The 57,671-nt window shown below is 46.6% G+C and carries 51 protein-coding genes and 1 riboswitch (2 of these 52 cut by a window edge); of the genes, 34 read left to right on the top strand and 17 right to left on the bottom strand.

Annotated elements, in window-relative coordinates:
* The 4 genes from argS to T491_RS0103860 form a co-directional block, all read right to left on the bottom strand.
* Positions 1-1,052 carry the 5' portion of an arginine--tRNA ligase gene (argS, locus tag T491_RS0103875; protein ID WP_028902719.1) on the bottom strand. The gene continues 733 nt to the left of window position 1, outside the view, so only the first 1,052 of its 1,785 coding nucleotides appear in the window; the start codon lies at positions 1,050-1,052; its stop codon lies off the left edge, out of view.
* Positions 1,053-1,123: 71 nt separating this feature from the next.
* Complete coding sequence (locus T491_RS0103870) at positions 1,124-2,551, bottom strand: sodium:alanine symporter family protein (RefSeq protein WP_028902718.1); 1,428 nt, start codon at positions 2,549-2,551, stop codon at positions 1,124-1,126.
* Between the two features lie 5 nt (positions 2,552-2,556).
* Entirely contained in the window at positions 2,557-3,501 is a 945-nt protein-coding gene (locus T491_RS0103865; protein WP_036915237.1) for a DUF3089 domain-containing protein, read from the bottom strand.
* Positions 3,501-5,015 carry an SLC13 family permease gene (locus T491_RS0103860; protein ID WP_028902716.1) on the bottom strand — a complete coding sequence of 505 codons (1,515 nt, stop codon included), beginning with the start codon at positions 5,013-5,015 and terminating at the stop codon, positions 3,501-3,503. Before T491_RS0103860 ends, T491_RS0103865 begins: the two co-directional genes overlap by 1 nt.
* Positions 5,016-5,146: 131 nt before the next feature.
* Here T491_RS0103860 and T491_RS0103855 point away from each other — a divergent pair, with 131 nt between their 5' ends.
* On the top strand, positions 5,147-6,043 hold the full coding sequence (locus T491_RS0103855; protein WP_028902715.1) for a DMT family transporter: 897 nt from the start codon (positions 5,147-5,149) through the stop codon (positions 6,041-6,043).
* Here the strand turns inward: T491_RS0103855 and bcp are convergent.
* Positions 6,032-6,484 carry a thioredoxin-dependent thiol peroxidase gene (bcp, locus tag T491_RS0103850; RefSeq protein ID WP_028902714.1) on the bottom strand — a complete coding sequence of 151 codons (453 nt, stop codon included), beginning with the start codon at positions 6,482-6,484 and terminating at the stop codon, positions 6,032-6,034. The two genes, T491_RS0103855 and bcp, sit on opposite strands and share 12 nt — an antisense overlap.
* Before the next feature lie 205 nt (positions 6,485-6,689).
* Between bcp and T491_RS17840 the strand changes: the two genes are divergently transcribed.
* Positions 6,690-7,325, top strand: coding sequence for a hypothetical protein (locus tag T491_RS17840; RefSeq protein ID WP_197018789.1), 636 nt, complete (start codon positions 6,690-6,692; stop codon positions 7,323-7,325).
* A gap of 105 nt (positions 7,326-7,430) precedes the next feature.
* Here the strand turns inward: T491_RS17840 and T491_RS0103835 are convergent, their stop codons facing one another.
* From T491_RS0103835 to T491_RS0103820, 4 genes are all read right to left on the bottom strand, one after another.
* Positions 7,431-8,066 (bottom strand): AAA family ATPase, encoded by a 636-nt coding sequence (locus T491_RS0103835; RefSeq protein WP_028902712.1) that lies wholly within the window; start codon positions 8,064-8,066, stop codon positions 7,431-7,433.
* A 79-nt stretch (positions 8,067-8,145) separates the two neighbouring features.
* The gene (locus T491_RS0103830; protein WP_028902711.1) at positions 8,146-8,904 is read right to left on the bottom strand and encodes a succinate dehydrogenase/fumarate reductase iron-sulfur subunit; all 759 of its coding nucleotides are present in this window, start codon (positions 8,902-8,904) and stop codon (positions 8,146-8,148) included.
* Positions 8,905-8,920: 16 nt separating this feature from the next.
* Entirely contained in the window at positions 8,921-10,900 is a 1,980-nt protein-coding gene (locus T491_RS0103825) for a fumarate reductase/succinate dehydrogenase flavoprotein subunit (protein ID WP_028902710.1), read from the bottom strand.
* A gap of 43 nt (positions 10,901-10,943) precedes the next feature.
* Positions 10,944-11,633 carry a fumarate reductase gene (locus T491_RS0103820; RefSeq protein ID WP_028902709.1) on the bottom strand — a complete coding sequence of 230 codons (690 nt, stop codon included), beginning with the start codon at positions 11,631-11,633 and terminating at the stop codon, positions 10,944-10,946.
* Between the two features lie 207 nt (positions 11,634-11,840).
* Between T491_RS0103820 and T491_RS0103815 the strand changes: the two genes are divergently transcribed.
* Together T491_RS0103815 and T491_RS0103810 are read left to right on the top strand one after the other, a co-directional pair.
* Positions 11,841-12,320 carry an RNA polymerase sigma factor gene (locus T491_RS0103815; protein WP_028902708.1) on the top strand — a complete coding sequence of 160 codons (480 nt, stop codon included), beginning with the start codon at positions 11,841-11,843 and terminating at the stop codon, positions 12,318-12,320.
* Between the two features lie 42 nt (positions 12,321-12,362).
* Positions 12,363-12,923 carry a hypothetical protein gene (locus tag T491_RS0103810; RefSeq protein WP_155950013.1) on the top strand — a complete coding sequence of 187 codons (561 nt, stop codon included), beginning with the start codon at positions 12,363-12,365 and terminating at the stop codon, positions 12,921-12,923.
* Here T491_RS0103810 and T491_RS0103805 read toward each other — a convergent pair.
* The gene (locus T491_RS0103805) at positions 12,904-14,298 is read right to left on the bottom strand and encodes a nucleoside hydrolase-like domain-containing protein (RefSeq protein ID WP_028902706.1); all 1,395 of its coding nucleotides are present in this window, start codon (positions 14,296-14,298) and stop codon (positions 12,904-12,906) included. The two genes, T491_RS0103810 and T491_RS0103805, sit on opposite strands and share 20 nt — an antisense overlap.
* Before the next feature lie 6 nt (positions 14,299-14,304).
* On the bottom strand, positions 14,305-14,940 hold the full coding sequence (locus T491_RS0103800; protein ID WP_028902705.1) for a lactate utilization protein: 636 nt from the start codon (positions 14,938-14,940) through the stop codon (positions 14,305-14,307).
* A gap of 81 nt (positions 14,941-15,021) precedes the next feature.
* On the opposite strand from T491_RS0103800, the gene T491_RS0103795 reads away from it, so the two are divergent.
* The 8 genes from T491_RS0103795 to deoC all read left to right on the top strand — a co-directional run bounded on the left by T491_RS0103795 (position 15,022) and on the right by deoC (position 22,745).
* The gene (locus T491_RS0103795; protein ID WP_028902704.1) at positions 15,022-15,423 is read left to right on the top strand and encodes a rhodanese-like domain-containing protein; all 402 of its coding nucleotides are present in this window, start codon (positions 15,022-15,024) and stop codon (positions 15,421-15,423) included.
* A complete protein-coding gene (mnmG, locus tag T491_RS0103790) occupies positions 15,420-17,339 on the top strand; it encodes a tRNA uridine-5-carboxymethylaminomethyl(34) synthesis enzyme MnmG (protein ID WP_028902703.1) in 1,920 nt (639 codons plus the stop codon). The genes T491_RS0103795 and mnmG overlap by 4 nt, the downstream gene beginning before the upstream one ends.
* A gap of 50 nt (positions 17,340-17,389) precedes the next feature.
* A complete protein-coding gene (locus T491_RS0103785; RefSeq protein ID WP_028902702.1) occupies positions 17,390-17,917 on the top strand; it encodes an adenine phosphoribosyltransferase in 528 nt (175 codons plus the stop codon).
* 105 nt (positions 17,918-18,022) lie between these two features.
* Entirely contained in the window at positions 18,023-19,858 is a 1,836-nt protein-coding gene (gene uvrC, locus T491_RS0103780; RefSeq protein WP_028902701.1) for an excinuclease ABC subunit UvrC, read from the top strand.
* 340 nt (positions 19,859-20,198) lie between these two features.
* Complete coding sequence (dtd, locus tag T491_RS0103775; protein ID WP_028902700.1) at positions 20,199-20,651, top strand: D-aminoacyl-tRNA deacylase; 453 nt, start codon at positions 20,199-20,201, stop codon at positions 20,649-20,651.
* A 512-nt stretch (positions 20,652-21,163) separates the two neighbouring features.
* Positions 21,164-21,457 carry a hypothetical protein gene (locus T491_RS0103760; RefSeq protein ID WP_028902697.1) on the top strand — a complete coding sequence of 98 codons (294 nt, stop codon included), beginning with the start codon at positions 21,164-21,166 and terminating at the stop codon, positions 21,455-21,457.
* Positions 21,454-21,780, top strand: coding sequence for a nucleotide pyrophosphohydrolase (locus tag T491_RS0103755; RefSeq protein WP_028902696.1), 327 nt, complete (start codon positions 21,454-21,456; stop codon positions 21,778-21,780). Before T491_RS0103760 ends, T491_RS0103755 begins: the two co-directional genes overlap by 4 nt.
* 29 nt (positions 21,781-21,809) lie before the next feature.
* Positions 21,810-22,745, top strand: a complete 936-nt coding sequence (deoC, locus tag T491_RS0103750; protein ID WP_028902695.1) for a deoxyribose-phosphate aldolase — start codon at positions 21,810-21,812, stop codon at positions 22,743-22,745.
* Positions 22,746-22,880: 135 nt separating this feature from the next.
* Here the strand turns inward: deoC and T491_RS0103745 are convergent, their stop codons facing one another.
* Entirely contained in the window at positions 22,881-23,855 is a 975-nt protein-coding gene (locus tag T491_RS0103745) for a polyprenyl synthetase family protein (RefSeq protein ID WP_028902694.1), read from the bottom strand.
* A gap of 88 nt (positions 23,856-23,943) precedes the next feature.
* Here T491_RS0103745 and polA point away from each other — a divergent pair, with 88 nt between their 5' ends.
* A complete protein-coding gene (polA, locus tag T491_RS0103740; protein ID WP_028902693.1) occupies positions 23,944-26,709 on the top strand; it encodes a DNA polymerase I in 2,766 nt (921 codons plus the stop codon).
* Here the strand turns inward: polA and T491_RS0103735 are convergent, their stop codons facing one another.
* Entirely contained in the window at positions 26,710-28,371 is a 1,662-nt protein-coding gene (locus T491_RS0103735; RefSeq protein WP_028902692.1) for a nucleoside kinase, read from the bottom strand.
* 124 nt (positions 28,372-28,495) lie between these two features.
* On the opposite strand from T491_RS0103735, the gene T491_RS0103730 reads away from it, so the two are divergent.
* The 7 genes from T491_RS0103730 to T491_RS0103695 all read left to right on the top strand — a co-directional run bounded on the left by T491_RS0103730 (position 28,496) and on the right by T491_RS0103695 (position 37,190).
* Positions 28,496-30,232 carry a Na/Pi cotransporter family protein gene (locus T491_RS0103730; RefSeq protein WP_028902691.1) on the top strand — a complete coding sequence of 579 codons (1,737 nt, stop codon included), beginning with the start codon at positions 28,496-28,498 and terminating at the stop codon, positions 30,230-30,232.
* Between the two features lie 162 nt (positions 30,233-30,394).
* Positions 30,395-30,490: riboswitch (TPP riboswitch) on the top strand.
* Between the two features lie 49 nt (positions 30,491-30,539).
* Entirely contained in the window at positions 30,540-32,891 is a 2,352-nt protein-coding gene (locus T491_RS0103720; protein ID WP_028902689.1) for a TonB-dependent receptor, read from the top strand.
* On the top strand, positions 32,891-33,475 hold the full coding sequence (gene pnuC / locus T491_RS0103715; RefSeq protein ID WP_028902688.1) for a nicotinamide riboside transporter PnuC: 585 nt from the start codon (positions 32,891-32,893) through the stop codon (positions 33,473-33,475). Before T491_RS0103720 ends, pnuC begins: the two co-directional genes overlap by 1 nt.
* 76 nt (positions 33,476-33,551) lie before the next feature.
* Positions 33,552-35,360: a long-chain fatty acid--CoA ligase gene (locus T491_RS0103710; protein WP_028902687.1), complete on the top strand. Its 1,809-nt coding sequence runs from the start codon at positions 33,552-33,554 to the stop codon at positions 35,358-35,360.
* 3 nt (positions 35,361-35,363) lie between these two features.
* On the top strand, positions 35,364-36,488 hold the full coding sequence (gene prfB / locus T491_RS0103705; RefSeq protein WP_028902686.1) for a peptide chain release factor 2: 1,125 nt from the start codon (positions 35,364-35,366) through the stop codon (positions 36,486-36,488).
* A 27-nt stretch (positions 36,489-36,515) separates the two neighbouring features.
* Positions 36,516-36,674, top strand: coding sequence for a hypothetical protein (locus T491_RS17835; RefSeq protein WP_036915233.1), 159 nt, complete (start codon positions 36,516-36,518; stop codon positions 36,672-36,674).
* A complete protein-coding gene (locus T491_RS0103695; protein ID WP_028902684.1) occupies positions 36,675-37,190 on the top strand; it encodes a CYTH domain-containing protein in 516 nt (171 codons plus the stop codon).
* Here T491_RS0103695 and T491_RS0103690 read toward each other — a convergent pair.
* Entirely contained in the window at positions 37,135-37,530 is a 396-nt protein-coding gene (locus T491_RS0103690; RefSeq protein ID WP_028902683.1) for a hypothetical protein, read from the bottom strand. The genes T491_RS0103695 and T491_RS0103690 overlap by 56 nt on opposite strands.
* A 73-nt stretch (positions 37,531-37,603) precedes the next feature.
* Between T491_RS0103690 and T491_RS0103685 the strand changes: the two genes are divergently transcribed.
* The 9 genes from T491_RS0103685 (at position 37,604) to lgt (ending at position 47,192) form a co-directional block, all read left to right on the top strand.
* Positions 37,604-38,971 (top strand): sodium-dependent transporter, encoded by a 1,368-nt coding sequence (locus T491_RS0103685; protein ID WP_028902682.1) that lies wholly within the window; start codon positions 37,604-37,606, stop codon positions 38,969-38,971.
* Positions 38,971-40,323 (top strand): sodium-dependent transporter, encoded by a 1,353-nt coding sequence (locus T491_RS0103680; protein WP_028902681.1) that lies wholly within the window; start codon positions 38,971-38,973, stop codon positions 40,321-40,323. The genes T491_RS0103685 and T491_RS0103680 overlap by 1 nt, the downstream gene beginning before the upstream one ends.
* A complete protein-coding gene (locus T491_RS0103675; RefSeq protein ID WP_028902680.1) occupies positions 40,320-41,216 on the top strand; it encodes a helix-hairpin-helix domain-containing protein in 897 nt (298 codons plus the stop codon). Before T491_RS0103680 ends, T491_RS0103675 begins: the two co-directional genes overlap by 4 nt.
* A gap of 82 nt (positions 41,217-41,298) precedes the next feature.
* Complete coding sequence (locus T491_RS0103670) at positions 41,299-41,484, top strand: twin-arginine translocase TatA/TatE family subunit (protein ID WP_028902679.1); 186 nt, start codon at positions 41,299-41,301, stop codon at positions 41,482-41,484.
* Positions 41,485-41,494: 10 nt separating this feature from the next.
* On the top strand, positions 41,495-42,223 hold the full coding sequence (gene tatC, locus T491_RS0103665) for a twin-arginine translocase subunit TatC (RefSeq protein WP_155950012.1): 729 nt from the start codon (positions 41,495-41,497) through the stop codon (positions 42,221-42,223).
* Between the two features lie 25 nt (positions 42,224-42,248).
* Entirely contained in the window at positions 42,249-43,733 is a 1,485-nt protein-coding gene (locus T491_RS0103660) for a 4Fe-4S binding protein (protein WP_028902677.1), read from the top strand.
* A 29-nt stretch (positions 43,734-43,762) separates the two neighbouring features.
* On the top strand, positions 43,763-45,169 hold the full coding sequence (locus tag T491_RS0103655) for an aldo/keto reductase (protein ID WP_028902676.1): 1,407 nt from the start codon (positions 43,763-43,765) through the stop codon (positions 45,167-45,169).
* A 74-nt stretch (positions 45,170-45,243) separates the two neighbouring features.
* Complete coding sequence (ychF, locus tag T491_RS0103650; protein WP_013064510.1) at positions 45,244-46,344, top strand: redox-regulated ATPase YchF; 1,101 nt, start codon at positions 45,244-45,246, stop codon at positions 46,342-46,344.
* Complete coding sequence (lgt, locus tag T491_RS0103645) at positions 46,341-47,192, top strand: prolipoprotein diacylglyceryl transferase (RefSeq protein WP_028902675.1); 852 nt, start codon at positions 46,341-46,343, stop codon at positions 47,190-47,192. The genes ychF and lgt overlap by 4 nt, the downstream gene beginning before the upstream one ends.
* A 97-nt stretch (positions 47,193-47,289) precedes the next feature.
* Here the strand turns inward: lgt and mutS are convergent, their stop codons facing one another.
* Entirely contained in the window at positions 47,290-49,914 is a 2,625-nt protein-coding gene (mutS, locus tag T491_RS0103640; protein WP_028902674.1) for a DNA mismatch repair protein MutS, read from the bottom strand.
* Between the two features lie 112 nt (positions 49,915-50,026).
* On the opposite strand from mutS, the gene T491_RS15605 reads away from it, so the two are divergent.
* Complete coding sequence (locus T491_RS15605; RefSeq protein WP_051522951.1) at positions 50,027-50,974, top strand: LD-carboxypeptidase; 948 nt, start codon at positions 50,027-50,029, stop codon at positions 50,972-50,974.
* Here T491_RS15605 and T491_RS0103630 read toward each other — a convergent pair.
* The gene (locus tag T491_RS0103630; protein WP_028902673.1) at positions 50,971-51,156 is read right to left on the bottom strand and encodes a hypothetical protein; all 186 of its coding nucleotides are present in this window, start codon (positions 51,154-51,156) and stop codon (positions 50,971-50,973) included. The genes T491_RS15605 and T491_RS0103630 overlap by 4 nt on opposite strands.
* A gap of 451 nt (positions 51,157-51,607) precedes the next feature.
* Here T491_RS0103630 and T491_RS0103620 point away from each other — a divergent pair, with 451 nt between their 5' ends.
* The 3 genes from T491_RS0103620 (at position 51,608) to glmM (ending at position 55,720) form a co-directional block, all read left to right on the top strand.
* Positions 51,608-52,657, top strand: a complete 1,050-nt coding sequence (locus T491_RS0103620; protein ID WP_028902671.1) for a hypothetical protein — start codon at positions 51,608-51,610, stop codon at positions 52,655-52,657.
* A 711-nt stretch (positions 52,658-53,368) separates the two neighbouring features.
* Positions 53,369-54,307, top strand: a complete 939-nt coding sequence (locus tag T491_RS16915) for an AraC family transcriptional regulator (protein ID WP_028902670.1) — start codon at positions 53,369-53,371, stop codon at positions 54,305-54,307.
* A gap of 3 nt (positions 54,308-54,310) precedes the next feature.
* Positions 54,311-55,720, top strand: coding sequence for a phosphoglucosamine mutase (gene glmM, locus T491_RS15595; RefSeq protein ID WP_051522950.1), 1,410 nt, complete (start codon positions 54,311-54,313; stop codon positions 55,718-55,720).
* Between the two features lie 54 nt (positions 55,721-55,774).
* Here the strand turns inward: glmM and T491_RS0103605 are convergent, their stop codons facing one another.
* Positions 55,775-57,271, bottom strand: a complete 1,497-nt coding sequence (locus tag T491_RS0103605) for an L-fucose/L-arabinose isomerase family protein (RefSeq protein WP_028902669.1) — start codon at positions 57,269-57,271, stop codon at positions 55,775-55,777.
* Positions 57,272-57,433: 162 nt separating this feature from the next.
* Here T491_RS0103605 and T491_RS0103600 point away from each other — a divergent pair, with 162 nt between their 5' ends.
* On the top strand, positions 57,434-57,671 hold the 5' portion of the coding sequence (locus T491_RS0103600; RefSeq protein ID WP_028902668.1) for a DUF3667 domain-containing protein. Its footprint extends 752 nt past the window's final position; the window shows 238 of its 990 coding nt (coding positions 1-238); its start codon is at positions 57,434-57,436; its stop codon lies off the right edge, out of view.

Genomic DNA, 57,671 nt, shown 5'->3' with positions numbered 1-57,671 from the left:
ATCTTATCAATAGGATAATCCTTGAAACGCATCTCGGCAGTACCGATGTCCTGAGTCATATAAACGCTGGTTCCATCGCTACGCAGCAACAGCTTCTGGTCGAGACCTTCATTAGTCAGGTCGGCCCATACTGAGTTGTCCTCATGGCGCTCGAAGAGTCCTTTTGCAAGTCCCTCTTCTACCTTAGCCTTACCTTTCAGATAGGTCTGGCTCTCGTAGTATATCTTATCGAACGATACACCCATCTTCTTATAGGTCTCGTCGAAACCGGCATATACCCAGTTATTCATCTTCTCCCACAAGGCGCGTACCTCAGGATCGTTGTTCTCCCATTTAACCAGCATCTCGTGAGCCTCCTTAATCAGTGGAGCCTCCTGCTTAGCCTTCTCCTCGTCCATGCCCTGGGCTACGAGTTCCTTCACCTCCTCGCGATAGTGCTTATCGAAAGCTACGTAGTAGTCGCCAATCAGGTGGTCGCCCTTCTTGCCCGATGTCTCAGGAGTCTCGCCGTTGCCGTACTTCAACCAAGCCAGCATCGACTTACAGATATGAATACCACGGTCGTTCACGATATTGGTCTTCACCACCTTGTTGCCGTTAGCCTCCATAATCTGTGCCAAGCTCCAACCCAGCAGGTTGTTACGTACATGACCAAGATGCAATGGCTTATTTGTGTTAGGTGAAGAATATTCAATCATGACAAGTGGTGACTCTTCTGTAACCTGTTTCATGCCAAAGCGCTCATCCTTATCGATAGACTCGAGCAACTGTAACCAAGCCCCATCACCTACACTCAGGTTCAGAAAGCCCTTTACTACATTAAATTTCTCTACAGCAGCACAGTTGGCAACCAGATATTCGCCAATCTCCTGTGCAGTCTGCTCAGGACTCTTCTTAGCGGCCTTTACAAAGGGGAAAACCACCAGAGTCAGGTTACCTTCAAACTCACTTCTTGTCTTCTGCAACTGCAGCATTTTCTCTGTGGCATCCATGCCATAGAGGGCCTTAACAGCCTCTCCTGCAGCTTTGCTGATTAATGCTTCAATATTCATATCTTTCGAATTTTGGGTGCAAAGATACGAATAAGCGAGCGAAAAACCAAATTTATTTGCAAAAAATGTTTTTATTCCCAACACTCTAATTCGTGTTCCAACTCAGGTATCTGACTGCGATGGAAGGTTGGCTCCTTTATACCTTGCCGTTTCTGCTTTCGATAGTCTTCGAGCAGACGGAAAGCATAACGTCCCAGTAGCACAATGGCTATCAAGTTGCAAGCCGTAAGAAAGGCCATGAAGAAATCGACAATATTCCAAACTAATTCGAAACTTGCCATTGCTCCGAAAATAACCATTACACCTGCCGAGCAGACACGATAAGTAGTCATCACCAACGAATTAGACGTTATAAAGCGGATATTAGCCTCACCATAGTAATAGTTTCCTATAATGCTTGAAAAGGCAAAGAGGAAGATGGCAATGGCAACAAACACTGGACCAGAGGCTCCTACCTCGCTTTGCAAAGCAGATTGAGTCAAGGCAATACCATTCAACTCAGGCATCTGATACAGTCCACTAATCAAGATAATAAAAGCTGTGCATGAACATACTAACAAGGTATCCGTAAACACCCCTAAAGCCTGAATCAGTCCCTGTTTCACAGGATGCGATACCGCAGCTGTTGCCGCCACGTTAGGCGCACTACCCTCGCCCGCCTCGTTCGAGAACAGACCACGTTTCACACCATTCATAATCGTAGCACCAATACCACCTCCAGCAATCTGATGGATACCAAACGCATCAGCCACAATCACCTTGAACACATGAGGAATATGCTCTATGTTCATCGCGATAATCACGATAGCCAAGACAACATAGCCAATAGCCATTACAGGAACCAATACCGCGCTGACATGAGCAATACGCTGGATACCGCCAAACACGATAAAGAGTCCCAAAGCAGCTAACACAGCACCTACCCACATAGGATTCCACCCAAAGGCCTCCTGCATGGCGCCACAGATGGTGTTAGCCTGGATGGAGTTGTTAGAGAGTCCGAACTGCAGGGTAATGAGTACCGCAAATGTAATAGCCATCCACCGCTGATGCAGACCGCGCTGGATATAATAAGCTGGACCACCGATAAACGAGTCCTTGTGTTTTTGTTTGAACAACTGTGCCAATGTAGACTCCACAAATGCCGTTGCCGAACCTATTAATGCGATAATCCACATCCAGAACACAGCACCGGGACCTCCGATAGCAATGGCCGAGGCCACACCCGCTAAGTTACCTGTTCCCACACGCGTGGCCACACTCACGGCAAAAGCCTGAAAAGAAGAAATATGCTTACGTTTGCTTTCCGGACCTTGATTTTTTACTTGTTCACCTACGGTATCCACCGCCGAATCAGTAAGCAACCTGAGCATCTCGCCCACCATACGGAACTGCACAAAGCGTGTTCTAATAGTAAACCACACGCCACAGCCTACCAGCGCGGCAATCAGCACATAGCCCCATACGGCATCATTAATCTGAGTTATAAGTTCGTTCATATGATTTAGTTTTTGCGCCAAGCATTAGTCCTCACGCTGATATTCTTTGCTAAACATTCACTATAAAGCCATGGTTCACAACTATGGATATCGCCTACATTGATAAGATCCTTGTAGGCAGGATATTCTGAGCCGCTATAGCCCTTAACCACCAGCACGTGGTGCTGAGGTGAGAGAGTAACGGTAATGGAATCGTGAAGAACGGCAGGCGTATCATCAGTACGCCAGTTTACAGGATTGATTCCCATACACGTGGCAGCAATTACAGGTTTTATATATTTCACATCCTTCACAGTATTGTAGCAGATGGTAACACCTGTATCTGCCTCACCTTGCGCAGCTTTGATATGCTTGGTCTGCAACGTATCTTCTGGTGTTACTTTATAGCCTAACACGTAGGCAGCAGCCAACTGGCTATAGGTATCATCATCGATGTGCTTCAATAGTTCAACCACAGCCATACCGCCCTGACTGAAGCCTACAATAATAAGTGGACGCGACTTGTCACGCTGAGCCTGAAAATGATCGAAAGCCCTGCAGACATCATCCATAGCCAGACGGGTACGATTTCGGATAGTATCATCATTCAGAGTCAGGAAGGCATCAATGGTTGTGTGCCGATAAAAGGGAGCATAGAAGCGATTACCAGGCGACATATATGCAGCAGCCCTTTTGATTTCCAATTCACCCATATGTTCACGATGCGTAGGGTTATACACATCGGCATAATGACAAAGGCGCCCATCTTCTGTTGTCCAGTCCTCCTCCCAAGTGGATACGACATAAAAGATATCGGCACCTGCGCCGATGCTGTCACTATTAACAGTCACCCACATCGTAGCATCGTTATAATCAGGAGCCTTAGGGATAAAAACCTCCTTCCCGCTCTTACAAGATACGCCCCAAATGATCAGACCAGTAATCAGTAACCAGATTTTTGTTAGTTTCATTATTGTAGTGGTGTTAATGGATAGACAATGTTCACAATGAAGATATTGGCTGCAAGGATAATCAAGTTCATCAACAAACCAATACGCATGAAATCGCTGAATCGGTAGCCACCCGGACCATACACCAGCATGTGTGTAGGCGATCCGATAGGTGTGGCAAAGCTACTGCTCACGCTTACCATCAGGGCTATCAGGAATGGGTATGGCTCATAGCCCAGCTTCTCGGCAGCCTCGTACATGATGGGGAAGAACATGGCACCTGCAGCCGTGTTAGAGATGAACTCCGTGATAAAAGTGCCCACAAAGCAGATGGCTGTCATCACCACTATCGGGTTGGTACCACACACATCCAGAATACCCATGGCCAGGCGCTCGGCAATACCCGTTTTCTGGATAGCCAGTCCCAGCACCACGCTACCGGCAAACACCATCAGAATGTCCCAGTTAATGGCACGCATGGCCTGATCGGGGGTACAGCAATGCAGTATCATCATGGCAGCGGCGGCAATAAAGGCACAATGCAGCAGCGGCATAACGCCTAAGGCCGATACGGTAACCATCGCTATCATGACAAGCGCCGATATCAGCGTTTTGCTACCCACGTTAATCACCTCGTCGCCAACCTGCAAGCCGCGTTCCTGAGCCAACTGCAGTATATCCTTAATCTGTCCGGCGTATGTCAGATGGTCGCCTCCCATTACAAACTCGTCCTTGCTCAGCGCCACAGGCACATTATCAAAGTGGCGGATCCTGATCAGTCGGCCACCCTTCACGCCGTACAAACCAGCATAGTCTAATGTCTCGCCAATAAACTTGTTGTTTGATGGCACCAGCAGCTCTACGGTATATTCGGCAGTATCCTCAAAGTCCGATTCGGGTGCTTTCCTATCGGGTAGCAGCTTGCGCATGGCAATAATGCTCAGCACACCTACAAGCAAACAGAACAAGCCTGGTATCGTGGTAGCCAACACGTTCATAGCGCTGCCAGTCTTATCGGCATAAAGTCCGCTGATAATCAGGTTTGGTGGTGTACCAATCAGCGTACACACACCACCCATGCCCGAGGCGTAGCTCAGGGGAATGAGCAGCTTTGAGGGCGCGATGCCCAACTTTTTCGACCATATCTTCACGATGCCCACAAACATGGCCACCACCGTGGTATTGCTTAGAAACGAACTCAGTCCGGCCACTGGCAGCATCAGTCGTACCACGGCCTTGCCGTAGCTGTTAGGCTGTCCTAATAGATTCTTAACTATCCATTGTAGCACGCCGGTATAGGTAAGACCGGCTACTACTACGAACAACACACCGATAACCACTACCGACGAAGAACTAAAGCCCGAAAACGCCTCTTTAGCGTCGAGCACGCCTGTTACAAGAAGTATGGCTATAGCAGCCAAGAATACCACATCAGAACGCAGTTTGGTTAGTAGCAGAGTAGTAAACATACCCAGCACTGTAATAATAGTAATCCAAGCTTGGAGGTTAAAACCCCACAACAATTCTGTTTCCATGATTAGTCAGATATGTTTAACAATATGCGGACAAAGGTACGTTTTTTCACCGAAAAGTGCAAGCATATATTGCTTTTTTTTGCTAATTATGAGAAAATAGTTGTATCTTTGCACCCACAAAAATACTTGATATGAAGCGATTCCTACCTCATCTTATAGCATTTGTAGTGGTGGCCATCTGGGGCGTCACGTTTGTGTGCACAAAGCTATTGTTGCTGGGCGGACTAACTGCTGCCCAGATATTCATTCTGCGATTTATCATCGCCTACTTGCTATTGTTAGGCTACAGCCTGTCAAAGGGTATCCATTGGCTCAGCAACAGTTGGCGCGACGAACTCAACATGATGGCATTAGGTGTATTTGGCGGATCGCTCTACTTCCTGACCGAGAATAGCGCCATGAACTACACCACAACCACCAATACCAGCATCATCGTGAGTCTGTGCCCGCTGTTTGCATCTGCCATTATCGGCGGTTTCTATAAAACCGAGCGCCTTAATCGCTGGCAATCTTTTGGCACCGTTATGGCAGCATTGGGTGTTATCATGGTGGTGATGAACGGTCATTTTGTGCTCCACCTCTCGCCTTTGGGCGATATGCTGGCCCTTGGTGCCTGCATGAGCTGGGCGTTCTACAGCTTGCTGATTATCCCCGTCAGCAAACGTTACACCACGGTGTTCATTACCCGCAAGGTGTTCTTTTACGGTCTGCTATCCATGATACCATATATCATCCTGCATCCCGACCTCAACATCCAGGTGATCATCAACAAGCCCCTGTTGTTAGGCAATCTGCTGTTCTTAGGTTGTGTAGCCTCCATGCTCTGTTACGTGGCATGGAACTGGGCACTTAAGCGTTTAGGCGCTGTGGTGGCCACCAACTACGTGTATCTTAATCCCGTTACCACCATCGTGTTTGCCTGGATGGTTCTTAACGAGCAAATCACCACTTGGTTCATCATCGGCACCGCACTTATTCTGTACGGCATGTATCTGGTAAACACCAAGCGCCCCAAGCTATCGGCTTAGTATCTGCTCGGCGTGCTCCTTGGTTTTCACCTGCTTGCCGGCAAATATCTGCTCTATCACGCCCTCCTCGTTGATAATAAAGGTGGTGCGTATGGTACCCTCGGTTTTCTTGCCGTACATCACCTTCTCGCCCCAGGCACCCATCGCCTGCAGCAGCTCCTTGTCCACATCCGCTATCAGCGGGAAAGGCAGTTCGTGCTTCTCCTTGAATTTTACGTGCGATGCAGCCGAGTCCTTACTCACGCCCACCACCTCGTAGCCAGCCCCTTGCAGCTCGTTGTAATGGTCGCGCAGACTGCAAGCCTCAGCCGTACAGCCGCTGGTATTATCCTTCGGATAGAAATACAGCACCAACTTTCGTCCACGATAATCACTCAAACGGATATCCCGTCCCTGTTCATCCTTGCCCAGAATCTCGGGCGCCTTGTCACCAATGTTCATAATTATAATGTTTTAGATCGTTGCTGCAAAGATACACAATTTTGTTTGATTGTTGAATAAATTTTTGGTTCTTTAAAATAAAAAGATTATCTTTGCAGAAAATTTCAATTGCAAAGTTTGGGATGTACATTGCAAAGTCTGGAATGCAAGTTGCGAAGTTTGGAATATAGATTTCAAAGTGTGAAACGAAAAAGTAAAGAATAGTATGGCAAATTACGTAATCAAGGAAATGCCCGAGGGTATGGGCAACGGCAAAAAAGGAAGAATCTTCCCCAAGATGCAGGTCTATACGGAGTTCGACTACGAAAAGGTGGTAGAACTCATTCACACCAACTCGCCAGCTTTCAGCCAGGCGACGATTCGTGGCGTACTCGACACATTAGGAGTTGTCATGAAGGACTATCTTCCAATGGGGCACACGATGAAAATCGACAATCTGGGCGTCTTCTCGCTCGCCCTCGAATTTGCCGATGAAAAGGCAGAAACAGGCACCCAGCAGAATGCATCGGAGCCAAAGACTAAGTATCGCCACGTGAAAGTGAAGGGTGTGAATTTCAAGGTAGACAAGAAGCTGATTAAGGCCATCAACAAGGAGAACTCCTTCGAACGCATCGCCAGCAATCCATCGCCCCGTTCTCCCTATTCCCTCGAAGAGCGCCAGCAACGCGCCCTGCAGCATATCGACAAGCACGGTTTCATCACCCTCCAGGAATACGCCAACCTCAGCCGCCTCAGCTACAGCACAGCCTCCAGAGAACTCTCCAGACTTGTTGCCGATCCCAATTCTGGCATCAAAGCCAAAGGCGCCGGCTCGCACAAAGTCTGGGTGAGAAATATATAGAGCTAAAGAAAAGAATAGCGTCGCAGAGAAGAAATCTGCGGCGCTATTACTATATAAGGTGTAATCCTTGAACAGTTAGCTCGACCTTATCTCATTAGAGGCACGTCAGCCTATATACGTTAATATAACATTGGCAGCCTCCTCCTCGGTTTTGCCATCCATTCTGATAACCAGATCGTAGTTACGGGTGTCGTAGCGCGAGGTGTGGGCGTTGTTTCGCATATACTCCTCTCGCGTCTCGTCAACCATCTCGATAGCCTTCTTGGCCTCCTTCTCGCTAAGTCCCTGCTTAGCCATGACACGCTGCACGCGATGCTCCATAGAGGCCTGGATGAGAATGCTGAGATGATTGGGATTCTCGTTCATAGCGAAGAAAGCCGAACGACCAGCGATGACACACGACTCCTCGCTTGCAATGTTTTGCAAGATCTCTCTTTCGGCCTTTAACACGGCCTCGGAGGTTATATAGCGATTATTTTCCTCGTCGTAATACTCAGCGGAGTTGGCAGCTCCTTCGCCAAGAGCCAGCACACGCTTAATCTCTTCCCACCAGCTTCGGTTGTTACCTTTCAGCTTTTCTATCTCAGTATGCGTGATGGCGAATTTCTCTTCCAAAGCCTTGGTAAGCACCTTGTCGTAGTATGGCACGCCCAGCTTTTCAGCTAATATGCGCCCAACGGTACGACCGCCGCTACCCAACTCGCGATTGATAGTGATTACAAATTTCTCGTTTTTTTTCATAATATCTATAGTTTTATTCCATAATATAAAAGAGGTAGTGGGGATTTCACAATCGCCCACTACCTAATAATAGAGTATTTTAGTCGGCAAGCTTTGCCTTAATCATCTCGCGGTTCAGGCGAGCGATGTTAGCAATGGTCTCGTTCTTAGGACAAACAGCCTCGCAGGCGCGGGTGTTAGTACAGTTACCGAAACCAAGCTCGTCCATCTTAGCAATCATGTTCTTCACACGACGGGCAGCCTCTACACGGCCCTGTGGGAGCAGTGCCAGCTGGCTAACCTTAGATGATACGAACAGCATAGCAGAACCATTCTTACAAGCTGCTACACAAGCGCCACAGCCAATGCAAGATGCGCAGTCCATAGCCTCGTCGGCATCCTCCTTAGGAATCAGGATAGCGTTGGCATCCTGAGCCTGACCAGTACGGATAGTGGTGTAACCGCCAGCCTGGATAATCTTATCGAAGGCGTTACGATCAACCATACAGTCCTTAATTACGGGGAAGGCAGCCGAGCGCCAAGGCTCTACAGTAATTACGTCGCCATCGTTGAAACGGCGCATGTAGAGCTGACAGGTGGTAGCACCACGCTCGGTGAGTCCGTGAGGAGTTCCGTTGATATAGAGCGAGCACATACCGCAGATACCCTCGCGGCAGTCGTGATCGAATACGAAGGGCTCCTTGCCTTCGTTGATGAGCTCCTCGTTCAGGATATCGAGCATCTCGAGGAACGAGGTATCATCGGGAATATCGTGCATCTCGTGGGTGTCGAAATGTCCCTGGTCCTTGGGGCCGTTCTGGCGCCAGAACTTGATTGTGAATGAAATATTTCTTGCCATAATTACAATTCCTTACTTAGTTCTTATAGTTACGTGTCTGTACCTTGATTGCCTCGTACTCCAGTGGCTCCTTAATGAGCTCAGGCTCGTTGCCCTTGCCTTTGTACTCCCAGCAGCCTACATAGAAGTAGTTCTCGTCGTCGCGCTTAGCCTCGCCTTCCTCGGTCTGATACTCCTCGCGGAAGTGACCACCGCAAGACTCGTTACGAGAGAGAGCGTCGAAAGCTACAAGCTGACCCATGGTGAAGAAGTCGCGCAGGTGGATAGCCTTGTCGAGCTCGATGTTCAAGCCCTCCTTGGTGCCAGGAACGAACAGGTTAGAGTCGAACTCCTTCTCAAGCTCGTGCATCTTCTTCAGACCTTCCTTCAGGCCCTCAGCGGTGCGACCCATACCTACATACTCCCACATGATGTGACCCAGCTCCTTGTGGATAGAGTCAACAGAGCGCTTACCCTTGATGTTCAACAGGCGATCCTGCTCGGCATCAACCTTCTTCTCAGCCTCCTCGAACTCAGGCAGATCGGTAGAAACCTTTGGCCATACAGCCTGATCAGCCAGATAGTTCTGGATAGTGTAAGGCAGAACGAAGTAACCATCGGCCAGACCCTGCATCAGAGCCGAAGCACCCAGACGGTTAGCACCGTGGTCAGAGAAGTTACACTCACCAATAGCGAACAGACCAGGAATAGAAGTCTGCAGCTCGTAGTCAACCCAGATACCACCCATGGTGTAGTGGATAGCAGGATAAATCATCATTGGCTTGTAGTACTTAACACCGTTGATCTCGTTAGCTACATCGCCAGGGAATACGTCGGTAATCTCCTCGTACATCTCGAACAGGTTACCATAACGCTGCATAATGATATCGATACCCAGACGGTTGATTGACTCAGAGAAATCGAGGAACACAGCCAGACCAGTGTTGTTAACACCAAAGCCCTTATCGCAACGCTCCTTAGCTGCACGGCTGGCAACGTCGCGTGGTACGAGGTTTCCGAATGCAGGATAACGGCGCTCCAGATAGTAGTCACGATCCTCCTCAGGAATCTCCCAACCCTGCTTGGTTCCTGCCTGAAGAGCCTTAGCATCCTCGAGCTTCTTTGGAACCCAGATACGACCATCGTTACGCAGCGACTCTGACATCAGAGTAAGCTTTGACTGCTTGTCGCCGTGAACGGGGATACATGTTGGGTGAATCTGAACGTATGATGGATTTGCAAAGTAAGCACCCTTGCGATAGCACTGAACAGCAGCGGTACAGTTACAACCCATAGCGTTGGTAGAGAGGAAGTAAGTGTTACCGTAACCACCAGTAGCGATAACTACAGCATTAGCTGAGAAACGCTCCAGCTTACCAGTAACCAGGTTCTTAGCGATGATACCACGAGCGCGGCCATCAACGATTACTACATCCTCCATCTCGTAACGAGTATAGAGCTTAACTTTACCAGCGTTAACCTGGCAGCTCAGTGAGCTGTAAGCACCAAGCAGCAGCTGCTGACCGGTCTGGCCCTTAGCGTAGAATGTACGGCTTACCTGAGCACCACCGAACGAACGGTTAGCCAGCATACCACCGTACTCACGAGCGAAAGGAACGCCCTGAGCAACGCACTGGTCGATAATATTATTTGAAACCTCAGCCAAACGATAAACGTTAGCTTCGCGGGCACGATAGTCGCCACCCTTTACTGTATCATAGAACAAACGGTAGATAGAGTCACCATCGTTCTGGTAGCACTTAGCGGCGTTGATACCACCCTGAGCTGCGATAGAGTGAGCACGACGTGGAGAATCCTGAATACACAGGTTGATAACGTTGAAGCCCATCTCGCCAAGCGAAGCAGCTGCAGAAGCACCAGCCAAACCGGTACCTACTACGATAACATCGAGCTTCAGCTTATTCTTTGGGTTAACCAAACGCTGGTGAGCCTTATATTCCTTCCATTTCTCAGGCACTGGTCCTGCGGGAATCTTAGAATCAATTACTTTTGCCATAATCTTTCGTAAAGTTTAAAAATTAAAAGATTAAAAAATTAAATTAGCAGCAGCCAAGGCTGGGAGCGCAACCAAATGCGAAAGCCAGAACTACTACCAGGAACATAAGCATGAGCACAGTAACGTAAATGTTACCAATGCACATCCAGCGCTTGAGCCAGATCTTACCGCTGACACCCAGAGTCTGCATAGCACTCCAGAAACCGTGTGAGAGGTGGAACCAGATAGCTACAAGCCATACGATGTAGAAAACTACGAATACAGGATTTGAGAATGTTTCCTTAATCCAGCCGAAACCATCTGTAGGACTGATGGCAGGCATAGCGCCTACGAGCTCGGCAAACATCATGTTGTACCAGAAGTTCCACAGGTGGATGAGCAAGCCAACGCAGATGATGAGACCCAGAACGAGCATGTTCTTTGAAGCCCACTCTACCTTGCCGGCCTTAACCTCTGTAGCTACCTCGTAGCGGCTCTCGCCGCGAGCGGTACGGTTCTGCGCAGTCAGGATGAATGCGTACACAATGTGAAGAACTGCCAAGGCAGCCAGACCCATGGTTGCTACAACAGCATACCAGTTGGCACCCAGGAATTCGCAAATCATGTTGTAACCCTCTTCCGAGAATAGCGCTACCATGTTCATGCAACCATGAAAGGTCAGGAACAGAATAAGCGCAATACCCGTAACGGACATTACAACTTTTCTACCAATTGATGAATTGAATAACCACATAAGTTGTTGAGTTTTAATGAATTATTGAATGTTATATACTTACTTGTTAGTACGTGCTCACACGATTAGGGGACAAAGATAGCTAAAAATTGTGAGATGAGCAAGTGTTTTCTTGAAAAAATACGTATTTTTAGTAATTTGTGCTCTTTTCGTGTAGTTTTTCGTATCTTTGCTGCGTCAAATGGGTAAATTCAAGACAGAACGACAATGAATGCATTAGAAAAGCAATTTTCAAAAACCGTAGCTGAACACAAGAGCACCATCTACACTGTGTGTTACATGTTCTCGCAAGATGCAGACGAGGTAAACGACCTCTTCCAGGAAGTACTAGTGAATTTGTGGAAGGGCTTCGAAAGTTTCGAGCATCGCAGCGACATTAAGACGTGGATTTATCGCGTCGCCTTAAATACCTGCATATCCATAGACAGGAAAAAGCGACGTACGGCCACAGCCCGACTAAGCATGGACATAAACTTGTTTGAAGATCGCGACGAGGACACACGTCAGGTAGACATGCTCCACAAACGTATTTCTAAGTTGCAACCCTTCGATCGTGCCATTGTCCTACTATGGCTTGAAAACCTCAGCTATGAGGAAATCGGACAGATAGTAGGTATCAGCACTAAGAATGTCAGCGTCCGCCTGTTTAGAATCAGAGAGCAGTTAAAAAACATGTCAAACAATTAAAAGCACCCCATTATGAACAACGAGAACTTTGAATTAGAAAATATGCGTAAACAAATGAACACGCTAAAGAACAAGTTGGAAAAGCAGGCTATTGTTAACGACCGTTTCATCCGTCAGTCTATGAACAGGACTGCAGATAAGATCAGCCGCCGTTACCGTCTCGTCATGGCTCTGTGTATAGTGATGATTCCGTATACATACCTGGTGTTTATCTCAAATATGGCTCTTCCACTCACCTTCTGGATTGGCACCAGCATCCTGATGCTCACATGCTTTGGCGCAACAATGTACAACTGGCTGAATGTCAGAAATCCTCATATGATGAGTAGCAATCTGGTTGAAGTAAGTCAAAAGATGGCCAATGCCAAGAAGTTCGATGTCAATTGGCTCTACTTTGGCATACCCGCCGCTATCATCTGGTTGGCTTGGTTTACCTGGGAGTTATACCAACAGGGCTCAGAGGCTGCACACTATATGATGATTGGCACCATCTGCGGAGCAGCGCTTGGCACTTTCCTCGGATTCAGCATGCATTCCAAGACCCAGCAACAATACCAGAAGATTATCGACACAATAGAGGAGATCACAGCCGATCAACAGTAATGATTACCCGACGATAGGCAACAAGATGGAAGAGACCATCGTCGTGCACTTCACAAATAACATGAATAGTATCGCCTAACGCATCTTCAGGAATGCATACCGTGGCTATCGACTGCTTAGCGTGGTCGATAGTCACTTTTGTTTTGCCTATCTCAGACTGCTGCCACCACAAGAAAGAAAGGCTATCCCCATCAGGGTCACTCGACTTTGAGGCATCAAACCGTACCTTTTCTCCAGCTTTCGCATGAATCACAATTGGCGTTGAGCCTTTGCTATGATTCACTACAACTTGTGGATTATGATTGCCTTGACCTCTATCTGCCCACTGCATACGAGCCATAAAATCGTTGATTTCATCGGGATAGAAACGTTTTTTATAATCAACGGATATACTACGGACAGGTTCTTGCCAACTGGTCCAGGCTATCGTAAGCGAATCAGCACAAAGACCTCGCACATGATAGCCAGCCCAACCAGCCTGATGCGGGTCTTCCGGATCAGATAGTCCATGAGGCATAACATAAAGGAAACTTGGGGTATCGCCTTCTACACCCCATTTGTACGTAGGATATTCGCTACCAAGTGCGCCTTTCTGCTGAATATGCTCTTTGTGCAACTGCCAGTTGCGCTTGCCAAGTTCGCATTGTTCCTGCCAAGTGCCTTCGTCCCAAACAAACTGCAGATCATCCTTGAATTCCTGTCTGAGCCACATATGGGAGCTATAAGCACGATTCATCCTCATGCTATACTGCATATCCTGGTCGGTAATGGTATAGATGCGGAACTTACGTACGAATCGCTTCAGGTCTTCCCGACTTCGGGTTTGTTTCACTCGCCAAATGGCTTGAGCCAGCGTGTTAGCGCCACCCCAGGCAGCTACATAGATGGGGCGTGGGTCATCTTCATCTGCCAAGCGGATCAGGAGCTCGCTTCCTGGTGAGTCATTCCCCTCGCCAATCACCCCGATACCCCCTCGTTCGCTACCCATTACAGCACGGTTTCTCAGATAGTCGGCACTGGGCCAATAGCCGATGGATTGACGCTTTTCTTCCTTTTCAATAGACAAGAACGCCTTCTGATTAGAACGTTTCATCAACTTTGGCACATCCTTACTATAGGCATCGATGACGCGTTGCAGGTATTGAGCCCACTCCTTGGGATAAGGATCACAGTTCCATCCCACCGAGGTTATCAACGCCTCGATTTCAAAAAGATCGGCATAGGACATCAACCTAACCATCGATTCCATATCGTCAGGTTCCACATCTGCCGGAGCAATGTCTGTACATACCACCAATCGTGGCTTCAGGTTCTTTTCTGCTGCCCATCCAGCCACCCAGCAAAAAAGCAGCAATACCAACAGGCTCTTCCTCATGTGTATCTAAAATCCGAAATCCTCACCAACCAGCACCACCACATGCCTGCCACGTGGTGAATTCCTCAGGAAATGCACATAATTGCAAATGCTCTCAGGCGAGTTACAATTATGACAAACGCCATCTACCTGACAAGGTGTCTTAACATCAAATCGGGCTGCATTAATGGGCGCCGCAGTTGAACGAGCACGTGCCAAAGCAGCCTCGACCGTTTGCGTCACTTTATTCAGACCTATAATAAAAATCACCTTCTTTGGGCCCCATGTGATAGCTGCCACACGGTTTCCATTGCCATCGATATTCACAATAACACCATCCTCACTGATAGCATTGGCACTTGAGAGATAGAAATCAGCCGTGAAGGCACGCTCGTAAATCCTCGCAGCCGCCTCAAAGTCGGCCGCCTCATCGCGATCCAACACATCGAGGGTTCCACGACTCTTCAACGCCTGAGGGATGCCCATGTCACGAATAGTCATCGAACCACCCCAGGTTACACTGCTTCCATCGGCAATCAGCTCAGATACTTTGTTTACTGCTTCAATGGCTGTAGGACAATAGAAAGCCTCCATATGGCGACGATTCAGATTCTTTATCAGACGCTCTGCCAGCCGTTCGTTTCTAAGTTCTTTGGGAGTCATATCACTTTTTTATTAATAATCGGTGCAAAAATACAAAAAAATTCGTATCTTTGCAACCGTAATAATAAAAAAAGGAAAAATATGAAGAAACTGTTTTTAATGATGCTGCTCGCAGCCGCAGTTACGGTAAGCAGAGCACAGAGTGGCAGTAACGATCAGTTTATGACAATCGAAGTAGATGGATTTCATCACACTCTCGAAAACAGCGGTGACGATTGTGTGCTGGTTGACGTCCGCACACCAGCAGAATACAAGGAGAGTCACTTGAAAGGAGCCATCAATATTGATGTAAAAGACAGCCTTACTTTCATGAAGAAAGCAAAGGAGCTGCTACCAAAGGAGAAGACAGTTATGGTATATTGCCGCACAGGTCATCGCAGCGCTATGGCTGCAGGAAAGCTGGCTGCCGAAGGGTACATGGTATTCAACCTTGAGGGCGGTATTACAGCATGGAAGGAAGCAGGAAAGGAGACAGTAAAGTGATATTAAAGTATGATGTCATCGTCATTGGTGGCGGTCATGCTGGTTGCGAGGCAGCTTGCGCCTCGGCCAACATGGGCGCAAAGACTTGTTTGGTGACGATGGATATGAACAAAATTGCACAAATGTCGTGCAATCCAGCCATAGGCGGAATAGCTAAAGGCCAGATAGTCAGGGAGATAGATGCATTAGGAGGTCAGATGGGATTGGTAACAGATGCCACTTCTATCCAGTTCCGCATGTTAAACGTAGGTAAAGGTCCGGCCGTTTGGAGTCCTCGCGCTCAATGCGACAGAGGCAAGTTTATCTGGGAATGGCGAAAACGCATCGATGAAACGGAAAATCTGGATGTATGGCAGGACCAAGCCGACGAGTTGATAATAGAGCCCATTCCAGGCTCCCACAGCGCCTCAGTACGTGCCATAGGCGTTCGAACCATCTGGGGTACTGAAATCTATGCCAATTCGATTGTTGTAACCGCAGGTACTTTCCTGAATGGCTTGATGCACATCGGCCGGAAAATGGTGGCAGGAGGTCGTATTGCAGAACCTGCTGTACCCCATTTCACAGAAAGCATTACTCAGCACGGTGTTGTTGCTGCACGCATGAAAACTGGTACGCCCGTTCGTATCGACAAACGCTCTGTACACTTCGGAGAGCTTGAGGAACAGCCAGGCGAAGCACGCCCCTATCAGTTCAGCTATATGAATAAAGGTGGAGCGCTGAAGCAATTACCATGCTGGACAGTTAATACCAACGCCGAAGTACATGAGATTCTGAAGAGCGGATTAGCGGATTCACCGCTATACAACGGTCAGATTCAATCGATAGGACCGCGTTATTGTCCTTCGATCGAGACAAAGCTTGTTACCTTCCCCGACCGCGATAAGCACCCATTATTCCTGGAGCCAGAAGGCGAGGATACCAACGAGATGTATCTGAATGGTTTTTCGTCGTCGCTGCCGATGGATGTACAGATAGAGGCACTGAAGAAGATACCCGCCTTCAGAGACATCAAAGTATATCGTCCAGGCTACGCCATCGAATATGACTTCTTCGATCCTACCCAACTAAACCATTCGTTAGAATCGAAGATTGTCGATGGTCTGTTTATGGCAGGACAAGTGAACGGAACTACCGGCTACGAAGAAGCTGGCGGCCAGGGAATCCTTGCAGGCATCAATGCTGCTCTCAAAGCCGGCTGTGCTGGTAGCGATACTGACTCTGCCAACAGACAATTCATTCTACACCGCGACGAAGCCTATATTGGTGTATTAATCGACGATTTGGTAACGAAAGGTGTCGACGAGCCTTACCGCATGTTCACCTCAAGAGCAGAGTATCGTATTCTGCTACGACAGGATGATGCTGATGCCCGACTCACCGAGAAGGCTTATCAACTTGGAATTGCCAAGAAGGAGCGCTACGACTGGTGGATGGAAAAGAAACAGGCCATCGAAGAAATCGAAAGTTTCTGCAAGAATTTCGCTATCAAACCTCGCCTGATTAATTCTGCACTTGAAGCACTTGGCACTACCCCACTCCAGTTTGGCTGCAAACTAATTGATTTGGTAAACCGGCCACAACTAAATCTAAAAAATCTCTCGGAAGTTATTCCATCGCTTAAAGAGGTATTAAACCACCCATCTAATCGTCAGGAGGAGATTGCAGAAGCCGCAGAAATCAGAATGAAATATAAAGGCTATATCGATCGCGAGCGATTGGTTGCCGATAAGATGCATCGATTAGAGAATATCCGAATTAAAGGCAAGTTTAATTACGAAGAACTGCAAGGTTTATCGACTGAATGCCGTCAAAAGCTACAGAAGATTCAGCCAGAGACATTGGCGCAGGCCAGCCGCATACCAGGCGTTAGCCCCAGCGACATCAACGTCCTTCTGGTCCTGATGGGAAGATAATGTTCCACGTGAAACAATTAATTTGAACAAATAAGCACAACTTACTGATTATGAACAACAAAACATTGATTGACAATCTGCGTTGCATACCAGATTTCCCCAAGAAGGGCATTAACTTCAGGGATGTGACTACGCTCTACAAAAATGCAGAGTGCATGAAAATCATGATGGACGAATTGGTAGAACTCTACAAAGACAAAGGTATCACCAAGATTGTTGGTATCGAAAGTCGCGGTTTCATCCTTGGTGCTGCACTGGCAGCCCGATTAGGTTGCGGCTTTGTGATGGCAAGAAAACCAGGAAAGCTGCCTGCTACAGTTATTAAAGAATCGTTCACGAAAGAGTATGGTGTTGACACCATCGAGATGCACATCGATTCTATCGAGCCCGATGACGTCGTTCTCATCCACGACGATTTGTTGGCAACAGGCGGAACTGCCAAGGCTGCTTATAAACTTGTCCAGCACTTCCACCCCAAGAAGGTATTCATCAATTTTATTATAGAGATTACAGACGAGGGACTACATGGTAGAGACGAGTTTGAAGGCATAGACCTGACAACGTTACTCACCATCTAACAATTGTTCCACGTGAAACACAGTCCCGCGAAACTCCTTTAAACACTAAGGGTTCGCGGGACTGATAAATTAAAAAGGGTACACAAAACAAAACGCGTATAACAGATGACGAAGGGAGAAAACGAAAAGCGACTTGAATATCTAAAGGGTATCGTACGTAGGTTGCCTGACAAACCTGGCAGCTATCAGTTCTATGACGAGGAGCATACTATCATCTACGTAGGAAAAGCAAAAAGTTTAAAAAACAGAGTTTCGAGTTATTTCCATACCGAAGTAGATCGTTTTAAAACAAAAGTGCTCGTCAGCAAAATCTTCGATATCAGCTATACCGTCGTAAATACCGAAGAAGATGCCCTACTCTTGGAGAATTCGCTCATCAAAAAATACAATCCCCGATACAACGTACTGCTGAAGGACGGAAAAACCTATCCTTCTATCTGTATCACCAACGAATTCTTCCCTCGTATCTTCAAGACACGCACTATCAACAAGAAATGGGGATCGTATTATGGCCCGTATGCCAAGGTAAGTGCCATGTACGACGTTCTGAATCTGATCAAAGAGCTGTATCAGCCGCGAACCTGCCGCCAACCTATCACAAAAGAGGGTGTTGAGAGCGGCAAATACCGTGTCTGCTTAGACTACCATATCAAAAAATGCCAGGGTCCGTGCGTAGGCAAACAGAGCTACGAGGACTACCAGAAGAATATAGCACAAGCCCGCGAAATATTAAAGGGAAATACGCGCGAAGTTCTGAGAGATCTCAAGGACGACATGCTGAGACTATCCGAAGAACTCAGATTCGAAGAAGCTGAAGAGGTTAAACGCAAATACTTAGCCCTCGACGGCTTTGTAAGCAAGAGTCAGGTAGTAAGCCAAACCATCGATAAGGTGGACGTTTTCTCTATCACATCCGACGAAAAAATGGCTTTTATCAACTACATTCATGTATCAAACGGTAGCATTAACCAGAGCTTTACTATCGAATACAAAAAGAAGCTGAACGAAACTGACGAAGAACTACTGCAGTTAGGTATCGTAGAAATCAGAGAAAGATTCAAGAGCGATTCGAAGGAGATCATCGTGCAAAAAGAGGTGGATGTAGAACTCGAAGGCGTTAAGTTTACTGTACCCAAATTAGGCGATAAAAAGACGCTACTCGACCTGTCGATTATGAACTGCAAGGAATACAAATTCGACCGCCTGAAGCAGGCCGAGAAACTGAATCCTGAACAGAAACAAACACGACTGATGAAAGAGCTTCAGGACAAGCTTCACCTACCTTCACTACCCTACCAGATTGAATGCTTCGACAACTCAAACATATCAGGCACTGATGCCGTAGCAGCCTGTATCGTTTTTAAGAAAATGAAACCCTCAAAAAGCGATTATAAGCGATATAACATCAAGACCGTAGTAGGGCCTGATGACTATGCATCGATGAAGGAGGTAGTGCATCGCCGTTATTCGCGATTGATAGAAGAAGAACAGCCCCTACCCGACCTGATTATTGCCGATGGTGGCAAGGGCCAAATGGAGGTGATTCGCGAGGTGATTCAGGACGAACTGAACCTGGACATTCCCATCGCCGGACTGGCTAAAGACGATCGCCACCGTACCAACGAGCTGCTTTATGGATTCCCACCCATGAAGATTGCGCTGAAGGTAGAATCAGAACTATTCCATGTACTCACGCAGATACAGGACGAGGTGCATCGCTTTGCTATCACTTTCCATCGAGACAAGCGTTCTAAGCGCGCTTTACACTCCGAGCTGGATGATATCAAGGGCATAGGCCCAAAAACGCGTGACGAGCTTCTAAATGCCCTCAAAACGGTTAAAAAGATACGCGAGGCAGAACTATCTACCCTAACAGATATAATAGGTCATGCGAAAGCCAAAATAGTATTTGAGCACTTCCAACAAAAAGCCGGCAAGTGACCGAAATATATTTTCCCAGTGAGGGAACAAAATTTTCCCTACGTGGGAATATTTGTTAGCACTAAATGCGGCATTTGCCACAGCTAAACATAACACTTGCAAAACGTTGCAGCGTTGCCGTTGCAACGTTGCAATAAGGACTATCCTACCCAACAAAGAAAGGATATCCGATATATATTACCGGATTATGATAAATAGAAATACTATAAAATAACTATTATACTCCTTCATGCAACGTTGCAACGGCAACATTGCAACGCTAGCATCGAAAACAAATCATAATTAATTTGCATAATTCAGCTAAATGTCGTATCTTTGCGGCAAAATAACAAATTAAATAATGAGAGCAGTTATACAACGCGTTACCCACGCCAGCGTTACCATCGAGGGAAGTATTCATGGCAAGATAGACCAGGGATACCTGATTCTGTTGGGAATTTGCGATGAAGACTCAATGGAAGATGTGGATTGGTTAGTAAAGAAAATAGCCAATCTGCGCGTGTTTGGCGATGAGAACGATGTGATGAACCGCTCAATACTCGATATTGACGGCAACTGCCTGGTAGTCAGCCAGTTCACACTGTACGCAAGCTACAAAAAGGGCAATCGTCCCTCATGGTTCCGTGCAGGCTCTCACGAGCACTCTATCCCACTCTACCAGGCCTTCTGCGCACAGCTGTCAGAGGCCATCGGCAAGCAGGTAGCCACAGGCGAATTCGGCGCCGATATGAAAGTAGAACTGCTGAACGATGGTCCCGTAACCATATGTATGGACACAAAAAACAAAGAATAAAATGGATAAGAATACAATAGTAGAAAAACTCAATAACATCGGACTAATTCTCTATGCAATCTACTTCATAACATGCTTTGTGAGGTATGGCACAATCCATAGTTCAAACCAGAGCACTACCCTATCGTATATCCTGCTTACAGGATTCATACTAACTATACCCAAGATTATCTACCAATTCGCGCATTTCAAGAAAAACTTAGGCGAAAACATTGGGCTCATCATATTTATAGCAGTCATTGTCTTCATATCAATAATGTATCTCTAATGAAAAAATATCTCAGAGAAATTCAACTCTCAAGCGCCATTCTCTGCATTATCGGTGTAGTGCTGGCTTGGATAAAAGGCAATCAGGTGGGTATGTGGCCATGCGCTGTTGGCGTGTTATTATTCATATTTGTAGTAATATACAAAGCCTTCAATTGGAAGGAATACGAGCGCGATAACAAGCAGTATATCGTGATACTACTGATTTGCATTTTCATACTAATCACCCAAATGATATTTCACAAATGAGAGCATTGAAGTGGCTTACAAAAGAAATAAAGGAAGAATGGTCGGATATTGCCAGCGAACGAATGAAAAGATTTATTCTATTCATCTCGGGATGCCTACTAGTGACCTATATTTTAACCTTATTTCATCTAACGATCATTGCTATACCATTCATAACAGCTTTAATAGTTTATGGAGGATATGAAACTAGAAAACTTCAAGGACTAGAGGGATGGATTGCTATAATAATCTATCTCGCTTGTTTACCGATGTTGTTACTATTAGAAAAGATTCAATACATCATAAAATGACAATAAAAGAAGCACAAGAGGAGGTTGACCGCTGGATAAAAGAATATGGCGTACGCTACTTTTCGGAACTGACGAATATGGCAGTTCTGACTGAAGAAGTAGGCGAACTGGCCCGTGTGATGGCACGCAAGTACGGCGATCAGAGCTTTAAGCCTGGCGAGAAAGACAACCTTGGCGAAGAGATGGCCGATATCCTCTGGGTACTACTCTGCCTGGCTAATCAGACAGGCGTAAATCTGACAGAAGAACTGCAGAAATCCATCGAGAAAAAGACCCAGCGCGACTCACTTCGCCACATCCACAACGAGAAATTAAAAGCATAACAGTTTTAACAATATAACAACAAGCAATTATGGCAGAACACAAGCACGAGCATGAGCATCACCACCACTTTGAGATGCCTCAGAAGAGCCGCATGGAAGAGGCTCTGAGTAAGTACAACCTCGACATTACCGACGAGGAAGTGAAGGAAGCAGTGAAGACAATCATTGCCGAGAAAGTAGCCGAAAACGATACCCTGGAGGTAAAGAAATTCCTGATGGGTAGCGTGGAACTCACCACCCTGAAAACCACCGATAGCGACGAAAGCGTACTGGCCTTTACAGAGCGCGTAAACCAGTTCGAGGAGCAATACCCTCACCTACCCCACGTAGCTACCATCTGCGTATATCCACGCTTTGCAAAGGTCGTCTCTGAGACACTTGAAATCGAGGGCGTAGAAGTAGCTTGCGTATCAGGCTCATTTCCCTCTTCACAGGCGCTTATCGAGGTGAAGACCATCGAGACAGGCCTGGCCGTAAAAGATGGTGCTACAGAGATAGATATGGTACTCTCAGTAGGTGCCTTCCTCTCAGGCGATTATGAGACCTGTATCGATGAGATTCAGCAGATCAAAGAGGCTTGCGGCGATGCCAAACTGAAGGTGATTCTGGAGACTGGTTGCCTGAAGACTGCACAGAACATCAAGACCGCTTCGATCCTCGCCATGTACGCTGGCGCCGATTATATCAAGACCTCAACAGGTAAGCTGGAACCAGCTGCTACTCCCGAGGCTGCCTACGTTATGTGTCAGGCTATCAAGGAGTACTACGACGAAACGGGCATTATGATTGGTTTTAAGCCCGCTGGAGGCCTTAACAGCGTGATGGACGCACTGATATACTACACCATCGTAAAAGAGGTTCTGGGCGAAAAATGGCTCACCAACCAGATGTTCCGCATGGGCACATCGCGCCTGGCAAACCTGCTGCTGAGCGAGGTTATCGGCGAAGAAGTGAAATTCTTCTAACTGAGATAGGCTCAGTCCTCCCGTAAGAGGACTGTAGTCCTTTAACTACTGTACTCCAGTACTTTAACAAGAAGACTCCAGTACTTCAATGCAAGTACTGGAGTCCTTTTATATATGTACTGATGCGAAATCAGACTAACTATTTCGCTGTGCCACGTATTCCAGATAAGCCGTAAAGGCCTCTTTCAGTTCAGCAGTCACACACTCATCGATAAACAACTGTGCCTCCTTCGCAAAGTCAGCCATCTTCTTTTCTGCATAAGCAATACCCCCGTTCTGCTTGGCAAACTCAATCAAAACGGCTATTTCATCAGCATTGATGGTACCAGCTTTTACCTTCTTGGCGAGGGTCATCATGGCAGGCGAATCATAATGCATAAGCGAATAAATGATAGGCAGCGTCAGCTTACCTTCTAGCATATCGTTACCAGTAGGCTTACCTATTTCCTTCGAATCAAAATAATCGAAAATATCATCACGAATCTGGAAAATCATGCCTATGTTATGTCCGAATTTTGCAGCCTTTTCTATCTGCTCGCGCGAGGCACCAACAGAAATAGCACCCAACTTACAGCACGCCTCGAAAAGCACGGCAGTCTTCTTGTCAATCACCTGATAATAAACATCTTCCGAAATTTCCTGATTAGAAATATTCGAGAGCTGTAAGATTTCACCAGCAGCTAAGGTGCGACCAAGTTCCGCCAACTCTTGTACGATTTCATGATTATTCGACAGAGCTACACGAAGCAGAGCGGTAGAAAGAATATAATCGCCCACCAGAACAGCCACCTTATTATTATAAGAGGCATTCACCGATGGCTGGCCACGACGTTCAGAACTCTCATCTACCACATCGTCATGCACCAAACTGGCGGTATGTAGCAACTCAAGTCCGAGAGCTGCATTCTGTGTAACCTCCTCTACCCCACCATAGTTCTTGGCAGTCAGCAGAATCAGCATGGGACGCATACGCTTTCCACCTCGCTGACGAATATGCGAAAGTACTGATTCCAACATCCCATCGCCCTGCGACAAACACTGCTTGAACAGCTCCACAAAGTTGTTCATTTCCGCATCGATGGGCTTCCTTATTGTCGACAAATAATCCATAATAAGCTAAAATTTTGGCACAAAAATAAGAAATAATGTTGAAATTCGAAAATATTTTGGTACTTTTGAGGCGAAAATTAAGAAAGTTATGCAGAAATTGTTCCTTTTAGACGCTTATGCGCTCATTTATCGCAGCTATTATGCGTTCATCAAAAATCCCAGAATCAACTCGAAAGGCCTGAACACAAGCGCCATAATGGGCTTTCTGAACACTCTCAACGAGGTGCTCACCAAAGAGAAGCCAACCCACATCGGTGTGGCCTTCGACCCTCATGGACCAACGTTCCGCAGCGAAGCCTTTCCTGCCTATAAAGCCCAGCGTGAAGAAACGCCCGAGGATATCCGCAAAGCCGTTCCTATTATCAAAGATTTGCTGAAAGCATATCGCATTCCCATCCTGCAAGTGGATGGCTTCGAGGCTGATGACGTCATCGGAACCATAGCAGGAAAAGCAGGTTCCATCGGTGTAGAAACCTATATGCTCACACCCGATAAGGACTACGGACAGTTGGTTCGCGACAATGTTTTCATCTATCGTCCCCGACACGGAGGTGGCTATGAAACATTGGGCCCCAAGGAGGTATGCGAGAAATACAATATCCCCTCCCCCATGGCCGTCATTGACTTGCTGGCCTTGATGGGCGACTCGGCCGACAACTTCCCAGGCTGCCCTGGCGTGGGAGAAAAGACAGCCGCCAAACTGATCGATGAATTCGGAAGTATTGAACAGCTATTGGCCCGCTCGTCAGAAATCAAAGGCAAGCTTCGCGAGAAAGTGGAAGAACATGTGGAGGACATCAAGATGAGTTACTTCCTGGCAACCATCAAGACTGATGTGCCCATCGAGCTCGATATGGAAAATCTGAAACTCGTAGAACCAAACGAGGACGAATTAGGTAAACTGCTCACAGAACTGGAGATGAAGAGCTTTGCCGACAGAGTTCTTAAAAAAAGTCAAAAACCGCAAAAAGTCGTAAATCAGCAGCTCGATCTCTTTGCCGAATTTGCGACTAACGGGCAAGAAGAACCAGAAAACACAAGTTTTGAGACGGTAAAAACCACGCCTCACAATTACAAACTCGTTGATAATCAGGAAGATTTGAAGAAACTTTGTGATTATTTCTTGACAAACAAAATTCTCAGTCTAGACACGGAGACCACTTCAACCAGCGCCATCGATGCAGAATTGGTTGGTTTGAGCTTCGCCGTGAAGGAATTCGAGGCCTTTTACGTGCCCGTTCCAGCTAATCGTGAAGAAGCGTTGCAAATTGTTAATATCTTTAAACCAGTCTATGAGAACCCCGACATTCTAAAGATTGGTCAAAATCTGAAGTACGACCTGGAAGTGCTTCGCAACTACGACATCCATCTCGCCGGTCAGATGTGGGACACCATGATTGCCCACTACCTCATCCAACCAGAGTTGCATCATAACATGGACTACATGGCCGAGATATATCTCAACTATCAAACCATCCACATCGATGAGCTCATCGCCCCCAAAGGCAAGAATCAGAAATCGATGCGCGCTCTCCCACCCTCACAGGTGTACGAGTATGCTGCCGAAGATGCAGACATCACACTCCGCCTGAAGAACAAACTCGAACCAGAGTTGAAAAAAGCAGAGTGCGAAGACCTGTTCTATCAAATAGAAATGCCACTGATGCCCGTATTGGCAGAGATGGAGATGAACGGTGTTTGCCTGGATACGGCATCCCTTGCAGAAACGTCAAAACAATTCACCAACCGCATGAACGAAATAGAGGCACGCATCTACGAGTTGGCAGGCGAGCAGTTCAATATTGCCTCACCCAAGCAGGTTGGCGAGATACTCTTCGATAAACTCAAGATAGTAGAGAAAGCGAAGAAAACTAAGACAGGACAATATGTCACCTCTGAAGAGGTGCTTCAGCAACTGCGCAACAAACATGAGATCGTTGCCGACATACTGGAACACAGAGGTTTAAAGAAGCTAATCGGCACCTATATCGATGCGCTTCCCAAGCTGATCAACCCCAAGACAGGCCATATCCACACCTCGTTCAACCAAACCATCACAGCCACAGGTCGCCTGTCAAGCAGCGACCCAAACCTGCAAAATATCCCCATCCGAGGCGAGGATGGCAAGGAGATCCGCAAGGCGTTTATACCCGAGCCTGGATGTCTGTTCTTTTCAGCAGACTATAGTCAGATTGAGCTACGAGTGATGGCGCATCTTTCGCAGGATGCAGAGATGATAAAAGTGTTCAGCGAAGGTAAGGATTTGCACGCTGCAACAGCTGCCAACATCTACAAGAAGCCCATCGAAGAGGTGACGCGCGACGAGCGCACCAAATCGAAACGCGCCAACTTCGGCATCATCTACGGCATCACCGTATTTGGTCTGGCAGAGCGTTTGGATATCCCTCGCGACGAGGCCAAAATGCTGATTGACGGCTACTTCGCAACCTTCCCGCAGGTGCACGATTATATGGAAAAATCCAAAGAAGTGGCTCGCGAGAGGGGTTACGTCACTACCCTATTCGGTCGTCGCCGCTATCTGCCAGATATCAACTCGCATAACGCAACCGTTCGCGGATTTGCTGAGCGAAATGCCATCAACGCTCCTATCCAGGGCACAGCCGCTGATATTATTAAGGTGGCCATGATTCGCATTTTCAATCGATTTAAGGCCGAAGGCATACGCTCAAAGATGATTCTGCAGGTACACGACGAATTAAACTTCTCTGTCTACCCAGAGGAGAAAGAAAAAGTAGAGGGCATCGTGCTCGAAGAGATGCAGAATGCCCTGAACTTAAGTGTGCCTTTAGTGGCCGATTCCGGCTTTGGCCAGAACTGGCTCGAAGCCCACTAATCAGTAATTGAACGACGATCCGCCAAGGAACTCGCGCAGCAGCGATGTGGGTGGAATCTGAGTCTCAGGAATGGGACGGATATATCGAAGGAATTTCAGCAGGCGATAAGCCTCTGCATATTCCTTCGAATTTTCTGGAACCTGCTCTAACAGCGGCTCCGCCTGACTCTTAATAACAGCCAACTCGAACAGCATAGCGGTATTAAACATGGCATCGGCATTCTCCTGGAATGGAAATATCCACTTGTTCTCCCCTGCCCTTACGCTTGGCCAACGACGAATAGTCTCCTGAGCATTCACGCCACGATACTTGAAGTCACGAATAATTCTACGCAACAAGCGGTTATCTGTCGTTGGAATATAGTTATGGTTATCGAGCAGGATCGTAGTCAGCGCCGAAGCATAAACACGGAAAATCTGTTCGTTTGGAATCTCCGAAGTCAACTCCGGATTCAAAGCGTGAATTCCCTCTACTACCAGCACCTCATTACCCTTCAGCTGTAGTTTCTTTCCACTCCACTCGCTGCAGCCTTTCTGGAAATTATAGCGAGGCAGTTCTACCTCCTCACCCCTGAACAGAGCTGCAAGTTGCTCATTCAGCAAAGGCAGATTCAAGGCATGCAGATGTTCAAAATCGTAATCACCCTTCTCGTCTCTTGGTGTTTTCTCGCGATCCAAGAAATAATCATCCAGCGAGATGCCTACAGGATGGATACCATTCACAGCCAGCTGAACGCTGAGACGCTTGCAGGTAGTAGTCTTACCTGACGATGAAGGGCCGGCAATCAACACCAGTTTGATACCCTTACGCTGAGCTATTTCATCAGCAATCTTAGCAATCTTCTTCTCCTGCAATGCTTCGCTAATCTGGATTAGCTCCGACGAATGGCCGTTCATAATGGTCTCGTTCAGATCGCCAATCGTGCGCAGACCCAGAATATCCTGCCACTGATGATGCTCCTTGAAGATACCAAACATCTTGTCCTGATGCGTCATCTCACCCAACTCGTTAGGATGCTCGCGTGAAGGCAGTCTTAAAAGCAACCCATCGAAGTATTTCTCCACGCCAAACAGGTAAATTTGTTTGGTATTCGTAAGCAGAGAGCCATAGTAGTAATCCACGTAACCATCTATGTCATAATAGGTTGTAAACAATCTTCCAGTACTCTTCAGCAACTTCACCTTCGAGCGGTTATGCAGACTATCGAAAAGCTCTATGGCCTCCTGGGTGGTTGTTTCGTAACGATGGATAGGCATTGCCGCATCGATAATCTCCTGCATACGACGACGGATGGCACCAGCATCATCGAGCGTAACAGGGCGACCTATGTTCAGATTCACGTAATAGCCGTTGCTGACAGGGATATCGATAGAAACCTTACAAGGCTTAAAAAGCTCGTGAGCAGCCTTGCAGAGCACAAAGAACAAACTACGGGTATAAGCGCGTGAGCCACTCGAAGAAGTAATATCCAGAAACTCTACCTGCTTCTGCTTATATATGCGGTAGTGCATACCCTCCACCTTATTGTTCACATGAACAGAAATGGGTCCGTGCTCTATCTGCAAACCAGACAATTCGTAAACCTCTTCAACAGTAGAGCCTACTGGAACTTCTACCGTTTTGTTGTTATTTAGTACGTAGACTTTTACCTCTTTTTCCATAAGCAATATTTATTGTTCAAGTAAAAATACCCTGCAAAGATAACATTTTTCTGAATTTTTAACCGACATTTCAGAGTTTTTTTTTAACTTTGTCCCCGGTTTACTAAATATAGATACGTTTTTTATGTCAATCTGGATTATTTTTAAACTTCTGGGTTCGCTTGCGCTGTTGATGTTCGGTATGAAGTCGATGAGTGAAGCATTGCAGAAGATGGCGGGACCACAGTTACGCCATGTGTTAGGAGCGATGACAACCAATCGCTTTACTGGCATGCTTACTGGTATGCTTGTTACAGCCTCAGTACAGTCATCAACAGCCACCACTGTGATGACTGTTTCGTTTGTTAATGCCGGTCTGCTGACCTTGGCTCAGGCCATCTCAGTTATCATGGGCGCTAACATCGGAACCACCCTCACCGCTTGGATTATGTCGGCAGGTATGTCGTTCGACATTACCAGCGCCGTTTATCCGGCATTCTTCCTGGGCATCATACTTATCTATCTGAAGAGATACCGCTATATTGGCGATTTCCTGTTCGGACTATCGTTCCTGCTGATGGGACTGGGTACTCTGAGAATGACGGGTACAGAGATGCACTTGGGTGAGAACCAGGCCCTACTCGACTTCTTTGCATCGTTCGACCCCGACTCGTTCTTCACCACCCTCATATTCCTGTTCTTAGGCGGTGTGCTCACCTTCTGCGTGCAGTCATCAGCAGCCGTCATGGCTATCACCATGATACTCTGTTCGAGCGGCGCTCTACCTATCTATCAGGGTATTGCATTGGTTATGGGTGAGAATATCGGAACCACCATTACTTCAAACCTCGCTGCCCTATCGGCCAACACTCAGGCCCGTAGAGCCGCCCTCGCCCATATGTTCTTCAACGTATTCGGTGTGGTTTGGATTCTGTTTGTGTTCCGTCCGTTCATCGATGCCGTTTGCGGCATGGTGGGCTACGATGTAAACATGACTAAAGATGCCGTTGCTACAAGCGTATTCCTGGCCAATGCCGCTAAGCTGAGCTTTGTGCTGGCAGCTTTCCACACCTGCTTTAATGTGGCCAACACCTTTATTCTTATTTGGTTTATCCCACAGATTGAGCGCTTTGTATGCTGGGTTATCAAGCCAAAGAAGGTTGACGAGGAAGAAGACTTCCGCTTGCACTTTATTACAGCCGGCTTCATGAAGACCCCTGAGCTTTCGGTACTCGAGGCACAGAAAGAAATCCAGTCGTTCTCCGATCGTATGCAGCGTATGTTCAATATGGTTCGCGAACTGCTCACGCTCTCGTCAAGCTCAAGCAATAAGAAGGATAATCGCGACTCTGAGTTTAACAAGCTCTACACCCGCATTGAGAAATACGAAGGCATCAGCGATAACATGGAGATTGAGATTGCCAACTATCTGAACTCCGTGAGTGATGCTCACCTGTCAGACGACTCAAAGGCTAAAATACGTGCTATGTTACGAGAAATCAGCGAGTTAGAGAGTATCGGCGACGCCTGCTTCAATATGGCTCGCACCATTTCCAGAAAGTACAATGGCAAGCAGGATCACTTCAACGAGAAGCAGTACGACCACATCCATCAGATGATGGAACTCACCGATCAGTCGCTCTCGCAGATGAACCGATTGATGATGGGCCGTAAGGAGTCATTCGATGTGAACCGTACATTCAATATCGAGCACGAAATCAATAACTTCCGCGACCAGCTGAAGTCACAGAACATCAACGATGTTAACAACCGTGAGTACACTTACGCCGTAGGTACCATTTATATGGACCTGATTAACGAGTGTGAGAAGCTGGGCGACTATGTAGTTAATGTCGTAGAGGCAAGAATGGGACTTCGTTAGGTTCCCAGCAGGGGAACTATTGGTTCCAAAGGCAGAAACTGCCAGTTTCCAGGTAGGGAACTGGCAGTTTTCTTTCCTCAAACTATTCGTCGCAGACAGCCCAAAAACAAATTTCCACCATAAAAGTATGGCTATTCTAGAAAAAAATCATTACCTTTGCAGCCAATTATCAAGGGGTGCCCACTTGTGTGGGCTGAGATGACACCCTCTAACCTGATCTGGATTATGCCAGCGTAGGGATGGATAGTAGGCCATATCAACAAACATTTTCCCCTTAACATTATTAATTTAGTGATACTTTTACAGTATGAAAAGATTTTTTTTAGGAATTGCTGCATTAGTGTGTGCAGTTAGCGTAAATGCTCAGCGCAAAGCAGCCCTCTACGATTCTACACAGGTAGAAGCGCTGAACGAAATTGTAGTAAAAGGTGTCAGGACACAGAAAAATGCACCATTTGCTGTAGCAAACATCAAGAAACAGGAACTCAATGCATTCTCAAAGACTGGTAAGGAGCTGCCTTTCCTCTTTTCGCAGACCCCAGGTGTACTGGCCTGGAGCGAGAACGGACTGGGCACAGGTACAACTTATATGCGCATTCGCGGTGCAGGCGATTCGCGTATCAACGTAACACTGGACGGCGTTCCCTTGAATTCACCTGAGGATCAGTGTGTTTTCTGGGCCAACATGAACTCATACGGCTCGCTATTGGGCTCTGTTCAGATTCAGCGAGGCATTGGAACATCAACCAATGGCGATGGCGCTTTTGGTGGAACAATCGCTCTGGCATCAGCCACTCCAAGCCAGAAGGCTGGGGGAGAGGTTTCTGCTTCGTATGGTTCATTCAACACCTTTAATGTAGGTGGAAAGTTCTCAACAGGTCTGCTTTGGAATCATCTGATTTTCGATGGTGCTTACCACGAGACAAACACTGATGGATTTATCCACGGAACCAGCGGCCGCAGCGGTTCTTACTATGGCGGACTGACTTGGATAGGAAGCAACTTCCAGATTCGTTACAAGAACATTGGAAACTTTGAAAAAACCGGTCAGGCTTGGAACGGCGTAACAGCAGGTGACAACGATATGAGCCTAATGGATGGCACCTATGGTATCAACTCTGGTATCAAGACTTATAAGGACATGTGGAACGCAGGACTTGGCAAGTATAACTCACTCTATGAATACCTGACCAGCTACGATAAAGATGCCAACGGCAACTATCCCACAGCCCGCTATCAGATGAACAATGGCAGTTTTTGGGACAAAACCACAGATAACTTCTGGCAGAATCACAACATTCTTTCTGCCGTTTACGACATCAACGACAACTGGAGCATTACAGGTTCGCTGCACTACACCCACGGCTACGGCTATTACAACGAATTCCGCTATAACTATAAGCTGAAGAAGTTTGGCATGACCTACGATGGTGTTAAGAAGAGTAACTTTGTACGCAAAAAAGGTCTGTCACAGAACACCTACGGCTTTATCTGGAATGCCAACTACAAGAACGATGCATGGGATGTTATCGGCGGCATGTCGCTTCAGGAGTTCGACGGCAATCACTTTGGTTATGTTACCTATATTGCCAACGATGATGTACGAAAGAAGTACATGTCTAATGGCGACTACAAATACTACGATTCTGATGCCACCAAGCTTGATGGTAGCACCTTTGTAAAGGCAGCTTACCACATCAACGAACAGTGGGATATCTTCGGCGACCTGCAGTATCGCTATGTTCAGTATGAAACTAATGGTAAGAACGATAAGTTCTACGCAGAAAACAGCGGATACTACAATCAGATGCTGAACATCGACGAGAGCTACCATTTCCTGAACCCAAAGGCTGGTTTCTCATGGAATCTTAACAATCATCGCGTATATGGTTCTGTTGCCTTGAGTCATCGCGAGCCTGAGCGTAATAACTTTACAGACAACTTCAATTACCCTTACCCCAAGGCTGAGAGACTTTTAGACTACGAGTTGGGCTACACCTTCAATAGCGACATTTTCCGCTTTGGTATCAACGGATACTATATGGATTACAACAACCAGTTTGTCCAGACAGGTCAGGAGACAGAAATAGGCGAAAAGGTGACCACAAACATTAAGGATTCATACCGCATGGGTATCGAAATCCAGGCCGCTGTTGATCCTTTCTCATGGCTCACTATTGAGGGTAATGCCGCACTCAGCAAGAATAAGATTAAAGATTTCGATGAGGTGGCCAGCGTAAACTGGGAAGACGACTTCCGCACTATCCACTACGACAACTCTACACTCGCCTTCTCACCCTCAACCATCCTGAATGGTTTTGTAAACCTGCATTGGAATGGTTTCCAGGCTGTATGGCACACCAACTTCGTCAGTAGTCAGTATCTGGATAACACAGAGAATGCCGATCGTTCGCTGCCTTGCTATTCTGCCTCTGACGCTAACATCAGCTACACCTGGAAGCCCAACAAGGCCATCAAGGAGTGCATCTTCGGCCTGAACTTCAACAATATCTTCAATCGCCGTTATGCCGCCAATGGTTGGGTATATTCAAGCATCGTTGAAGAATACGGTCACCCCAACGAGAACCGCTACTATCAGATTGGATTCATTCCTATGGCAGGCTTTACAATGATGGGTAACGTAACACTCCGATTCTAATGGCAGAATTTATATCAGCACACTGGCTCGACATCACAACCACGATACTCGGACTGCTCTATATCCTGTTCGAGTATCGTGCCAGTGTCTGGCTTTGGTTAGTAGGATTTCTGATGCAGGCCTTAGGCATTGTGCTATACTACCAGAAAGGACTCTATGCCGATTGCGGCATGGAGTTCTATTATCTTTCAATGACCGTGTATGGATACTTGAAATGGGTACACGGTTCGGCTGAGAAGAAAGCGCTCCCTATCACCCATTTTCCTCGCAAGCTTATCATCCCCTGGCTGGCCCTTATTCTTGCCATCTGGGGCACCATTTACTGGCTACTGGTATCATACACCAATAGCAACGTTCCACTGGCCGACAGTTTCACTACCGCCCTCAGCATCGTAGGTATCTGGGCCTTAGCACATAAATACTTGGAACAGTGGTTCATTTGGATTATAGTCGACATTGTAACATGCTTTCTATATTTCTACAAAGACATTCCTTTCAAGGCCGGACTATACGCTTTATACGTTATAATTGCCATTTTTGGCTACAAAAAATGGAAAAATATGATAGATAATCGCTCTATTTGAGCGGTTTTTTGCCATATAATTTGGCTATCTGCCACGTTTTTCGTACTTTTGCAGCGAATTACAAATTCAAATGCTTATGCAGACGAACAGTCATTTATCGCGATTAATTCATGACCAGGCCAAGAAGTATGGCGACCGTGAGGTTTTAATCTACAAGGATTTCGGCGGGTCAGTATGGAAATCATATTCGTGGAATCAGTTCTCGGATATGGTCAAAAAAGTGTCTAATGCCTTACTCAACCTGGGTGTAAAGGTACAGGAAAATCTGGGAGTTTTCTCTCAAAACTCTGTACAGTATCTGTTCTGCGACTTTGGTGCATGGGGAGTTCGTGCAGTAACCATACCCTTCTACGCTACCAGCTCAGAGCAGCAGATCCAGTTTATGATTAGCGATGCCAAAATACGCTACCTCTTTGTAGGCGAACAAGAGCAGTACGACAAAGCACGTCGGATTTTCTCTACTTGTCCTACACTCGAGCGTATCATCGTATTCGATAAGAACGTACAAATCTCCTCACTCGACCTCAGTTCGATGTATTTCGACGATTTCCTGAAGTTGGGTGAGAACTATCCTCGTCAGACCGAAGTCGAGTCGCTTCAAGCTCAGGCTTCGATGAACGATATTGCCAACATCCTCTATACCAGCGGAACAACTGGCGATTCGAAGGGTGTTATCCTGACCTGCGGACAATACAATGCCGCAATGATTGCCAACGATAAGTGTGTACCCGTTGGCGAGAACGACAGAGTGCTTAACTTCCTGCCATTCACACATATTTTCGAGAAGGGATGGAAGATTCTGTGTTTGACAGAAGGCGCAACACTCATTGTAAACACCTATCCTCAGGAGGTTCAGCAGTCGATGAAGGATACACACCCCACATGTATGTCCTCTGTTCCCCGTTTCTGGGAGAAGGTATATATGGGTGTACAGGAGCAGATTGAGAAAGCCAGCGCCCCCAAGCGCAAACTGTTCCGCCACGCTGAAGCTGTAGGCAAAAAACATAACATCGACTACGTTTCTAAAGGCAAGCGCCCACCATTGCTCCTGCATATGGAGTACGAGTTCCTGAATAAAACCGTATTCTCGCTGGTTCGTAAGGAACTTGGATTAGAGAACGCTCACTTCTTCCCAACAGCAGGCGCTACCGTTAATCCTAAGGTCGAGGAGTTTGTTCACTCTATCGGCATTAACATGATTGTTGGTTACGGATTGACAGAGAGTCTGGCCACCGTTAGCTGTAATCACCTTGGCAAACCATACACCGTTGGTGGTGTTGGTATTCCCATCGAGGGTATCGACATTAAGATCAGCGAAGAGGGTGAGGTACTGCTTAAAGGCCCAACTATCACCCCTGGCTACTACAATCGCGAGGATCTTACCAAGGCTGCCTTTACCGAAGATGGTTACTTTAAGACAGGCGACTCAGGCTATCTGAAGGATGGCGAGCTGTTTCTGAAAGAGCGTATTAAGGACCTCTTCAAGACTTCAAACGGAAAGTATATTGCCCCACAGATGATTGAATCTAAGTTGCTGGTTGATAAGTATATCGATCAGATTGCCATCATTGCCGACCAGCGCAAGTTTGTTTCGGCTCTGATTATCCCCGTATATGCCCTGTTGGAGGAATATGCCCGCGAGAACAAAATACCTTTCGAGAACAGAGAGCAGCTTTGCAAAAATCCAAAGATCAATGAGATGATGAAGGAGCGTATCGACACGCTGCAGCAGTCGCTTGCTCACTACGAGCAGATTAAGCGCTTCACCCTGCTGCCTCATCACTTCACAATAGAGAAAGGCGAACTTACAAATACTTTAAAAATCAAGCGTCGTGTACTGAACGAAAACTACAAGAAGGAAATTGACGCGATGTACGCAGAATAAAATATGATTACTCAGGATCAGCTGAAAAATGTTTTGGAGAGAGCGGATGCCCTGCACCGCTACTTGGAAATAGACAAGAAAAAGATTGAATACGAGGAGGAAGATCTTCGTACGCAGGCCCCTGACTTTTGGGAAGATCGCAAGCGTGCTGAAGAACAGATGAAGAAAGTAAAGGGCATCAAGAAATGGCTTGACGGCTACAAGGAGGTTCGCACCCTTGCCGATGAGTTACAATTAGCTTTCGACTTCTTCAAAGACGAGATGGTTACAGAGGAGGAGGTTGAAGACACCTATGCCAAAGCCATCAAGGCTATCGAGGACCTGGAGCTCAAGAATATGCTCCGACAAAAGGAAGACCCCATGGAGGCCGTCCTGAAGATTAACAGCGGTGCTGGTGGTACCGAGGCACAGGACTGGGCTTCGATGCTGATGCGAATGTATATGCGCTGGGCTGAAGCACACGGTTATAAGGTAACCATTTCGAACCTGCTTGACGGTGACGAAGCCGGCATTAAGAGTGTAACCATGCAGTTGGAAGGCGGCGATTATGCTTACGGCTATCTGAAGAGCGAGAACGGCGTTCACCGCTTGGTACGTGTTTCACCATTCAACGCTCAGGGTAAGCGTATGACGTCATTTGCTTCTGTTTTCGTTTCACCTCTGGTTGATGATACCATCGAGGTATATGTTGACCCTGCCAAACTCTCATGGGATACTTTCCGAAGCAGTGGTGCTGGTGGTCAGAATGTAAACAAGGTAGAATCAGGTGTTCGCCTGCGCTATTGGTACACCGATCCTGATACTGGTGAGGAAGAAGAAATCCTCATTGAGAATACGGAAACCCGCGACCAGCCAAAGAACAAGGAGCGCGCTATGACACTGCTTAAATCGCAGCTCTACGATCGTGCGATGAAGAAGCGTTTGGAAGCCCAGGCAAAAATCGAGGCTGGCAAGAAGAAAATCGAGTGGGGTAGCCAGATACGTAGCTACGTGTTTGATGACCGCCGCGTAAAAGACCATCGTACCAACTATCAGACTACAGACGTGGATGGTGTGATGGACGGAAAGATTGACGAATTTATCAAGGCTTATCTCATGGAATTCCCCGTCAATGACGAAGAACAATAACGAATAACAAATAAAATCATTAAAACTATGGCTCAAATCGCAAAAACATCAAAGTCTACTCAGAAGAAGGAGGCTTTTCAGAAGAAACAAGAAGAAGGTGGCAAGAAAGTGCTGGAGTATATCTTCGGCGCATTAATTATTCTTGCTGTACTGTTTGTGGCTTACTCTATTTTCATCGTATCGTAAATGAGCGGCCTGGAAATAGAACGCAAATTTCTTGTAAAGAACAACGACTATAAGCGACAGGCTACCAGTAGTAGTCGCATTTGTCAAGGTTATATCTGCAGCCATCGCGGACGTACCGTCAGGGTACGTATCCGTGATAGCCGCGGATATTTAACGATTAAAGGCCCTTCTGGTGCTGATGGGCTTACGCGATATGAATTCGAAAAGGAGATTTCTTTGGACGAAGCACAACATCTGATGGACATCTGCGAACCTGGTAAGATAGACAAGACCCGCTATCTGGTACCTTGCGGCAAGCACACCTTCGAAGTTGATGAGTTCTACGGCGAGAACGAAGGCTTAGTGATGGCAGAGATTGAGTTAAGCTCAGAGGATGAAGCCTTTGAAAAACCAAACTTCATCGGTGAGGAAGTAACAGGCGATCGCAGGTATTACAACTCATGCCTACTAAGCAATCCCTTTACCGCCTGGCCCGAAAACACCAAATCAGCACACCCAAAACAGCTGCAAAAGTAACACCTGTTGCATTAGCAGCCAAGTCAAGCCAATCGCCACTGCGATGCCCAAAGGTACAGTATTCCTGTAACAGTTCCAATATACCACTCATCATGATTGGAGCCAGCCATCCCCAAAAGAACATCTTCTCATAATCAGCCTGTTTATGTTTAAAGGTATACTCTATCCATACCACCATAAACGTACTGCCATACATCACCACATGCACCCATTTATCAATAAACTCCACATTGTCAAGTGGTGTTTCTGGAAAGAAGGGAACAAGAGACAGAATCCATATCAAAGCGATGCAGACCATCGACAATGGATATTTCCTTAAGAAATGAAACAAAAAACTCATATTTACTTGCAATTTCGGTGCAAAATTAAGAAATTATTTATACTTTTGCAACCAAATTAAAAGAAAAGTGTATATGTCACAACTTGAAAGGGCAAGTTTCGGTAGCAAAATAGGCGTTATTCTCGCCACGGCAGGATCAGCTGTTGGCTTGGGAAATATATGGCGTTTCCCATACATGACAGGACAGAATGGTGGTGCCATTTTTATCATCATTTATGTATTCTGTGTCTTACTACTGGGTATTCCCTGTATGATTAGCGAGTTTATCATTGGACGTCATGGTCAGGCCAATACCGCACGCGCTTTCCGCATCATGTCAGGTGATACTATCTGGTCGATCATCGGCTATATGGGTGTACTGACAGGATTTCTCATTTCAGGCTACTATGCAGTCGTTTCAGGCTGGTGCTTAGAGTATGTCTGGGCATCTGTTTCTGGCAGGCTATTAGGAAACCCTGAATATATTAAAGATTATTTTACTACCTTCGAACAGGATCCTGTCAAGCCAGTATTCTGGACTTTCATTATTCTGCTGGCCACTTATCTGATTATTGAAAATGGCGTACGTAACGGTATTGAGAAAGCATCTAAGCTCATGATGCCCATCTTGTTCATTCTCCTGCTGATTATTGTAGTGGCATCGTGCCTGCTGCCAAATGCAGATAAGGGTATCGAATTCCTGTTCAAACCAGATATTTCGAAACTGAATAGCGATGTTTTCTTAGCTGCCTTAGGACAGTCATTCTATTCTCTGAGTATAGCCATGGGATGTATCTGTACCTATGCCAGCTACTTCTCCAAACAAACCAATCTCACAACATCGGCTATTAACATCAGCGTTATCGATTTTATGGTTGCTCTACTGGCCGGTCTCATTATCTTCCCTGCAGCTTTCTCTGTAGGCGTCAATCCTGATAGCGGTCCCTCACTGATATTCATTACCATTCCTAATGTATTCCATCAGGCTTTTGGTAGTATCGCCAGTTTAGGATACATCATCTCCATACTCTTCTATGCCTTACTCTCGATGGCAGCCTTGACATCGCTGATGTCGCTCCACGAGGTCAGCACGGCATTCCTGGAAGAAGAGTTAGGCACCACTCGCAAACGCGCAGCGGCCTTTGTAACAATCGGATGTATACTGGTTGGAACCATCTGTTCACTCTCACTGGGCCCCTGGGAGAGCTACAAAGTGTTTGGCATGACCATCTTCGATCTGTTCGATTTTGTGACAGGTCAGTTATTCTTGCCCATTGTCGGCTTCCTCACATGTATCTTCATTGGATGGTCTGTTCCCCATAAGATTGTACGCGACGAGTTCACCAATATGGGTACACTGCGCAATGAATCCATGTTCCATCTATACATATTTCTTGTGAAATACGTATGTCCTATATGTATCTTGTTTATCTTTCTTCATCAATTTGGATTGCTTAAGTAATGGAGAATAGAGGAACATTTGGCAGCAAACTGGCTATTATCCTGACGACAGCAGGTTCAGCCGTAGGATTAGGAAACATCTGGCGTTTCCCATTTATGACGGGACAGAATGGTGGCGCCGCCTTCATTCTGATCTATTTAGGATGCGTCCTGATATTAGGTATACCTGGCATGATCAGCGAGTTTATCGTTGGACGTTATTCCCAGTCAAATGCAGCACGAGCGTATGGCAATGTTGGATTCAAGCGCGCCAAATACATTGGCTACTTAGGTATCCTGACATCAACCATTATCCTTGGCTTCTATGCTGTAGTGGCAGGTTGGTGCCTGCAATATCTCTTTGCCTCGATAACAGGCAAGTTGAATGGCGACACCAACTACATCATCGAGTATTTCAAAACCTTCTCAAGCGACCCTATACAGCCCTGCTTATGGGGCGTTGGTTTTGTACTGATAACGCATTATGTAGTAGCCAAAGGTGTGAATGATGGTATCGAACGCGCCTCTAAGTTACTTATGCCTTTATTGTTGTTGCTATTGGTCATCTTGGTTATTGCATCATGTTTACTTCCTGACGCATCGAAAGGTATCGAATTCCTGCTGAAACCCGATTTCACAAAAGTAAGCAGTAATGTATTCCTTGAGGCCTTAGGGCAAGCTTTCTTTTCACTGAGTTTAGGCACAGCTTGCTTATGCACTTACGCATCATATTTCAAGAAAGACAGTAATCTGCTGAGATCTGCCACACAGATAGCTCTGCTCGATTCAACAATAGCCATCTTAGCAGGCTTGATGATCTTCCCCGCAGCATTCTCTGTAGGCGTACAACCAGATAGCGGTCCATCGCTCATCTTCATCACATTACCCAACGTGTTCCGTCAGGCCTTTGAGAGCATGCCTGTGGTAGGGTTCATTATTTCCATCTTATTCTACGCCTTACTGGTATTTGCGGCATTGACATCAACCATTTCCATGCATGAAATTGGTACAGCCTTCTTCCATGAGGAGTTACATCTGCCAAGAAACAAAGCAACCTGGATTCTTACTACAGTCTGTGGTTTCATTACCATCTTCTGTTCACTATCTGTAGGAGCTTACAGCGAACTGCAGCTCTTTGGCATGCCACTAATGGATTTCTGCGACTTCATTACTGCACAGATCATGCTACCTGCTGGTGCATTCTTTACCAGCATCCTCGTTGGCTGGTTCGTAGAACGTCAATTAATCGCTAATGAGTTTACCAATAATGGCACACTTAGAGCCACGTTCCTCAGCGCCTATCTGTTCTCTGTCAGATATATCGTTCCACTCTGCATTCTGCTCATTTTCCTGCATCAGTTCCATATTATATGATCCGCGAATTCTTCTATCTACAGAAGTCCGACCGCAAAGTCATACTCACATTGCTGGTTGCGATAGTAGCGATATTCGCCATGATATATATTGCTGGAGATTATGAGACAGAGGAAACAGCACAACAAAAAGAAACTATCACATCGCATACCAACAAGAGCTACAGCTATGCCAGCTATAAGCCCAAGAAGGTTGAACGATTTGCCTTCGATCCCAATACAGCAGACAGTAGCCAACTGCTACGTTTAGGTTTACAGCCTTGGCAGGTTAGGAATATCTACAAATACAGAGCGGCAGGAGGCATTTACCGTAAACCGCTTGATTTCGCCAAGCTCTATGGACTAACAGTAAAACAATATCGTGAATTGGAACCATATATTCATATCTCCAGCGACTACCTGCCTGCATCCATATTATTGGAGAAAGAAAAAGACCAAGTAAAATCACATCATCAGAACATACCTAAGGACACAGCTGCTACTCAGTATCCCAAGAAGATTAAGGCTACTGAACACATCGTGCTGAATACAGCAGATACCACTACTTTGGTAACCATCCCAGGCATTGGTCCTTACTTTGCACGTAAAATTGTGCAGTATGGCAATCGGTTAGGAGGATATATCAGTGTTGATCAACTCGATGAGATAGAAGACTTCCCCATAGAAGCCAAGAAATACTTAGTTATCAATAATCCCACACTCAAGAAACTAAATGTAAACCAATTGTCGCTCAATGAACTGAAGCGACATCCCTATATCAACTTCTACATGGCAAAAGCTATTGTAGATTATCGCCGCCTACATGGGACCATTCATTCTTTGAACGAATTACACCTTATCAAAGACTTTACGCCTGAGGTCATTCAGCGTCTTACGCCGTATGTTGCGTACTGATTTGTTAATAAATCATAGCGAATGATAGTTGATTCAGGGAAATATCGTATATTTGCAAAATAAACTAAAAAACGAAAGAAAGATGTTTGGATTAGGATTCCAGGAGATACTGGTTATTGCATTGATTATTTTGCTGCTCTTTGGCGGCAAGAAGATTCCCGAACTGATGCGTGGCCTTGGCAAAGGCGTAAAAAGCTTCAAGGAGGGAATGAACGAGGTTACAGACGTGAAGAAAGAGGTAGAACAGGACGAGAAGAAGGATGCGTGATACACCCACAATGACGTTCTGGGATCATCTTGACGAACTGCGTGGGGTGATTATCAGAGTGTTGGTGGTAACGGCTTTAGGCGCTGCTGTTGCTTTCTGCCTGAAGGATGAACTCTTTGCCATCGTACTGGCACCACGCTCCAGCGATTTCATCACCTACCGACTATTAGGCGTAGAACCATTCTGTGTTCATCTGATGAACATCGGACTCACAGAGCAGTTCATGGTTCACCTGAAAACGGCCTTCTATGCAGGCGTTCTGGTGGCTTCGCCCTATATCATCTACCAACTCTTCCGATTTGTATCACCAGCGCTCTATGACAACGAAAGGAAATACGCCACACTACTCTGCTGTAGCGGGTACCTGATGTTCATGCTGGGCACAGCACTCAATTATCTGCTGATATTCCCACTAACCGTCAAGTTTTTGGGCACTTATCAGGTTAGTCCCGATGTGGCAAATATGCTCACGTTGCAATCTTACATCGATACGTTGCTGATGATGAACCTAGTGATGGGCATTGTGTTCGAGCTGCCTGTAGTAAGCTGGCTGTTAGGCAAGATGGGGCTGATTCATGCCACGATGATGCAGAGCATACGCCGACATGCAGTAGTAGCAATACTAGTGGTTGCTGCGATTATAACCCCCACTACCGATGCCTTTACGCTCTTTGTGGTAGCATTACCCATCTGGCTGCTCTACGAACTGAGCATTGTGATAGTTAGAATAACAGAATAGAACAAATACTTATATATATAGACTTATGCTTCGTAAAATCAGAACCATCCTTGCAGCGGTGATGTTTGTACTGATCACGCTGCTGTTCCTCGACTTCACGGGGACGTTACATCATTGGCTCTCATGGTGTGCCAAGATTCAGTTCTTGCCTGCTGTGATGGCACTCAATGTAGTAGTGGTAGTGGCATTCTTGCTCATCACACTTATTTGTGGACGCACCTACTGCTCCATCATCTGTCCTATGGGCGTGTTTCAGGACATACTGGCCCGACTGAACAGGAAAAAGAATAAATACAGCTATTCGAAAGAGGTTCGTTGGCTCCGCTATCCTATGCTTGTGATCTTCATCATCGCTGGAGTGGCTGGCATTGGATCGATATTCCAATTGTTAGCACCTTATAGCAGCTATGGACGTATCGCCACCATGATATTCCAACCTGTTTGGAAGATGGGTAACAACATCTTAGCCGAGCTGGCTGAGCGTGCCGATAGCTACGCCTTCTACAGTATTGATACCTGGATGCGCTCCATGCCAGTATTCATAATCGCAGCTGTTACTTTAGTTGTGGTATTTATCTTGGCTTGGCGAGGCGGACGTACCTATTGTAACACCATCTGCCCTGTAGGAACCATCCTGTCGTTCTTTGCCCGTTTCTCATGGCTGAAGATCCATTTCGATGAGAGCAAGTGTAAGAACTGCTCACTCTGCTCTAAGAACTGCAAGGCTGCCTGCATCGATTTCAAGACACATACTGTAGATTACAGTCGCTGTGTGGTTTGTGGCAACTGTATTGATAGCTGTAAGTTTGGTGCACTGAAGTACACAGCTACCAAACCATCAAAGAAAGCAAAACAAACTGAAGATGCCAGCACTATCGATACTTCAAAGCGCTCGTTCCTACTGGCAACAGCTTTGGTTTCAACAGCTGCTCTGGCACAGAAGAAGAAGGAAAAGCTGATGGATGGTGGATTGGCAGAAATCGAAGATAAGGTAATGCCAGAGCGCCAGACACCGCTCACACCTCCAGGCTCGCTCTCATTCCAGAATCTGGCCACCCGTTGCACAGGTTGTCAACTCTGTGTCTCAGAGTGTCCAAATCAGGTGTTGCGCCCTTCTTCCGACTTGATGCACCTGATGCAGCCCACCATGTCGTACGAACATGGCTATTGCCGCCCAGAGTGTACACGCTGCTCTCAGGTTTGTCCTGCAGGGGCTATCAAGCCTATCGACAAGGACGAGAAGACCTCTGTTCAGATTGGTCACGCCGTATGGATTAAGAAAAACTGCGTGGTACTGACTGATGAGGTGGAGTGCGGTAACTGTGCCCGCCATTGTCCTTCTGGTGCTATCGAGATGGTTCCACTCGATGAGAACAATGAGGAATCACCCATGGTTCCAGCTATCAACGAGGCAGCTTGTATTGGCTGCGGCGCCTGTGAGTATGTTTGCCCGTCTCGTCCGTTCTCAGCTATTTATGTTGAGGGACACGAAGTACACAAGCACATTTGATGATTTAATCATTTTCATTTTGACGTTTTATGGAAAAAAAGAATATATCACGCCGTTCTTTCCTGAAGCTCTTCGGAGCTGGATCAGTAGCTACTGCAGCTACCCTTGCTGGATGCAAAAGTGGCAATAAAGCAGGTAGTCAGGCAAAAGAAGAATACAGAAATCAGGTTGAACCACCTGTTGGTCAGATGACCTATCGCATTAATCCCAAGACTAAGGATAAAGTATCAATCCTGGGCTATGGCATGATGCGCTTACCCTCCAAAGTTGACAATAGTGATGAGTTCGATCAGGATATGATCAACAAGCAGATCGACTATGCCCTGGCGCATGGCTTGAACTACATCGATACATCACCCGTATATTGTCAGGGAAAGTCTGAGCGTTGTACAGGTATCGCCCTGAGCCGCCATAAGCGTAGCGAGTACTTCGTGGCTACCAAACTTTCTAATTTCAACCACGACTACTGGTCGTTCGAGAAATCGAAGGAGATGTACCACAACTCTATGAAAGAGCTGCAGGTTGACTATCTCGACTACTACCTGCTGCATGCCGTAGGTGGCAGTATGGAGGAGTTTAACGGGCGCTATGTGGATAACGGCATCATGGACTATCTGCTGAAGGAGCGCGAGGCAGGTCGCATTCGCAACCTTGGATTCTCGTTCCATGGCAAACAGGAGGTGTTCGACGAGGTATTGGCCCTCGACGAAAAGTACCATTGGGACTTTGTACAGATAGAGCTGAACTATCTGGATTGGGACTATGCCAACGAGATCAGTAAGAGTAACGTAGATGCCAGCTACCTCTATGCCGAACTGCAGAAGAAAGGCATTCCCGCAGTTATTATGGAGCCGCTGTTAGGAGGCCGATTGGCCAACCTGCCCCAGTATCTGATGACAGAACTGAAGAGTCGTGACCCAGAGCGTAGTGTAGCTTCATGGGCCTTCCGCTATGCAGGCACCAACGAGGGTGTACTTACCGTATTGAGCGGTATGACCTATATGGAGCACCTGAAGGACAATCTGTTGAGCTACTGTCCGCTGAAACCGCTTACCGAAGAGGAGATGCGATTCCTCGACAAGGATATCGCCCAGAAGATTGTGGGCCTTGAGAATATTCCATGCAACGATTGTAAATATTGTATGCCTTGTCCTTATGGCGTAGATATCCCAGCCATCTTTGTACATTACAACAAGTGCAAGAACGAAGGTTCACTACCAATGGGAGTAGGGGATAGTGAGTATCGCAAACATCGTCGCCAGTATCTCATTTCGCTGGATAGGGTAGTACCTCGCGATCGCCAGCCCGATCATTGTATCCAGTGCGGTCAGTGCGAGCCACATTGTCCGCAGAGCATTCGCATTCCACGCGAACTGGCAAAGATTGATGAGATGATTGAGAGCTTGAAGCGCAACCCAGAGAGCCCAGAAGTATAAAAAGAATAAATAAATTTGGTTTTTTGCTCACTTAATCGTACCTTTGCACCCGAAATAAACGTTTATAGAAGAAAATGGCATTAAAATGTGGTATTGTGGGACTGCCAAATGTGGGCAAGTCTACCTTGTTTAATTGTCTGTCGAGTGCGAAGGCTCAGGCAGCAAACTTCCCTTTTTGTACAATCGAACCCAATGTGGGTGTCATCACTGTACCTGATGAAAGACTGACCAAACTCGCTGAGCTGGTTCACCCAGGACGTATCGTTCCTGCTACCTGCGAGATTGTAGATATTGCTGGTCTCGTAAAAGGCGCTTCTAAGGGCGAGGGACTGGGTAATAAATTCCTTGGAAACATCCGCGAAACCGATGCTATCATCCACGTGCTGCGTTGTTTCGAGGACGAGAATATCACGCACGTTGATGGCACTATCGACCCCATCCGCGATAAGGAGATTATCGATACAGAGCTTCAGCTGAAGGACCTTGAGACTATCGAGAGCCGCTTGGCTAAGACCGAGAAGGCTGCAGCTGCTGGTAATAAGGACGCAAAGATCGAGGCTACCGTACTGCACGCTTATAAAGAGGTGCTCGAGCAGGGTAAGAATGCCCGTATCGTAGAGTTCGAAAGCAAGGACGAGCAGGATTGCGCTCGCAATCTGTTCCTGCTTACTTCAAAGCCTGTGCTTTACGTTTGCAACGTAGGCGAGACTGATGCCAAGAGCGGTAATGCCTTTACCAAGAAAGTAGAGGAGCTGGCTAAGGAGGAAGGCGCTGAGACTATGGTTATCGCCGCTAAGACCGAAGAGGATATCGCCGAGCTGGAGAGCTACGAGGACAAGCAGATGTTCTTGGAGGAGTTGGGCTTGGAGGAGAGTGGTGTAAACCGTCTGATTAAGAAGGCCTACGCTCTGCTTAACCTCGAGACCTTTATCACCGCTGGTGAGATGGAGGTCAAGGCCTGGACCTATAAGAAGGGCTGGAAGGCACCACAGTGTGCTGGTGTTATCCATACCGACTTCGAAAAGGGCTTTATCCGTGCCGAAGTTATCAAGTACGACGACTATATCCAGTATGGCTCCGAAGCAGCTGTACGCGAGGCTGGTAAGCTGGCCGTTGAGGGTAAGGAGTACGTAGTACAGGATGGCGACATTATGCATTTCCGCTTTAACGTATGATGAATCTACTCAACTATATCCTTTGGGATCCAGACCTGATAGCTTTTAAGTTGGGACCTATTCCACTTCTAGGCACTATTGCAGTTCGCTGGTACGGACTGATGTGGATTATCGGCTTGGCTCTGGCCTACTTCGTGGTTCAGCGCCTCTACAAGGAGCAGAAGATTAAGGACGAATATTTCGACCCACTCTTCATCTATTGTTTCTTTGGCATCCTGATTGGTGCCCGTTTGGGGCATTGCCTATTCTACGAGCCCGATTATTTCCTGACTTCTGCCAAAGGATTTGCAGAAATGATACTGCCTATCCGATTTCTGCCCGAAGGAGGATGGAAGCTGATAGGCTATGCAGGATTAGCCTCGCATGGCGGAACTTTAGGACTGATGATTGCCCTCTGGATGTACGTGCGCAAAACCAAGCTGGGCATCTGGACGGTACTCGATAATATCGCCATTGCCACAGGTACCACAGCCTGCTTTATCCGCTTGGGTAACCTGATGAACTCAGAGATTATCGGCAAGATAACAGACGTGCCCTGGGCATTCATCTTCGAGAAGGTTGATGCCGTTCCACGCCATCCAGGACAGCTGTACGAGGCCATCGCCTACGCTATCCTGTTTGTCATCATGTGGACTCTGCATAAGAAGATGCCTGAGAAGATTGGTACAGGTTGGTATTTCGGCTTCTGCCTGACGTATATCTTCACCTTCCGTTTCTTCATCGAGTACACCAAGGAGATACAGGAAGCCTTCGAGGCATCGCTCCCCATCGATATGGGACAGATACTCTCTATCCCCTTTATCATATTGGGAACATTTTGTATGATAAGGGCTAATAAAAAGGCTTAATAAGACATTTCACTGGTTTCAAACATAGAAACTGCCAGTTCCTTGCGGGGAAACTGGCAGTTTCTTTATTGGGAACTAACTGTTTCCAGCAAGGAAATTACTTGCCCGAAACTATCTTTTTAATGTCATTCAGCTTATTGAGAGCCTCTAATGGAGTGAGGTTATTCACATCGAGACCTAAGATTTCGTCGCGAACCTGACAGAGCACTGGGTCATCGAGTTGGAAGAAGCTTAACTGCATACCCTCACGCGAACCAGCAATCTCCTTAGTAGGCTTGCCAGCGGTGCCTACTTGGGCATTGTCGCTCTCAAGCTGCTTCAGAATCACGTTGGCACGCTTCACGATACTGCGAGGCATACCAGCAATCTCTGCCACATGGATACCAAATGAGTGCTCACTGCCACCACGCTCCAGTTTACGCAGGAAGATAACCTTGCCATCTACCTCTTTTACGCTGACATTATAGTTCTTGATGCGCGAAAAATTCTTCTCCATCTCGTTCAGCTCGTGGTAGTGGGTAGCAAACAGCGTACGAGGCTTTCCTTTGGCATTCTCATGCAGATACTCTACGATGGCCCATGCTATCGAGATACCATCGTAGGTACTGGTTCCACGACCTAACTCGTCGAAGAGCACCAGTGAGCGCGAAGAAACGTTGTTCAGGATGTTCGAAGCCTCAGTCATCTCTACCATAAAGGTTGATTCACCCAACGATATATTATCCGAGGCACCAACACGGGTGAAGATTTTATCCACCAGACCGATTCTGGCGGCTTCTGCGGGCACGAAGCAACCTATCTGGGCTAACAGTACTATCAAAGCCGTTTGACGCAACAGCGCCGATTTACCAGCCATATTCGGGCCTGTAATGATGATAATCTGCTGGCGCTCGTTGTCGAGCAGGATATCATTGGGCACATAATATTCGCCAAGCGGCAACTCCTGTTCGATAACAGGGTGGCGGCCTTGCTTGATATCGATAACCTCCGACGAGTCGATCACTGGGCGGATATACTTATTCTCCTCAGCTGCCTTGGCAAAGCTGAGCAGGCAATCCAGACGAGCAATGATATTGGCATTGATCTGAATCTGCGGGATAAAATCCTGCATACTCAGAATGAGGTCGTTGAAGAGCTTAGCCTCCAGACTCAGAATCTTATCCTCAGCACCCAGAATCTTCTCTTCATACTCTTTCAGTTCCTGAGTGATATAACGCTCAGCCTGAGCCAGTGTCTGCTTGCGAACCCACTCAGGGGGCACCTGCTCCTTATAGGTATTGCGAACCTCAAGATAGTAGCCAAACACGTTGTTATAGCCTATCTTCAAGCTCTGAATGCCAGTCTCCTGAGCCTCGCGCTCTTGTATCTTCAGCAGATAGTCCTTACCTGAATAGGCAATCTGGCGCAGTTCATCGAGCTCCTGACTGACACCGTCGCGAATCACACCTCCCTTGGCCACCAGCTGTGGGGGATCGTTCTGAATCTCCTTTTCGATACGGTCGCGCAGCGATTCGCAAAGGTTCAGCTGCTCGCCAATACGGTTCAGCGTTTCGTTCTTGGCATACAAACAGGCTGTCTTGATGGGCTGGATGGCCTGCAGGGCCGTCTTGAGCTGCACCACTTCGCGAGGCAATACTCTACCAACGGCAGCCTTCGAGATAATACGTTCCAAGTCGCCGATACGATGTATCTGGTCATCGATGCACTCGCGGAACTCTGGCTCGCGATAGTAATACTCTACCACATCCAGTCGCTCGTTGATAGGTTTTTCGTCCTTCAGGGGGAACACCAGCCAGCGGCGCAGCAATCGGCCACCCATGGGGCTCACCGTCTTATCAATCACATCCAGCAGCGACTTGCCATCCTCCTGCATGGGGTAAACCAGCTCCAGACTGCGGATAGTGAACTTATCCAGTCGCACGTACTTATCCTCTTCGATACGAGAGATAGATGTGATATGTCCTATCTGGGTGTGCTGCGTCTGTTCGAGATACTGCAGAATGGCTCCTGCTGCGATGACTCCCGATTGCAGATGGTCCACACCAAAGCCTTTCAGATTCTTCACCTTAAAGTGAGTCAGAAGTTTCTGCTTGGCTGTCTGATCAGTAAACACCCAATCATCCAGCTGGAACGTAAAGTATTTAGTGCCAAAGTGGCGTTCAAAATCCTGTTTGCGATTACGATCAAAGAGCACTTCCTTGGGCGAGAAGTTACCAAGCAGCTTCTCTACATAGTCAGCCGTTCCCTCACCTGTCAGAAACTCACCCGTCGAGATATCAAGGAAGGCCACACCAAAGCTCGACTTACCGAAATGGATAGCTGCCAGGAAGTTGTTTTCCTTGTAGTTCAGCACGTTATCGCTCATAGCCACACCTGGTGTCACCAACTCGGTAATGCCTCGTTTAACCAGTTTCTTGGTCAGTTTGGGGTCTTCCAGCTGGTCGCAGATTGCCACGCGCTTGCCGGCACGAATCAGTTTGGGCAGGTAGGTATCGAGGGCATGATGCGGAAAGCCAGCCATTTCATCGCCTTTCCCGCCAGCACCGTTGTTACGATGCGTCAGCGTGATACCTAATATCTTCGAGGCAGTAATGGCGTCTTCGCAATAGGTTTCATAGAAGTCGCCACACCTGAACAGCATCACTGCATCAGGATGTTTCGCCTTCAAATCGAAGAACTGTTTCATCATCGGGGTTAGCTCTTTCCCTTCACTTTTTGCCATAACTTCCTAAATTTTAATCTGAGCGGCAAAGTTACTCCTTTTTTCGCAAACAGCAAAATTTTCTACTTAAATAATTGTTATGTTCGCGTTTATTTGTATCTTTGCCAGCAAGATGAAGAAACTCGTTATGATATCGCTCATGCTTGGCTGGACGCTTATGCTTTCAGCCCAGTATCTGCATCCAGGCGATACCATCGCGATTATCTCGCCTTCGAGTGCTACTGATACCGCTACCATCAATGGTGGCATCCGCACCTTGGAGAAGTGGGGCTATCCATGCGTGGTAGCGCCCAATGCGCTCAACAATTATCATGGTTTTGCAGGCACTATCGATGAGCGACTATCCGACTTGCTATGGGCTTTACGCTCACCATCCATCAAGGCCATCATGTGTTCACGAGGTGGCGATGGCGCAGCCCATCTGCTTTCTCGCATCTCATTAGATACCCTCCGAAAGTATCCTAAGATGATCATCGGTTTCAGCGATGTAACGGCATTGCTATGTGCTGAAGCCAGAGCCGGCGTGAAAGGTATTCACGGTTCGATGTGTTATGCTTTGAAAACCTACGAGGGTAACGATACCGTGAGTCAGGCCTTGCGACGTATGCTGGCTGGCAATCTGCCAACCTATCGCGTGGCTCCTCATCCCTTAAATGTCATTGGTAAGGCCGAAGGCACGCTTGTGGGTGGCAATATGAGCGTATTCAACGATCTGGCTGGCTCTGATTTCGACCCGCTTTTTCTCGATGGAATCGTGCTATTTATTGAAGATACAGGCGAGGGGATGAGTAAAGTAGACCGCATGCTGCATAACATCGAGATACGAGGTTTACAGAAACACATCCGAGCCGTTATCGTAGGTCAGTTTAATAAGTACAAGCACCCCGAGAATGGCTTCGACGATATGTACGCCTTGCTCCACGAGTACCTACAGCATTGGCACATCCCCGTATGCTACGATTTCCCTGTAGGTCATGCACACCTCAAAAACTTCCCACTCATAACAGGCGCCAAGGCCACGTTAGAAGTGAGAAGCAATGAAGTTGTGCTATATTATTAAAGTCTGGTTTGGCGAACCACGATAGCTATGGCCACCAGGAGCAGCACTATGCCTACAATGACAGCACTATCATACTTCTGGTTATCGTAATATTTTCCACTCACCTCGTACAGTCGCACTGCTTCATCGGCATGCGCTGTAAGCACAAAAAACATCAGGATAAGGCTTAATATTTTTTTCATTCTCTTTCTTCAGATATAGTTTTCAAGTTGCAAATATACTGCAAACAGACGAATCTACCAAAACTTTTTTCCATAAAACCGCCTATAAATATAAATCAGAAGTAAACCATTACGAAAAAAGTCGTAACGAAGTTTTTCGTAACATGCAAACTCTTATAAATCAGCGCTTTAGATAGTATAAGAATAAATAAAAATCTATTTTCTTTCTTGTCATATTTCAGAACAATAAATCATGGAATCGGAGAAACTTATTATTTACTCCGATTTCCGTTTTTTCTCTATTTTTCTTGCCGGTATCGGCAAAAAATTGCATATTATGAAGCATTACTTGCGTAAAATCTTGCCGATAGATAATAAAATAATAGGGATTTCCCCCATTGATTATAGGGATATTATTTGTTGTGTTTTGAGGGAAATGAATACCTTTGCACCAAAAAACAATCATAAAGGTATGAAAACAACTCATTTCAGGAGAATAATCTGTATTGCGCTTACTGCCTTCTCTCTCGTCTCTTGCAGTAGTAATAATGAAGATATCGCAGATAATAACGACCCTACTAACAAGGGCGAAGTCCCTGTACCCGAAGAGGAAACCATCACCAACCTATCGGCTGATCTGCCTCTTGCGGCAAAAGAATACCTGGGCTCAGGCTACGACATAACAGGAGCGTATCTTAGTAACGAATGCCTGCGCGAGAATGTGATCGACCTGAACAAACTGGAACCTGACCAGATAACATCGATTGTAGCTAATAGTGGAACAGGAAGTCTGGTAAGTGGCATTGGATATTCATGGACTTTCTTGGATGGCTTGCGTAGAGCACAAGGATTTACACTCGAGGGCGAACCAGGCGACGTTTATTTCGCTGGTACTTTAACAAACAATCCTTTGTTTAAGGATAGCAAGGAGCGAAGCGACAACTACTCGTTTATGATGTATATGGATAGATATACTGTATATGAACAGAAACTGCTGATACCGACAGAACGATATATTGACCGCATACTGACTGACAAATTCAAGCAGGCACTTGAAAACGAAAGTGCTGAACGTATTGTGGAACGATTTGGCACTCATGTACTCAAACGTGCACTTATGGGTATGAACATCCTATCTCTATACCGTTCTGGTCTGAAAGAAAATACAAGCGATGAGGATCACTTCTTATGTAGCATGTTCCGTCGTATGAACGAGGTATATAGCCCTGTCTATTGGAAAATTGTCGATTCGAAAGCTACAAAGGGCGGCGCACTATCAGTACAATGTCATGGTGGCAACGCGCAAAGGCTTTCGGCAGACTTCGCTAAACTCATGCTCACCCCAGAAGAGTCATCGAAAGCCATCGCAGAATGGTGGAACCACGCAAACGACGACCATCTGTCGCTTGCATTGCTGAGTGGCGACGATGTAGTACCTATCTATAAGCTGATTACTGATGAAACGAAAAGAGCTGAGGTACAACGCGCTGTCAAGGCTTATATTCATAGTCATCAGCTGTAAGGAATATCTTCCCTAAGGAGGACTCGAGTCCTTTAGTAGGAGGACTGCAGTACTTCCTAAGGCGTACTGGAGTCCTATCTAATAAGTACTCATGCCACCATTAATGGTGGCTATTTCGCTTTTTTGCAAAAACATCTCAACATCTCACTCAAATCTTCTGAACTCCTTATAAACACAGGACTTCCGGATAAGTGAGGTGTTTGACCAACACCTCACTCAACTACTCACCCAATACCTCACTTTTTGAATAAATTTTTCATCAGAGCGAGGTGTTAGATAAGATGTTTTTTGAAGAAGAGTCGGAGAAAGTGATATTTTTCTCCGACCCCTTGGTTCTTTGAGACAAATATTGCATGTAAGTAGATAAATTCTTGCGAGGTAAGGGCAAAGCTGTTATTTAGTAGGATTAAGGTAGGGTTTTAGTAGGATTAAAAGTGGATTATTGGTAGGATTAGAAATCCGTGTAACCATTTAATAATAAGCGTATTAAATTAAATTTGGTAGGATTAAAATGGAAAATAGAAAAAAATAATCTAACTGATTAATACTCTATAACAGCTCAAGACAGAAAGGAACGGTTATTGAAGATGTGACATACTTTCAAAAAAAAGGCAATGACACTCTCGGAACATATAAAGTGACTCATAGAACATTGGTTTTTCGTTATTTATATCTACTTTTGCAGCCGAAAAGGTGAAGAATAGAACATTTATGGATATTAAAGACTTAAAACCAAGAAAGGGCGCAGGATGCCTGCGCATAGGCGACAGCGACGATCTGGTGCTGATGGATCACTTTAACGGACTGCCCGCAGGTAAGCTGAAACCGCTTGACCACGGGATTGTTGTGATATGTACCGCAGGAGTCGCACAGTTCGTATATGGTGGACAGACTTTTCAACTTACCAAGAACGAACTGTTTCTCTTTATGGCCTATTCGGTATTAGAGGACTTTATGTCATCAGCCGACTTTGACTGTCGCGCGGTCTGGTTCTCACGTGGCGAAACATGGAACATGAACATGTTTGCCAAAAGCAGTCTTTCCGACCTTCAACTGTTGCAGCAACATCCAAAGGCTTCGCTCTTTGATGTGGATGCTAAACTATTCGATAACTACTATCAGCAATTATCCCACCACATGCGCCATCACACGCAGCCCCTTTATCCCGACATTGTGCATTCCATCTTAGGCACTTTGCTATTAGAAGTTCTCTCTGTACTGCGTCGTGCTGCAGAAAACACGCAAACAGCAGCTAAACATCAGGAAAGCAGCGGACTACACGGCAAGCAACTGGCTGATCGCTTCGTAGAACTGGTGGAAAAGAGCGATGGACGCATTCGCAGGGTTGACGAGTTTGCACAGATGCTGAATGTAACACCCAAATATCTGTCGAAGCTTATCATGACTACTCTCAACCGCAAACCAAGTACACTCATAAACTTCTTTACACTTAAAGCCATTGAGAACAGGCTACGGTTTACAGATATGACGATGCAGCAGATTGCTGACGATCTGAATTTCCCCAACGCCTCGTTCTTCGGTAAGTATTTCAAGGAGCATTCAGGGTCAACACCCATGGAGTTCCGACAGAAATATCACCAGAAAAAAAGAATAAACACTAACAACGATAATAATAATACACGAAATTAAAGTATGACGCTTATTAAAACTATCTCAGGTATCCGTGGCACTATTGGCGGATATATCAGCGATTCACTTAACCCCATGGATATCGTCAGATATACAACGGCGTATGCCCAGTTTATCGACGGTAAGAAAATTGTTGTAGGGCGCGACTGTCGCAGGTCAGGACTCATGGTGCACAATATCGTAGTAGGCACCCTGATGGGCATGGGTTACGACGTGGTGGACATTGGTTGCGTATCTACTCCTACCACCTCACTCGCCGTACTCAGCACAGGTGCTGATGGCGGCATCATCATCACAGCATCGCACAACCCCGTAGACTGGAACGCCCTGAAGCTGCTTAACAGGCATGGAGAATATCTCAACGTAGTCGACTACCAGAAAATCCTATCTTATGCCGAAAACGGAAGGTTTAACTATGCCGATGTCTATCGACTGGGAAAACTGACTAACGACAACAGCTTTCACCATCAACACATTAATGCCGTTCTCAATCTGAATCTGGTGGATGTTGCCGCCATCCGCAATCGTAAGTTCCGCGTATGCGTTGATACCATCAACTCCGTAGGAAGCATCATTCTGCCAGAGCTTTTCCAGGCTCTTAACGTTGATTTCGTCATCATTAATGGTAACCATACTGGCGATTTCACCCATAATCCCGATCTTCACGAAAAGAATCTGCATGGCATCATAGACAAGATGAAGAAAGACTGCTTCGATCTTGGTATTGTGGTCGATTCGGATGTGGACAGCGTGGCATTTATCTGTGAGGATGGCACCCTGTTTGGCGAGGAATATACACTGGTAGCAGCGGCCGATTATGTGTTAAGTCAGACCCCAGGTCATGTTGTCAGTGATATTAGTTGTACGCGTGCGCTACGCGATGTAACCCAGAAGTACGGTGGACGTTTCTACACTTCGACAGTAGGCGAGTCGAACGTTACAGAGAAGATGAAAGAGGTTGGGGCTGTGATAGGTGGAGATGGTAATGGTGGTATTATCTATCCAGAGCTACACTATGGTCGCGATGCGTTAGTCGGTATAGCCTTGATATTAACCAGACTGGCCCAGACGAAGTGCACGCTAAAAGAACTCCGTAATACACTACCCGACTACAAGATCATCAGGAATCATATCGACCTGACCTCAGATACAGATGTAGATTCTATCTTCATGGAGGTAAAAGAAAGGTTTGTAAAGGACACCAGCGCCTCAATCAATGATATAGATGGCCTGAAAATCGACTATCCGGATCGTTGGGTGCATCTACGTAAATCGAACACCGAACCTGTTGTCCGAGTATATAGCGAGGCGGAAACCATCGAACATGCCGACGACCTTGGAAACCAGCTCATGCGGTTCTTCTATAATCTACAGAAAGACCAGTTGCTCAGATCGAAGATACTAAGACATTAAGAAAAGCCGCAGCTCTTACGAGTTGCGGCTTGATATTTAGATAAATCTATCGACTTATGCGAATGGATTCTCTGTTGGGTAGTAATCGCCCTTGGGGAAGTTGTAGTCGATCTCCTCAACGGGGATACCCATGTACTTGAGAACCTCCCACAGGTACTTACCAGCGTGCTCGAACATAACGGCAGCGTGGTGTGGGTAGTGCTTCTCAATGAGGACGTGACGATAGAAGCGGCTCATGTTCTTGATACCGAAGGTACCGATAGAACCGAATGAGCGTGTAGCTACTGGCAGGATCTCGCCCTGAGCGATATAAGCGCGGAGCTTAGTATCAGCCGTAGACTGCAGACGATATACAGTAGCCTTACCAGGCTTCAGGTCACCCTCGAGAGTACCGTTAGTAACCTCTACTGGCAGAGCGCGGGCCATAATGCGCTGGAAGCACATCTGGCAGTTGCAAACCTTAGAAGAAGCGGTGTTACCACAGTGGAAGCCCATGAAGATTTCCTTCTCTGTGTAGGTGTCGCACTCGAACTTCTTGCCCTTGATGCTCTCCTCGTACATATCCTGAGGTACAGAGTTGTTGATGTCGAGCAGTGTAACGGCATCCTCGGTGATACATGTTCCGATGTACTCTGACAGAGCACCATAGATATCTACCTCGCAAGCTACGGGGATACCACGGCTTGTAAGACGGCTGTTAACGTAGCAAGGAACGAAACCGAACATGGTCTGGAAAGCAGGCCAGCACTTGTTAGCCATAGCTACGAACTGGCGAGAACCCTTGTGACCCTCGATCCAGTCAGTCAGAGTGAGCTCGTACTGAGCGAGCTTAGGCAGAACTGAAGGAATCTTGTTACCAGCACCGAGCTCCTTAGCCATATCAGCTACAACAGCGTCGATACGTGGGTCGCCCTGATGCTTCTGGAAAGCCTCGAGCAGGTCGAGCTCTGAGTTCTCCTCGATCTCAACATCGAGATCATACAGAGCGCGGATAGGAGCGTTACAAGCCAGGAAATTGTTTGGACGAGGACCGAAGCTGATGATCTTCAGGTTCTGCAGACCAACGATAGCGCGAGCGATAGGCAGGAACTCGTGAATCATCTCAGCACACTGAGCAGCGTCGCCAACGGGCTCCTCAGGGATATAAGCGCGAGTCTTACGCAGGCTCAGAGCCTGGCTGGCGTTCAGCATACCGCAGTAAGCATCACCACGACCGTCGATCAGGTCGTTCTGAGTCTCCTCAGCAGCAGCGCAGAACATGGTTGGACCCTGGAACCAGTCAGCAATCATAGTCTCAGAAATCTCAGGACCAAAGTTACCAAGGTATACGCAGAGGGCGTTACATCCAGCCTTCTTTACGTCCTCAAGGGCCTGCTGAGCGTGGATCTCACTCTCAACGATACAGATAGGACACTCGTAGATGCCGTCCTTACCAAACTTCTCTTCATACTTAGCGATAACAGCCTTACGACGGTTAACAGCCAATGACTCGGGGAAACAGTCGCGAGATACAGCGACGATTCCTACTTTAATCTTAGGTACGTTGTTCATTTTTGTAATTAAGTTATTAATGTAATAAATTTCGTTTCAAGCCACAAAATTATAATTTAATATTGAAACAACCAAGAAATTTAGAAAAAATAACAGCGGATTATACAATTCTAATATATGGATGATACATTTAAAACATTTTTTGTTACCTTTGCAAACGTAATGGAACAGTTAAGAGAGAAATACGAAAAGTTTAAGGCGTGGCAGGTAAGACCTCACGAGGTTAAAAAAATGACTGCCGAGAAGCATGTGTGCGCCACTTGCCAAACAGAATTTCATGGCAACTTCTGCCCACGATGCGGACAGAAAGCTGTCATCGGTCGTTACTCGTTCAAGACGGCTTTTCTGTTGTTTCTGGATGTCTGGGGACTGGGTAATCGAGGCATGTTCCGCACCATTC

Origin of the sequence: Prevotella sp. P6B4 (genome assembly GCF_000619985.1) — a bacterium.
Taxonomy (GTDB): Bacteria; Bacteroidota; Bacteroidia; order Bacteroidales; family Bacteroidaceae; genus Prevotella.
Note: the sequence above shows the minus strand (reverse complement) of the source record. Positions and strands in the feature narration are given on the sequence as shown.

Bases quoted from the DNA above. Each gene is read 5' to 3' on its own strand.
- T491_RS0103870 (WP_028902718.1), bottom strand. From the start codon at position 2,551: ATGAACGAACTTATAACTCAGATTAATGATGCCGTATGGGGCTATGTG.
- T491_RS0103865 (WP_036915237.1), bottom strand. From the start codon at position 3,501: ATGAAACTAACAAAAATCTGGTTACTGATTACTGGTCTGATCATTTGG.
- T491_RS0103860 (WP_028902716.1), bottom strand. From the start codon at position 5,015: ATGGAAACAGAATTGTTGTGGGGTTTTAACCTCCAAGCTTGGATTACT.
- T491_RS0103855 (WP_028902715.1), top strand. From the start codon at position 5,147: ATGAAGCGATTCCTACCTCATCTTATAGCATTTGTAGTGGTGGCCATC.
- bcp (WP_028902714.1), bottom strand. From the start codon at position 6,484: ATGAACATTGGTGACAAGGCGCCCGAGATTCTGGGCAAGGATGAACAG.
- T491_RS17840 (WP_197018789.1), top strand. From the start codon at position 6,690: ATGGCAAATTACGTAATCAAGGAAATGCCCGAGGGTATGGGCAACGGC.
- T491_RS0103835 (WP_028902712.1), bottom strand. From the start codon at position 8,066: ATGAAAAAAAACGAGAAATTTGTAATCACTATCAATCGCGAGTTGGGT.
- T491_RS0103830 (WP_028902711.1), bottom strand. From the start codon at position 8,904: ATGGCAAGAAATATTTCATTCACAATCAAGTTCTGGCGCCAGAACGGC.
- T491_RS0103825 (WP_028902710.1), bottom strand. From the start codon at position 10,900: ATGGCAAAAGTAATTGATTCTAAGATTCCCGCAGGACCAGTGCCTGAG.
- T491_RS0103820 (WP_028902709.1), bottom strand. From the start codon at position 11,633: ATGTGGTTATTCAATTCATCAATTGGTAGAAAAGTTGTAATGTCCGTT.
- T491_RS0103815 (WP_028902708.1), top strand. From the start codon at position 11,841: ATGAATGCATTAGAAAAGCAATTTTCAAAAACCGTAGCTGAACACAAG.
- T491_RS0103810 (WP_155950013.1), top strand. From the start codon at position 12,363: ATGCGTAAACAAATGAACACGCTAAAGAACAAGTTGGAAAAGCAGGCT.
- T491_RS0103805 (WP_028902706.1), bottom strand. From the start codon at position 14,298: ATGAGGAAGAGCCTGTTGGTATTGCTGCTTTTTTGCTGGGTGGCTGGA.
- T491_RS0103800 (WP_028902705.1), bottom strand. From the start codon at position 14,940: ATGACTCCCAAAGAACTTAGAAACGAACGGCTGGCAGAGCGTCTGATA.
- T491_RS0103795 (WP_028902704.1), top strand. From the start codon at position 15,022: ATGAAGAAACTGTTTTTAATGATGCTGCTCGCAGCCGCAGTTACGGTA.
- T491_RS0103785 (WP_028902702.1), top strand. From the start codon at position 17,390: ATGAACAACAAAACATTGATTGACAATCTGCGTTGCATACCAGATTTC.
- uvrC (WP_028902701.1), top strand. From the start codon at position 18,023: ATGACGAAGGGAGAAAACGAAAAGCGACTTGAATATCTAAAGGGTATC.
- dtd (WP_028902700.1), top strand. From the start codon at position 20,199: ATGAGAGCAGTTATACAACGCGTTACCCACGCCAGCGTTACCATCGAG.
- T491_RS0103760 (WP_028902697.1), top strand. From the start codon at position 21,164: ATGAGAGCATTGAAGTGGCTTACAAAAGAAATAAAGGAAGAATGGTCG.
- T491_RS0103755 (WP_028902696.1), top strand. From the start codon at position 21,454: ATGACAATAAAAGAAGCACAAGAGGAGGTTGACCGCTGGATAAAAGAA.
- deoC (WP_028902695.1), top strand. From the start codon at position 21,810: ATGGCAGAACACAAGCACGAGCATGAGCATCACCACCACTTTGAGATG.
- T491_RS0103745 (WP_028902694.1), bottom strand. From the start codon at position 23,855: ATGGATTATTTGTCGACAATAAGGAAGCCCATCGATGCGGAAATGAAC.
- polA (WP_028902693.1), top strand. From the start codon at position 23,944: ATGCAGAAATTGTTCCTTTTAGACGCTTATGCGCTCATTTATCGCAGC.
- T491_RS0103735 (WP_028902692.1), bottom strand. From the start codon at position 28,371: ATGGAAAAAGAGGTAAAAGTCTACGTACTAAATAACAACAAAACGGTA.
- T491_RS0103730 (WP_028902691.1), top strand. From the start codon at position 28,496: ATGTCAATCTGGATTATTTTTAAACTTCTGGGTTCGCTTGCGCTGTTG.
- T491_RS0103720 (WP_028902689.1), top strand. From the start codon at position 30,540: ATGAAAAGATTTTTTTTAGGAATTGCTGCATTAGTGTGTGCAGTTAGC.
- pnuC (WP_028902688.1), top strand. From the start codon at position 32,891: ATGGCAGAATTTATATCAGCACACTGGCTCGACATCACAACCACGATA.
- T491_RS0103710 (WP_028902687.1), top strand. From the start codon at position 33,552: ATGCAGACGAACAGTCATTTATCGCGATTAATTCATGACCAGGCCAAG.
- prfB (WP_028902686.1), top strand. From the start codon at position 35,364: ATGATTACTCAGGATCAGCTGAAAAATGTTTTGGAGAGAGCGGATGCC.
- T491_RS17835 (WP_036915233.1), top strand. From the start codon at position 36,516: ATGGCTCAAATCGCAAAAACATCAAAGTCTACTCAGAAGAAGGAGGCT.
- T491_RS0103695 (WP_028902684.1), top strand. From the start codon at position 36,675: ATGAGCGGCCTGGAAATAGAACGCAAATTTCTTGTAAAGAACAACGAC.
- T491_RS0103690 (WP_028902683.1), bottom strand. From the start codon at position 37,530: ATGAGTTTTTTGTTTCATTTCTTAAGGAAATATCCATTGTCGATGGTC.
- T491_RS0103685 (WP_028902682.1), top strand. From the start codon at position 37,604: ATGTCACAACTTGAAAGGGCAAGTTTCGGTAGCAAAATAGGCGTTATT.
- T491_RS0103680 (WP_028902681.1), top strand. From the start codon at position 38,971: ATGGAGAATAGAGGAACATTTGGCAGCAAACTGGCTATTATCCTGACG.
- T491_RS0103675 (WP_028902680.1), top strand. From the start codon at position 40,320: ATGATCCGCGAATTCTTCTATCTACAGAAGTCCGACCGCAAAGTCATA.
- T491_RS0103670 (WP_028902679.1), top strand. From the start codon at position 41,299: ATGTTTGGATTAGGATTCCAGGAGATACTGGTTATTGCATTGATTATT.
- tatC (WP_155950012.1), top strand. From the start codon at position 41,495: ATGACGTTCTGGGATCATCTTGACGAACTGCGTGGGGTGATTATCAGA.
- T491_RS0103660 (WP_028902677.1), top strand. From the start codon at position 42,249: ATGCTTCGTAAAATCAGAACCATCCTTGCAGCGGTGATGTTTGTACTG.
- T491_RS0103655 (WP_028902676.1), top strand. From the start codon at position 43,763: ATGGAAAAAAAGAATATATCACGCCGTTCTTTCCTGAAGCTCTTCGGA.
- ychF (WP_013064510.1), top strand. From the start codon at position 45,244: ATGGCATTAAAATGTGGTATTGTGGGACTGCCAAATGTGGGCAAGTCT.
- lgt (WP_028902675.1), top strand. From the start codon at position 46,341: ATGATGAATCTACTCAACTATATCCTTTGGGATCCAGACCTGATAGCT.
- mutS (WP_028902674.1), bottom strand. From the start codon at position 49,914: ATGGCAAAAAGTGAAGGGAAAGAGCTAACCCCGATGATGAAACAGTTC.
- T491_RS15605 (WP_051522951.1), top strand. From the start codon at position 50,027: ATGAAGAAACTCGTTATGATATCGCTCATGCTTGGCTGGACGCTTATG.
- T491_RS0103630 (WP_028902673.1), bottom strand. From the start codon at position 51,156: ATGAAAAAAATATTAAGCCTTATCCTGATGTTTTTTGTGCTTACAGCG.
- T491_RS0103620 (WP_028902671.1), top strand. From the start codon at position 51,608: ATGAAAACAACTCATTTCAGGAGAATAATCTGTATTGCGCTTACTGCC.
- T491_RS16915 (WP_028902670.1), top strand. From the start codon at position 53,369: ATGGATATTAAAGACTTAAAACCAAGAAAGGGCGCAGGATGCCTGCGC.
- glmM (WP_051522950.1), top strand. From the start codon at position 54,311: ATGACGCTTATTAAAACTATCTCAGGTATCCGTGGCACTATTGGCGGA.
- T491_RS0103605 (WP_028902669.1), bottom strand. From the start codon at position 57,271: ATGAACAACGTACCTAAGATTAAAGTAGGAATCGTCGCTGTATCTCGC.